Here is a 57,671-nt window from a genome sequence, read left to right on the forward strand (position 1 = left end):
TATTTCTGTTATAACCGTAAATATTAACAGCAAAACCACCAATAGTGATGTACTTTACATTATGTTTTTGAAAAGATTTCCAAATATTTAAAATTTGTGTAATCATTTCTTAATTGGATAAATTTTGGGTGCATTTTTTAAAGTATAAGAAAGCTCAATAATAGCCATCAATCGCTCTAATCGTTCTACATAAGAGAGCAATTTTACTTCTGCTATTCGCTTAGCTTCTAACTTTTCGGGTTTATCGTGATTCAATTTTGTCTCCATTTTTTTGATAGATATTCTTTCAAATTTACAAAATATTCAAGTTCAAAAATCAAAAATCGTTAATCTTGAATCTTTTTCTTTCTCTCAAAATAAACTCCAGCTCCAATCAACAAAAGCATTCCGATAGAACTCATTAAAGCGATGGTACTTCCTGTTTTAACAACTTCTGGCTCAAATTTGAATTCGATAGTATGTTTTCCTGCTGGAATTTGTAAGCCTCTTAAAACGTAGTTTACATTATGTATTCTTGCTTCTTTTCCATCAATTGTAGCCTTCCATCCATCTTTGTAATACATTTCGGAGAAAACCGCAAAACCATTTTTAGAATTATTTGAAATGTATTTCAAATGGTTTGGTTTATATGAAACTAAATTTATTGATGAAATAGAATCTTTTTCATATTCTAATTCTGAAATAGCTCTTCCAGGAGATTTCAGATATTTTTTATCATGAATTACATTGGAAAACACAGCCACTCTTTTTGTATCCAAAGTATCCAACGCTTTCATTTCATCGTTTGCAGATTTTACCAACTTAATTTCTTCTACAAACCAAGCATTTCCATTCGCTGCTGGATTGGCTAAAGCTAATTTCTGTCCGTTTTCATCGGATTGGATGACGTATTTTACGTTTAACATGTTCAACACACGAACGTTATTTTTAGCGATTTGGTAGTCGAATAATTGTTGCATTCTTCTTGGTTTCGCGGCATGATAACCACCAATTGATTTATGGAAATACGATGTTCTAGCGTTACTCATTCCGCCTTCTACTTCAAAAACTCTGAAATGCGTGGTATCGGCTAAAATTCTTTGATCGGCTTCTGTTGGTTCAAATGGCATATCAACTTCTCTTGCACTTCTGAATTGGTCTGGATTGTTGCTCACATAACGTTTATCTACCATAAACAAGTCGAAAACCATTAAAACTCCAACTATAATAATCGCTGTAGTTTCTTTCATCAAATTTTTTACAAACAAAAATAAAACAGCAAAAGTAAGTCCTACAAACAACATCGAACGTAAAACATCAGAAGTATACAAAGCAGCTCTATCTATTTTTAACGTTCTAATGAAATCATCGCCATACGCTTGTGCATACATCGCATCGTTTGCAGAAGAAAAAGTAAACATTCCTTTAATCAGGAACAATACAACTAAAAGTCCAAAAGTAATGGCTCCTGATTTCCAAAGGGCGTTCCATTTAGCTTTTTCATCTTGTTTAAAAAATTGGTATAACCCAACAATTGCTAAAGCAGGCACACACAATTCTAAAATTACTTGAATAGAAGAAACCGCTCTAAATTTATCGTATAATGGAACATAATTGATGAAGAAATCGGTTAAAATACTGAAATTCTTACCCCATGAAAGTAATAACGAAAATATAGCTCCAGCTAAAAATAAATATTTGATGTTTCGTTTTTCAACAAAAAATGCCATTACGAATAAGAAAAACACTACTACTCCAATGTATGCTGGTGCTGCAACAATAGGCTGAGCTCCCCAATATGCCGGTGCGTGTTCTACAAAACCTTGCACTTGGTCCGCTGGATAGCCTTGCGCTACAAAATTTTGATACGTTTCTGATTCAATTCCTAAATTTTCATTGTTAGAACCTCCAAAAAGTCCAGGTGCAATCAAGTTTAAACTTTCTGCAACTCCGTAGCTGTATTCGGTGATATATTCATACGACATAGCGTTGCTATCCGTCTTTGGAGAACCATCTGGATTGAAGGTTAATTCGCTATTATTACGTGTTGAAAACTTAGCATATTCTGAAGTCGCCATTAAATTGGTTGCATTCGCTCCGATGGCTAAAATTCCAGCAATAGCAAATACTCCAATTACTTTTCCTAATTCTTTGAATTCTTTATTTTTAACAGCAATTACAATATAATAAATTGCAATAATCGCTAGCAATAACAATAAATAATACGTCATTTGGAAGTGATTCGCATTAATTTCTAATGCAGTCGCAACCATAGTTAGCAAACCTCCTATTATATATTTTCTTTGGAAAACCAATAAAACTCCAGCAACTACCATTGGCATATACGCAATTGCGTGTGCCTTAGCATTGTGTCCTACTCCTAAAATGATAATCAAATACGTAGATAATCCAAATGCTAACGCTCCAAAAAACGCTTTTAATGGATCTACTTTTAAAACCATCAACAACACATAAAATCCTAAGAAATAAAGGAATAAATAATCCGCAGGACGTGGTAAAAAACGCAAAGCATCGTCTAACATCCCAATTACGTCGTTTGGATATTTTGCACCTAATTGATAGGTTGGCATTCCTCCAAAAGCACTATTGGTCCAAAAAGGTTCTTCTCCTGTTTCTTTTCTGAAATCGATTTGTTCTTTAGCCATTCCTGTATATTGAACAATATCGGATTGAAAAATTTTATTTCCTTGTAAAACTGGATAAAAATAAATCAGGGAAACCAAAATAAACCCTACTAAAACCAATAAATGAGGATATAATGCTTTGATGTTTTTCATAAGTAGTAAATAATGAATATAAGGCGCTAAAGTAATTAAAAAAAGGATATCGTTAAAATATCCTTGAGAGTAATCTTGCTAAACAAGTAATTATTTCACTTCTTCGTAATCGATGTATTCACCCACTTCCTTTTTAGGTTTTGGGGTTGGAGCGCTTGCTTGAGAAGTTCTATTTTGTTGTTCTTGTTGTTGTCTATATTGTTCCTGCATTTTTTCTTGCATCTTATTCACCGCTTTTTGCATTAAAATTGGAGCAAAAATTCGCATTAAAAACTTAAACAGATAATAAAACAGAATAATATAAAATATAACCTTTATAGTTCCTGTAAGTGAAGCCATTTCCATGCTAATAAAATTTAAAATTCAAAAATACAGATATTGGTTGGTAAAACTTCAAATTTGTTTCTTAAAATTATGATAAAATAACTATTTTTGGACATAAATCATTTTTTATGAAATCTATTCAAACACTTTTTGTTCTAATTTTAGGAATTATGTCTCAAGTTTCATTTGGACAATTTACAGATGAAATCAACTCTAATCGTCCTGGAAAATCGATGATGGCATTTGCTGTTGGAAAAAAAATTATTCAAACCGAAGCTGGCGTAACTTATGTTTCAGAAGATCATAGTCTTTTAGATTATAAAGCAAAAGGCTTTATGGGAGAATTAGCTATCCGCTATGGCGTTTGGAAAGAAGAACTAGAAGTTATAGCTGAAATTCAATATCAAAATGACAAACTTACTTCAGGCGCATTCGAAGAAAAAAGAAGTGGTTTTAAACAATTGACTTTAGGAGCCAAGTATTTGATTTATGATCCGTTTAAAAATTACGAAGAAAAGCCTAATTTATATAGTTGGAAAGCCAATAAAAAGTTCAAATGGAGACAATTCATTCCAGCTTTTGCTATGTATGCAGGTGCTAACTTTGCTGTAGGAGAAACTCCATTTAATTATGCTCCTGCCACTATTGAAGAACCAAGCTTTAGTCCAAAAGTAACTGCAATTGCTCAAAATCATTTTGGTGGAAGATGGGTTTTAGTGACCAACTTAACCTATGACAAAATAGGAACTGATTTTGCCTCCATTAACTACATTCTTACTTTAACAAGAGGATTTAATGCGCAATGGTCGGGTTTTATTGAAAATCAAGGTTACATGGGTGATTATTACAGTGATGGTGTTTTTAGAATTGGTGCAGCCTTTTTGTTTGACAAACACATGCAAGTTGATGCTTCTCTTGGAAAAAACCTAAAAAACACTCCTGGAATCTTAAATGCTGGAATTGGTTTTTCATGGCGTTTTGCTGATCAATATCAAGAAGTTCAAATTGCAAAACCTGGTACAGAAAGTAAGACCGATAAAAAAATGAAGAAAAAAGGCGAAAAAGAAGCGAAGAAAAGAAAAGATGCAGTAGAATAAAATGATAACAATTAAAGAAGCCCTTACCAAAAAAGAAATGAAAGATTACGTGATGTTTTCTTTCGAATTATACAAAAACAACCCATACTGGATTCCGCCAATAATCGCTGAAGAATTAGAAACTTTTGACAAAACAAAAAATCCAGCTCTTCAAACAGCTGAAGCTCATTTTTATTTAGCTTACAAAGACAACAAAATTGTTGGTAAAATTGCCGCAATCATAAATTGGGAAGAAGTCAATATTTTAGGAAAAAGAAAAGCTCGTTTTGGTTGGTTTGATGCTATTGACGATATTGAAGTTACGAAAGCACTTTTAAATAAAGTAGAAGAATTAGGACGTAAACACAACATGGATCACATGGAAGGTCCTATGGGTTTTTCAAATTTGGATAAAGTTGGTATTTTAAGCGAAGGTTTTGACCAAATGGGTAATATGATTACTTGGTACAGTTTGCCTTATTACATTACTCATTTTGAACAACTTGGTTTTATAAAAGAGAAAGAATACATTGAAAGTGATTTTTCTTTTAATGGCATAAATCCAGAACCTTTTCAAAAAGCAAGTGAATTGATAAAAAAACGTTACGAGTTACGTAGTCTAAATTTCACAAAAACAAAAGACATTATGCCTTATGTGGACAAAATGTTTGATTTGTTTAATGAAACCTATGCCAAATTACAATCGTTTGTTCCAATAAATGATATTCAAAAAGAATATTTCAAAAAGAAATACATCGGTTTTATCAATCCAGAATTTATCAAATTTATTGTTGATAAAAATGATAACATGATTGCTTTTGCCATTGTGATGCCAGGTTTTGCACAAGCACTAAAAAAAGCGAATGGTAAGCTATTTCCTTTCGGATTTTATCATTTACTACAAGCTCGAAAACATTCAAAAGAGATTGTTTTTTATTTAATTGGTATAACACCGGAATACCAAAGTAAAGGAGTCACAGCAATTGTTTTTGACGAATATTACAAAGTTTGTTTAGCAAAAGGAATTGAAACCTGCATAAGAACTCCCGAATTAGAAGAAAATCATGCGATTCATAATTTATGGAAGCATTTTAATTCGAAAATTAATAAAAGAAGAAGAACTTATAAAAAAGAGTTATAACAAAAAAAGGGATTCAAATTGAATCCCTTTTTTTGTTATTCTTAATAAATGTTATTCTACATTTTGAACACTTGCTTCTGCAATTTTAGCATATGTTCCGTTTACTAATTTTTCACGAATAGCTTCAAAAGCTGTTAGTGTTTCATTGATATCATCAATTGTATGCGAAGCTGTAGGAATCATTCTCAATAAAATAATCCCTTTTGGAATTACTGGATAAACCACGATAGAAAGGAAAATTCCGTAGTTTTCACGTAAATCATTTACCATTATCATCGCTTCAGGAATAGAACCTTCTAAATAAACTGGTGTAATACATGTGTTTGTATCGCCAATATTAAATCCTTTTTCTTTTAATCCGCTTTGTAATGCATTTACGTTTTCCCATAATTTATCTTTAATTTCAGATGAATTACGCAATAATTCTAAACGTTTTAACGAACCAATAGTTTGAATCATCGGTAACGCTTTTGCAAACATTTGCGAACGTAAGTTGTATTTTAAATAATCGATAATATCTTTATCTGCTGCTACAAAAGCTCCAATGTTTGCCATTGATTTTGCGAAAGTTGAAAAGTAAACATCAATTCCGTCTTGACAACCTTGCTCTTCTCCTGCTCCTGCTCCTGTTTTACCAAGTGTTCCAAAACCATGTGCATCGTCAACTAACAAACGGAAATTGTATTTTTCTTTTAAAGCAACAACTTCTTTCAACTTTCCTTGTTGACCACGCATTCCGAAAACACCTTCCGTAATGAATAAAATTCCTCCACCTGTTTCAGTTGCCATTTTAGTAGCACGTTGCAGGTTTTTTTCCATACTTTCTAAATCGTTGTGCTTGTATGTAAAACGTTTTCCCATGTGTAAACGAACGCCATCAATAATACAAGCGTGAGAATCTACATCGTATACAATAATATCGTTTTTAGTAACCAAAGCATCAATAATAGACACCATTCCTTGGTAACCAAAATTTAATAAATAAGCAGATTCTTTCATTACGAAAGCAGCTAATTCTTGCTCTAACTGTTCGTGATATTTTGTGTGACCACTCATCATACGAGCACCCATTGGGTAAGCCGCACCAAATTGCATTGCTGCTTCAGTATCTGCCTTACGAACTTCTGGATGATTAGCTAATCCTAAGTAGTCATTTAAACTCCAGTTTAAAATATCTTTTCCTTGAAATTGCATTCTTGGACCTAATTCGCCTTCTAATTTAGGGAATACAAAATATCCTTCTGCTTGAGAAGCCCATTTTCCTAACGGACCTTTATTGTTCTGAATTCTTTCGAATAAATCTTTTACCATAATATATAGGTGTTTAAAACTCGACAAAAGTAAAAAGAAAAATACTTTTATTATAATTTATTTTGATTAGAAAAAAAATTATAAAAATAATAGTTCATAATCGAATTATTGGTCTTACATTTGCACCGAACGACACAGAAATGTGGTTACACGTTCACCGTAAAAGTCGATCGCTCCAGATCGGCTTTTATACTTTATAGACGTTTCGTACTTTTACATTTCTAAATTACCTTTCATGAAACTCGTATTTGCATCCAATAACAAAAATAAAATTCAGGAAATTCAGGCTTTAGTTCCAAATACCATTCAAATTGTGAGTTTGGAAGACATTGGTTGTACCGAAGATATTCCAGAGACAGCTGATACCATTGAAGGAAATGCGATTTTAAAAGCTAATTACGTTACCGAGAAATATGGTTACGATTGTTTTGCTGACGATACAGGTTTAGAAGTTGATGCTTTGAATGGTGCTCCAGGAGTTTATTCTGCGCGTTATGCAGGCGAACAAAAAGATGCGAATGATAATATGGATAAGCTTTTGTCTGAATTAAAAGACAAATCGAATCGAAAAGCCAATTTTAAAACGGTGATTGCTTTAAATCTGAACGGAAAACAAAATTTATTTACCGGAATCATCAACGGAAAAATCATTGAAGAAAAAATTGGAACCAATGGTTTTGGCTACGACCCAATTTTTGTAGCTGACGGTTTTGAAAAAACTTTTGCCGAATTAAGCATGGAAGAAAAATCAACCATCAGTCACAGAGGGATAGCAGTGAAAGAACTTATTCTTTTTTTACAAAAACTGTCCCAATAGGCAAACTCCAATTGCATTTAAAAGCAATCAATCGGAACGAAATAATAAAAACCGCTACGATTAGCGAAATAATATCGCTTTGTATTTGTAATTTTTGCAAAATAAAAAACAGAATTCCACCCGCAATACAAAGCGTTGCATAAATTTCCTTTCGAAATAAAACTGGAATTTCGTTGCACAGAATATCACGAATAACACCTCCAAAAGTAGCTGTCAAAGTTCCCAAAATCACACAAACAACAGGACTTAATCCAAACTCTAATCCTTTTTCTAAACCTATTAAGGTAAAAACTCCTAGTCCAATCGTATCAAACAAAAACATCGATATACGCAAACGTTCTAAGTAACGATTAAATATTATTGAAAGTAGAAAACCAGTTGTAATAATATAGATGTAATTGATATCCAACATCCACCCTACTGGTGTTCTTCCAATTAATACATCACGAACTGTTCCTCCGCCTAAAGCTGTAACAAAAGCAATACAATACACACCAAATAAATCCAATTTCTTATAAATAGCAGTTAAAGCTCCTGAAATGGCAAATACTAATGTTCCAATAATGTCTAACAGTTCAAACATGGTTCTTATTTTGATACAAAAATACCTTACTTTCTAATTTTTCCATTCTAATTTTAGCAATAAAACATTTTTTATAAAATATGTGAAAAAACCAAAAAACGTAACAAATTGAAAATCAATATATAACAAATTAGTTTATGTGATTTATAAAGCGTACCTTTGCACCCAATTTAAAATATTTTATGAATAAATTTGAACAATTAGGATTGAATGAGTCGCTACTGCTGGCGATTAAAGATCTAGGATTTGAGAATCCGTCAGAAGTACAAGAAAAAGCGATTCCAGTACTATTGGAACAAAACACAGATTTAGTTGCCCTAGCGCAAACAGGTACAGGGAAAACCGCAGCTTTTGGTTTCCCGCTAATTCAAAAAATTGATGCTGAGAATAGAAATACACAAGCATTAATTTTATCGCCAACACGTGAGTTATGCTTACAAATCACCAACGAGATTAAATTATACTCAAAGTACATAAAGGGGTTACATACAGTGGCTGTTTATGGTGGTGCAAGCATTACAGAACAAGCTAGAGAAGTTAAACGTGGTGCACAAATTATTGTGGCTACACCAGGTAGAATGCAAGACATGATTAACAGAGGTCTTGTAAACATTAAAAACATCGATTTTTGTATCTTAGATGAGGCAGATGAGATGTTAAACATGGGATTCTACGAAGACATTTGTTCCATTTTATCGGACACACCAGACGAGAAAAACACATGGTTATTCTCTGCAACTATGCCTGCTGAAGTAGCACGTATTGCAAAACAATTCATGTCATCTCCAGTAGAAATTACTGTGGGAAGCAAAAACTCAGGTTCGGCTACAGTATCTCACGAATATTACTGTGTGAATGCTCGTGACCGTTACGAAGCTTTAAAACGTTTAGCAGATGCTAACCCAGATATTTTCTCGGTTGTATTTTGTAGAACTAAAAGAGACACACAAGCGGTTGCTGAAAAACTTATCGAAGATGGTTACAACGCAGCTGCATTACACGGAGATTTATCGCAAGCACAACGTGATGGCGTAATGAAATCGTTTAGAGGTCGTCAAATTCAAATGCTTGTAGCAACAGACGTTGCGGCTCGTGGAATTGACGTTGATAATATTACTCACGTAGTAAATTACCAATTACCAGACGAAATTGAAACTTACAATCACCGTTCAGGAAGAACTGGTAGAGCTGGAAAATTAGGAACTTCTATCGTAATTATTACGAAAAGTGAAATCAGAAAAATACACTCAATTGAGCGTATTATCCAACAAAAATTCGAAGAAAAAACAATTCCATCTGGAATTGAAATCTGTGAAATTCAGTTGTTACACTTAGCAAACAAAATTAAAGATACAGAAGTTGATCACGAAATTGACAATTACTTACCTGCTATTAATGAAGTTTTAGATGGTTTATCTAAAGAAGAGTTAATTAAGAAAATGGTATCTGTTGAATTTAATAGATTCATCAACTATTACAAATCGAAACGTGATTTATCAGGTGAAAGAGGAAATGATAGAGAAAGAAGTTCTGAACCAAGAGAAATTAGAGCAGGTGATCCAGTTCGTTATTTCATCAACATTGGAGCAAGAGATGATTTCGATTGGATGCAATTGAAAGACTTTATCAAAGAAACTTTAGATTTAGGTAGAGATGACGTATTTAAAGTAGACGTTAAAGAAGGTTTCTCTTTCTTTAATACAGATGGCGAACATACTGACAAAGTAATGTCTGTTCTTAACGGATATGATATGAACGGCAGAAGAATCAACGTTGAAATTTCTAAAAATGATGGTGGCGGAAGACGTGACCATAATGGAAGAAGTTCTGGTGGAGGTTTTGGTGGTGGAAGACGCGAAGGTGGCTTTAACCGCGAAAGAAGTGGTTCTGCTCCAAGAAGAGAAGGTAGTAGAGATGGTGGTTTCCGTAGCGACAGAGGTTCTGCTCCAAAAAGGGAAGGCGGCTTTAGAGGCGAAAGAAGTAGTTCTGCTCCTAAAAGAGAAGGCGGATTTTCAGACAGAGCACCAAGACGTGCTGAAAGCACTGGAGATTCTTCAAGACCAAGAAGACCAAGAAGAAGCTAACATTTTTCGTTAATTTTCTTATAAATTTATAGAAAACTACAAAATATCATCTTTAGATTCGTATTTTTGAATCAATAAATAAAGAATGAGATATTTTGTAGTTTTTCTTTTTGCCCTAATTTCTAATTTTTGTTTTTCACAAAGCGATTCGCTTGTGACTAACTTAAAAGGTACTGTTATTCATAACGAAACAAAGCTCCCTATGGGTAATGTACACGTTATAAATGCTTCACGAGTAAAAGGAACTGTAACCAGTCCGAGTGGTACATTTGAAATTGGAGCCAAAGTAAATGACACTATATTATTTACGTATATAGGTTACGAAACCGTAAAAGTAAAAGTAACTAACGACTGGATAAGGCAAAATCCAACTAAAATTTATTTGACTGAAAAAGCGTATGTTTTAGACGAAGTAGTTGTTGCCAAATACAACTTAACTGGATTTGTTGAAGTAGATACACGATTAATTCCGGTTGCAGATGATTCTTATCGCTATAGCATTTCAGGGCTAAAAGCAGGTTATGAAAGCGGTGAATATAAACCAGGTGCAATTGCAAAAGTTTTAGGCTCCATTTCTAATCCCGCTGATTTACTATATAATATTTTTGGTAAACGACCTAAGGAAATGAAGAAGCTAAAAGAAATGAAAAAAGACGATACTGTTCGTAATCTTTTAGCAACTAAATTTGATAGAGAAACACTCGCCGCTTTATTAGAAATCAATAAAGATGACATTCCATTAATTCTTCAAAACTGTAATTATTCAGAATATTTTATTCAAACTGCAAACGACTTACAAATCATGGATGCCATTAGTGCTTGTTATGAAGATTATAAAATATTAAAAAAGAATAAATAGTTATCAGAATGGCTAAGTTTTTAAAAATTGTTTTTTTGTTTATTGTGTTTCAAGCTGAAGCTCAAAGTCAATCCAATAAAGTTCTAATTCCTTACCGTGATAAAAATCTTTGGGGTTTATCTGATACTTTGGGAAACATTAAGGTTAAACCCTTATACAAAGAAATTAAACACTTTATAATAGACTATAACAATAATTTTGCTTCAAGATATGTTGTAAAATCTAATAAAACCTTTTATGTAATTGACCAAAATAAAAAACTTTTATTACCTGAACTTAATCCTTACGATTCGATTTATTTAAATAAAGATTATCCGAATCATTTTTGGGTTTTTAAAAAAGGAAAAGTTGGTTTATTTCATAAAAACAAAGAAATTATTGGTTGTTTGTATGACAAAATTACCGTTTCGGAAAATGATAGTTATGAAGTTCAAAAAGGAAAACTTTCAGGATTAATAAATTCGTTAGGTAAACTTATTATTCCAATAGAATATGTAAGAATTCGACCATCATGGGATGATGAAGATGAGAAAAATACAAAATTTGTTTGGGTAGCTAAAGGCATGCTGGCAGAAAAAAAGTTTTACGATACCAGAATTATCAATAAATCTGACGCCTACGGCGCGGATAAAATTTATGGTGACGTTTCAGTTAGTGAAGCATCATCTTATGATTATAAGGATGTTAAAAAGAAATTAGAATCTAAATATGATGTTGTAGGTGAATTTGATAAATACAGTAAATATGTTTATGTAACCTTGAATCAAAAAAAGGGAGTCGTAAATCTTACCAATCAAGAAGAAATGGTTGCACCAAAACATGACGAAATCAAATATTTTAGCATTGATAAAGATAAATATGTGTTCTTGGTTAAATCAAATCAAAAATATGGTTTAGTAAAAGAAGGTAATCAAGTGCTTTTAGAAAATGAATTTGATAAAATAGAATACGATAATAAAACTAGATTATATATTTTAGAGAAAGAAAATAAAAAAGGTTGCATCGTTTTCAATACAATTTACCCATACATACAACCAAAATATTTGTCAATCAAAAGTTTAGATGGTATTCAAATTACTAATAGATGGCAATTTGGACTTTTTGAAGTAACTACCGAAAAAGGGAAAGGAATTGTGGGCGAAAATGGTGTCGAATTTTTTAAAGATTAACAAATGAAAAAGTACTTTATTCTTTTTTTAATTTTATCTCTAACACCTTCTAATGCACAAATTAAATTTTTAAACGATTATTTCTTTGATTGTAATTCTAGTTCCTATCAAATGAATTATGCTATTTCTTTAGCATCGCCAAATGGAAATTACGCAAATGCTCAAGAACTTTTAAAAACTCAGTTTTTTAAAAATAATATTGATAAAGCAACACAAATTCAAGCTTTATTAACTCATAATACATTAGGAAAAGAAAAAGCCATTTCCATAATTAATAATGCTGAAATTTCTGAAGAAGAAAAAGATTTTGCTAAACTTTGGCTTAGTTTTTACACTAACAACACCACTGAATATGATGCATTATTAGTGGCATTTCAAAAAAAATATACTGCAAATTATAATCCGATAAAGCTAAAACTTAGAGTTGTTTTGAATTATAGAGATGCTAATATGTGGAACGAAATTAAAGAGCAAAAACCACAATCTATAAAAACGTTAGACAGTTTAATTAGTTTGCCCAATGTTACCCATGAAGACAAACTTTATTTTTCTTTGATGAAGCTCGACTTTTTGAAAAAGAATGACTTTCGTTCAGAAGAAAAAAAATATTCTGAAAATGAATTATTAGATAAAGTTGTTGAATTATATCAAAAAAACAAGTCTTTATTTGAGTTAGAAATCTTAAAAAACACTTTAAATAAAAGTGAATCTAAAAAATACAAAAATCTCATTAAAGAAATAAATGATGAGCAAGCAAAAACGTCAACATATACTTCAACCGAAAAGGTTCTAGCTCTTTTATTGGAGTACAATAACTCGGATAAGAAAATTAAAGTTTCTGAGGTAGAGTCTTCAATTAACAAAATTCTTTCTTTCGAAAAAAATGTAACCGAAATTTCAAAAATAAAAGCTTTATTAAATGTGTTTTCCTTGCCAAGTGAACCTGATTTTGGATTCATGATGAAAGGATTATTAAAACCAATTCCTTTTTCAAAAGAGTTTAAACAAAGCTTCTCTTCTACTTCATTAAGTAAACAAGAATTGGTAGAAAAAATAAAATCAGTTTTAAAAGAACATCAATTTGCAGAAATTGACAAGAATTCATCCAAATTAAATGAAGAACTTGAAACCATAAAAGACTTATCAATTGAAGACATTCACGCGTTTTATGGCTTGATGGTTTTTTCATCATATTATGCCAAATCATTGCAAAGTTTGAAATATGCTTTTGGAAGTTTTCAAGATAAACCAGAAAGAAAAGATTACGAAACTGTAGAATCGTTCATTCAATTTCTTGAAAAAAATCCTTTATATCATGATGATTCTCGCTATTTCTTTAACTATTTAGATTTAAAAAACGATGAAGGGTTTCAAAAATTCATTACCCAAATTAATATTTTAAAAGACAAATTTCCGGGTTCGGCAACAATACTTCGCAATGGTTTAGATTGCATCCAAATCAACAACGAAAAAGTTAGTGAAAACAATTTACAATATTTTTACACTTCTTATTTTAAACTTGCAGTTGATTATTTAGCAATTTCAAAAATCATTAAATCAAAAAATGACTATGATTCTGAACTTTTTAGTGGCAATTTACGTTATAAATTAGAACACGGTTCAACCTATTTTGAAAACTTTTTTAGTGTATTTTCACAAGAAAGCAAAAAAGAATCTGAACAATATTTAGATGTTGTTTTACAAAAAAATCAGGCTAACAAAGACTTAAATGAAATTAAACTCATAATTACAAAACAAAAAGGTGGAAAAGAATATTTAGATGCTTATCTAAAAAAATTAACCGAAACTAATAAAAACTATTATGAAAAAATTGAGATTTCTAACATCAATGATTTAGATTCTACTTATGTAAGTAATCAATCTAAAATGGTAATTCCAATACTAAAATCTAAAAAGAATTTTAGCGCTTTAGAGAAAATTTTACCCCTTTTATATTTTACTTCCCAAATAGATGAAGCACAAGATGTGATAGTTTATATCTTAAATAATTATAGTAAATCAAAACAATACACTAGTTCATTTTCAAATACATGCATTCAACAGCTATATAACGAACTTTTAGATGATGAAAAAGCAATCGAACAGCTAACCAAAATTCAAAATGAAGTTCCTGATTTTGAAATGAATTACCTAATTTTAACTATGTTAAAACTTGAAAATGAAGAGTCTAAAAAAGATGGATTAAAATTGGTAAAAAGCTATGAAAATGAAAAATTTGAAAGTTCATTTGGAAATTTAGAAAAATATTTTGTTTTGCATCAATTTTTTGAAAAAAACTATTTTAAAGAAGAAAACATAAGTTTAATCTTCAAAGAAATCATCAAAAAATACCCCGTATTAAAAGACGATTTTAAGCAATAGTTTCCCAATATTTTTTCTCAATAAACTCAATATCTTTTATAGATTTTCGAGTCCAATCTAAACGCTTGTCTAAAACTTCTTCTTCTGTTAATTGCCAATGGATATCCGATTGACGCAAACGATTCGTCACATCCTGAATAATAATAGCTGCAGAAACTGAAATATTCAAACTTTCGGTATAACCTACCATCGGAATTTTTAAAAAACCATCCGCTTGTTGCATTACTTCTTCCGATAAACCATCGCGCTCAGTCCCGAAAAATAAAGCAGACGGTTTTGTAATATCAAATTCATGCAATAAACATGAATCATTATGTGGTGTAGTTGCTATGATTTGATAGCCTTTTCCTTTTAAATTAGTAATACAATCCTGAATGGAAGAAAAACGATTGATATCGACCCATTTTTCAGCTCCCATAGCAATTTCTTTATCGATACTTTTACCAAATTTCTGTTCAACCACATTTAATTGCTGAATACCAAATACTTCGCAGCTTCGCATTACAGCACTTGTATTGTGCAATTGAAACACATCTTCCATCGCCACTGTAAAATGCTTTGTTCGGTTTTTTAATACTCTTAAAAAGCCTTCTTTTCTATTTTCAGTAATAAAACCTTCTAAATATGTTAACAAGTCTTGATTAAATTTCTCCATATTGCAAAAATAATACTACTTTTTTTATTATTTTAGACAAAAAAAGAAAATTGCATGACACAAGAAGAACTTTTACCCCTATTGCTTAAAAAAGACGATAGGTCTTTTACGTTACTCTACGATAATTATTCGAAGAGTTTATACGGAATTATTTTCAATTTAATTAAAGACAAAGAAGAAGCTGAGGATGTGCTTCAGGAAGTTTTTGTTAAAATTTGGAAAAATATTGACACTTACAATACGTCTAAAGGCCGATTGTACACTTGGATGTTGAATATTGCCCGTAATACTTCTATTGATAAATTACGTTCAAAAGGATTTAACAACAATCAAAAAAACTTATCTACCGATAATTTCGTACATATATTGGACGATAACTCGAAGGCCATCAATAAAATAGATGCGATTGGAATTAAAGAGTTTATCAAGAAATTGAAACCAAAGTGCATCCAACTAATTGATTTGTTGTTTTTTAAAGGGTATACCCAACAAGAAGCGTCTGATGAATTAGAGATTCCTTTAGGAACCGTGAAAACACAGAATAGAAATTGTATGAATGAATTAAGACTAATGATCAATGAATAGTAGAGAATATATAGAATCAGGTATTTTAGAACTGTATGTATTTGGAAAACTTTCCGATGAAGAAATTGCGGAAGTCAACCAAATGGCAGCACAATATCCTGAAGTGAGAGAGGAAATTAAGGCTATTGAAGCTGCAGTCATTAATTTGTCACACAGTGTTGCGCCTCACTTATCGGCAACCAATTTTGAAAAAATCAGAACCGAATTACTAGGAAGAAGCAAAGTTGTAACTATGAAACCACGTTCAAATTGGTCACAATATACGGGTTGGGTTGCTGCAGCTGTATTAGTAGTTGGTTTCGGACTTCAATTTTATAAATTAAATCAAACGAACGAAACCTTGAATAACGTTTCTACACAAAAAGACTTATTACAAGAATCAATTGTAGATTTAGAATTGAAGAAGAAAGAATCTGAAGAAGTTTTAGCCATTTTAAGAGATACAAGTAATATTGCCGTTGCTTTAGCTGGACAACAAGTAGCTCCAAATGCTTATGCAAAAGCCTATTACAACAAAAATACAAAAGAAGTATACATCGATGCTTCTGGCTTACCAACTCCTCCTGAAGGAATGGTATACCAAGTATGGGCTTTAAAATTAGAACCTGTTTTAACCCCTACAAGTATTGGATTGCTTGATTCGTATGCTACAAGTACAACGAAAGTAATTAAAGTAGAAAACGCAAACGAAGCACAAGCCTTCGGAATTACATTAGAACCTGCGGGAGGAAGTGCTGGGCCTACAATGGAACAACTCTATACCTTAGGAAAAGTATAATATTCAAATGCGTCTTTATGGCGCATTTGTTTTTTAAAATTGCAAAAGAAAAATGAAAAAAATTGTAGTACTAACAGGTGCTGGAATTAGTGCCGAAAGCGGCATCAAAACTTTCCGTGATGCTGATGGTTTGTGGGAAGGTCATGACATTATGGAAGTTGCTTCTCCTATCGGTTGGAGAAAAAATGCTGAATTAGTTTTGGACTTTTACAACAAAAGAAGAGCCCAACTTTTAACCGTAAAACCCAATAAAGCACACGAAATCTTAGCCGAATTAGAAGAACATTTCGACATACACATCATAACCCAAAACGTAGACGATTTGCACGAAAGAGCTGGAAGTAATAAAGTTATTCACTTGCATGGCGAATTATTAAAAGCGAGAAGCATTTCAAACGAAGATTTCGTAATTGATTGGAAACACGATTTAAACTTAGGCGATTTCGATTTGGAAGGCAATCAATTGCGACCACATATTGTTTGGTTTGGAGAAGATGTTCCTATGATTGAACATGCAATCGAGATTGTAGAAACCGCTGATATTTTGATTATTATCGGAACTTCGTTACAAGTATATCCTGCTGCTGGATTAATGAATTATGTAGATCAAAACGTTCTTGTCTACTACATCGACCCAAAACCCGCCACCATTTACGATTTGCCAAACGAATTAAAAATTTTACCTTTAACAGCCGTAGAAGGAATGAAAATTGTAAAAGATGAACTTTTAAATTTAAAGTAAAAAACTCTCAACTAATTACTCATAACTAATCACTAATTACTAAATTTGCACTTCTTTAAACAACACACAACAAAATGCAATTAACAGAATTAAACGCTATTTCGCCAATTGATGGTCGTTATAGAAGCAAAACTATTTCATTATCTCCTTATTTTTCTGAAGAAGCCTTAATTAAATACCGAGTTTTGGTAGAGGTTGAATATTTTATTGCTTTGCGCGAAGCTGATTTACCTCAATTAGCCAAAATTGACAAATCAATTTACGATTCTTTGAGAGCCATTTACAAGAACTTTTCAACCGAAGATGCACTTTGGATTAAAGAAACTGAGAAAACAACGAATCACGATGTAAAAGCGGTGGAATATTTCATCAAATCGAAATTTGATGGTTTGGGATTACAAGAATATAAAGAGTTTATCCATTTCGGATTGACTTCTCAAGATATCAACAATACGGCAATTCCACTTTCGACAAAAGAAGCATTTGAAAACGTATATTTACCTGGTTTAGTAAGCGTAATTGCGAAATTAAAAGAATTAGCAATGGAATGGAAGGATATTCCAATGTTAGCCAGAACACACGGCCAACCAGCCTCTCCTACTCGTTTAGGAAAAGAAATTTTAGTTTTCGTAGAACGTTTAGAAGAGCAAATGCGTTTGTTGTTCAACGTTCCTTTTGCAGCTAAATTTGGTGGTGCAACCGGAAATTACAACGCACACAAAGTGGCGTATCCAACAACGGATTGGAGAAAATTTGGAAGCGATTTCGTAGAAAATAGTTTAGGATTACACCATTCGTTTCCAACAACACAAATTGAGCATTACGACCACTTTGCAGCGTTTTTTGATGCTTTAAAACGAATCAATACGATTTTAATCGATTTAGATAGAGACATTTGGACGTATGTTTCAATGGATTATTTCAAACAAAAAATCAAAGCAGGAGAAATTGGTTCTTCGGCAATGCCACACAAAGTAAATCCAATTGATTTTGAAAATTCGGAAGGAAATTTAGGAATTGCGAATGCGATTTTCGAACATCTTTCAGCCAAATTACCACTTTCAAGATTACAACGCGATTTAACAGATAGTACGGTTTTACGTAATATTGGTGTACCAATGGGACACACGTTAATTGCATTTGAAGCTACTTTGAAAGGCTTAAATAAATTGTTATTGAACGAAGAAAAATTTGCAGAAGATTTAGAGAAAAATTGGGCGGTTGTTGCAGAAGCAATTCAAACAATTTTACGCAGAGAAGGTTATCCAAATCCGTATGAAGCTCTAAAAGACTTAACTAGAACAAATACTGTAATTAACAAAGAAGCCATTCATAACTTCATCGGGACTTTAAAAGTTTCTGAAGAAGTGAGAACGGAATTAATGCAAATTACACCAAGTAATTATTTGGGGATTTAATTCCTTTTAAAATATGCCAAAACCTATCAGTATAAAATTAATCTCCATTAGTTTACTGATAGGTTTTTTCTTTTATTCTTGTTCATCTTCCAAAATCATCACTACAAATTCAAAAGCAGGTGTCGTCATTACCTTTGACGATTACTTTGTAAACGAATGGAAAGAAGCAGATGCTCAACTCGCAAAATACAATTGGAAAGCCACATTTTGCGTAAGTAATTTTGAAAAAATCTCTATTTCAGATATCTCAAATTTAAAAGAACTTCAAAACAAAGGGCACGAAATTGCTGGTCACGGATTTCGTCATCTCAATGCAAAAGAATTCGCTAAAAAAAACAACAAACAGCAATACTTAATAGTCGAAATTTTTCCATTAATCGAAGCATTTAAAAAAGAAGGCATCGAAATTAAATCGTTTGCTTATCCTTTTGGAGCCAAAACACAAACGTTAGACTACGAATTACAAAAACATTTCGATATCATAAGAGGCACAGCAAAAGGTGGCAAAAAAGTAGCCGATAACGCTAATTTCTACAACGGAACTCGACTTGCAAACGGAATTGGAATTGACAGCAATTACGAACATTTCAATCTGAATTACATTACTAAAGTTTTAAATTACGCTAAAAAGCACAATAAAATAGTCGTTTTTTACGGACACAAACCAGTTAGCAAGGCTACAAAAGAATATGAAGTAGAACTGAAAACATTAGAAATGATTTGTCAATTTGTGGTTTCAAACCAAATGAAATTTTATACACTTCAAGAACTAAATTCGTTAAAAAAACAATAAAATTAAGAGCATAAAGAATTGAAATTTTGAAAACTGAACGCTTTTCACTATTTTAGTAAAAATTCAAATGTATGCCAATATTTCTTACTGCCTCCACAGTTCATTTACCCAATTTAATTAGCGATTTAGGACTAATTTTAGTCACTGCAGCCATTGCGGTACTCATTTTTAGACTTTTAAAACAACCGTTGGTTTTAGGTTATTTGGTAGCTGGATTTTTAGCAGGAAGCGAGTTTGATTTTTTCCCAACAGTAAAAGACATGAATAGTGTCACCGTTTGGGCAGAAATTGGGGTAATATTCCTTTTATTCAGTTTAGGACTTGAATTTAGTTTTAAAAAACTAATGAAAGTAGGTGGAACAGCTTCCATAACAGCGTTAACCCAAATTATCACTATGGTAGCTTTGGGGTATTTCGTAGGACAATTAATGGATTGGGGCAAAATGAATAGCTTATTTTTGGGTGTTATTTTATCCATTTCTTCCACTACAATTATCTTAAAAACCTTTGACGAATTAGGCGTAAAAACGCAAAAATTTGCAGGAAATGTAATTGGTGCGTTAATTGTACAAGACATTTTAGCCATTTTAATGATGGTTTTATTGTCTACCGTTGCGGTAAGTCAGCAATTTTCTGGAAGTGAATTGTTTCAATCCGTTTTAAAATTAATTTTCTTTTTAACCATTTGGTTTGTAGCTGGAATTTTCTTCATTCCAACATTACTAAAAAAAGCAAAACACCTTTTAACCGATGAAATGTTACTTATTGTTTCATTGGCTTTGTGTTTATTGATGGTTTTATTTGCCGCTAATGTAGGCTTCTCACCTGCTCTTGGTGCGTTTATCATGGGTTCCATTATTGCAGAAACCACACAAGCCGAACACATTGAACATTTGGTAAAACCAGTAAAAGATTTATTTGGTGCGGTTTTCTTCGTATCGGTCGGAATGTTAATTGATCCTGAAATGTTGATGAAATATGCATTTCCTGTTGGAATTCTAACTTTAGTAGTGATTCTTGGGCAATCGCTTTCTTCAACCATTGGCGCTTTACTTTCGGGTCAACCGCTGAAACAATCCATTCAAACTGGAATGAGTTTATCTCAAATTGGAGAGTTTTCGTTCATTATCGCTACATTAGGAATGACGTTAAATGTAACGAGCGATTTCTTATATCCAATTGTAGTAGCTGTTTCTGCCATTACAACCTTTACAACGCCTTTCATGGTAAAATATTCAACGCCTTTATCCATCTTTTTAGAAAAAAAATTACCAAGAAAATGGGTTAAAAAAATCGAACGTTATAGCGCCAATACCGAAGCAATTAAATCAGTTAGCACATGGCAAATTGTATTAAAAGCGTATTTAACTCAGGTAATCATTCACTCTATAATTATTGTGGCGATTATTTTACTTTCATCGAAATATATTCTTCCTTTAGTAGAAGATTCCCGTTTTGGAAATGCCATTGCTGCTCTAATAACGGTTGTCATTTTATCACCTTTTTTATGGGCTTTATCGTTGCGAAGAGTGGCAGTGGAACAAGTGCAAGAATTAATGCAAGTGAGAAAATATCAAGGACCAATTATTGTTTTAGTATTTTTTAGAATTGCACTAACCTTATTTTATTTCGGATTTGTATTGAATGAGTTTTTCTCTCCGGTTATCGCCATAATTGCTTTAGTTATTGGAATTGCATCATACATTTTATTCCCGAAACGATTGCATGCTTTTTACAACAAAATCGAAGGTCATTTTTTGAAAAATTTCAACGACAGAGAAATCACAAAACAAGCCAACAAACGTCAAAATGTATTATCGCCTTGGGATGGTCACATGGCCGATTTAATTATTGCAAAAGAATCTAATTTAGCAGGCAAAACCTTAGAAGAATTGAAAATTAGAGAGCAATTCGGAATCAATATTGCGTCTATCAAACGTGGCGATGTCACGATTAATATTCCAATAAGAACCGAACGTTTATTCCCTGGTGACGAAATCAACGTAATTGGCACCGATGAACAAGTAAAACTATTTAAAAACTATTTAGACAAGCACGAAATCGACGAACCAGAAGCTTTCATTAAAGAAGACATTATTCTACAACAATTAGAACTTAAAAACCGTGTTTGCATTGGAAAAAGCATCCGAGAATCGCAAATTAGAGAAAAAACACACGGCATCATCGTAGGTATCGAACGCAACGGAAAACGTATCTTAAACCCAGAGTCGCATTGGATTTTAGAATCCAATGATATTTTATGGATTGCCGGTGATAGAAAAAAGATTAATGAGTTTTTGAAAGGGTAATTCTTTAGTATTCAGTTAGCAATCACAGTGTTTAGTTATCCGTGACGTTTATCATTCCGAAGGAATCTCTTGGATTATTTTGGCATGAAAGTTGATTTTTCTTTCAAAACAAACTTTATGAAAGCATTTTATATCCTTCTTTTTTCAATTGCAATATTATCTTGCCAAAAAGAAAAAACGTCTTTACCAATTGAAGAAAATTCAATTGCAATTTCTTCCCAATTAAAAACGAATAAGTTACAAACGATTGAGTTTATTCTAAAAAATGACACTTTAATTTCAGGGAAAGAAGGAACAAAAATTTGGATTACAAAAGATTTATTTGAAAATTATACTAATGGAAAAATCACTTTTGAATTAAAAGAGTTTTATTCAAAAGAAGATATGATTTTAAATGGTTTATCAACTGTAACTAATAAAGACGAATTATTAGAATCTTCGGGAATGTTTTATATTAATTTTAAAGAAGGTGATAAACAATTGAGAATCAAAAAAGGTAAATCTTATGATGTTACAATTCCAAACAAACCATTAGCGGATAGTAATATTTATTATAACGATAATGATTCTATTTTTAGTTGGGAGTTAGCAAAAACTGAGATAAAAGTTTTATTTCCAGATATATTAAGAAATCGTGCATTTAGAATTAGTGTTGGAAAAGATAATGCTGGTGGTTTTTTTAAAGAAACAACTTTAGATAGTCTAAAAATTGCTCAAAAAATTGATTCTTTAAAATTGATAAAAATTTTAGAGGAAGAAGAAAACGAATTAAAAGAGAACATCAATAACAATCAAATGGTGGTTGTTGACGAATTGAATCATGATTTAAAATACGATAAATATCGAGATATCAATAATAATGAAAGACTTACAAAAGAAGAAAAGCAAAAAAGAATAAAAAACAGAGATGCATTCTATAATTCAATGGCAGAAATCTCTAGTTTTTCGTCAGACAAATTAGGTTGGATTAATATTGATAGAATCCTAGATTATGAGAAGTTGAAAAAAGTAACTATAAATAACAATGACAAACTTTTCGATAGTGATTATGTTATTTTTTATAACTATTTAGGTCAAAAATCATTAATTAACCATTATTTATATAATTTTAATTCTGATTACGTTTATCCTGAATTAAGGATAAAAGGAAAAATTAAAGTAATCGTTTATACTAATAATGAAGATAAAATCTTTTATGACAAATTTTATATCGATAGAAATTCAAATACTGAATTCAACCTTAAGTTAAAAGAAACCACTTTGGATAAATTAAAGCAAGAACTAATCTCCAACTAACATGAAAACCCATTTCACCCTATTCATACTTCTACTTTCCACATTCAGTTTCAGTCAAAATCAAAACAAAATTGATTTGGAAAAACTGAAAACAAAATTGTATCAATTGGTAAACGAAGAGCGTTCCAATAACGACAGAAAAGTACTTGGTTTGGACCCTTATTTGAAAAAAGCAGCAGATGACCATGCCAAATACATAGCAAAAGTTCAAACCTTGTCGCACGAACAGACTGATGCTAAAAAGCAAAGTCCAAAAGAACGAGTTTATTTCTATGGCGGAAATTCGTTTGTTTTAGTGGGTGAAAATCTATTATTTACAGGAATTAAAAACCAAATTTATTCCGACGAAGATTTAGATATTTTAGCCTTAAAAATGTTTAATCTGTGGAAGAAATCACCGAATCATTACAAGAATATTTCAGAAACAAAATATAATTTCACAGAAATTGGTTTTAGCATTGATTGGGAAAACAAGAAAATTTATGCGGTGCAAATGTTTGGCGCAAAATAAAAAAAACCTGATAGCTTATAAACTATCAGGTTTATATTTTACTGATTACTGTGACTGATCACTGAATACTTAAAAATTATCTCGAATAATTCGGAGCTTCTTTTGTAATCGTTACATTGTGTGGATGACTTTCGCCAATTCCACTTGCTGTAATTCTAATGAAACGTCCGTTTTCTTGTAACGTTGGAATATCTTTTGCTCCACAATATCCCATTCCGGCTCTTAAACCGCCGATGAATTGTTGCATGCTTTCGTTCAATTCTCCTTTATAAGGCACACGCCCCACGATTCCTTCTGGAACTAATTTCTTAACATCGTCTTCTACATCTTGGAAATAACGGTCTTTAGAACCTTCTTGCATCGCTTCAACAGAACCCATTCCACGGTATGATTTGAATTTTCTTCCTTCAAAAATAATCGTTTCTCCTGGTGATTCTTTAGTTCCTGCTAAAAGTGAACCTAACATCACACAATCAGCACCCGCAGCAATCGCTTTTGGAATATCTCCTGTATAACGAATTCCACCATCTGCAATAACTGGAACTCCTGTTCCTTTTAAAGCCGCAGCAACTTCTAAAACTGCTGAAAATTGTGGAAAGCCAACACCTGCAACAACTCTAGTTGTACAAATAGAACCTGGACCAATTCCAACTTTCACTGCATCAGCTCCGTTTTGAGCTAAATATAATGCTGCTTCTGGAGTAGCAATGTTTCCTACAACTACATCTAAATCTGGGAATTTTGCTTTTACAGCTTTTAACACACCTACCACACCTTTCGTATGTCCGTGAGCGGTATCAATAATTACAGCATCAACACCTGCAGTTACTAAAGCCGTTGCTCTATCTACTGCATCAGCTGTTACACCTAAAGCCGCAGCCACACGTAAACGACCAAATCTATCTTTATTAGCAATGGGTTTTTGCGTTAATTTGGTAATATCTCTAAAGGTAATTAAACCCACTAATTTATTGTTGTTGTCAACTACAGGTAATTTTTCAATTTTATTTTCTTGAAGAATTCCTTCGGCTTCTTGTAAAGTTGTTCCTTGAGCAGCCGTTACTAACTTTTCAGAAGTCATTACTTCTAAAATAGAACGGGTATTAATTTTTTCGAAACGTAAATCTCTATTGGTAACAATTCCTTTTAAAATTCCGTTATCATCTACTACTGGAATTCCGCCAATACTGAATTCTTTCATTGCCATCTTCGCATCACCCACAGTTGCTGTTAAAGGCAATGTTACTGGATCGATAATCATACCGCTTTCTGCACGTTTAACTTTCTTTACTTTCGCTGCTTGTTGCTCAATAGTCATGTTTTTGTGTAACACGCCAATTCCACCTTCTTGTGCCATAGCAATTGCCATAGAACTTTCGGTAACCGTATCCATTGCTGCGGAAACGATAGGAACATTCAAAGTAATATTTCTCGAAAACTTCGATTGAATACTAACTTCGCGTGGTAAAATTTCTGAATAATTTGGAATAAGCAAAACATCGTCGTAAGTAAGACCTTCGCCAACGATTTTAGTTGTGTGTGCTTTCATGGTGCAATTTGTAGTTGTTGTTAAATTGCGTGCAAATATAGTAAAACTTAGACAAATAATCTATTTCTTTTAAGAATAAATTATGTAACTTGCATAAATAATATTTCAATTACAATGAGCGATTCTAAAAAAACAAGTACAGGTTTAACCGATTTAGAAGTTTTAGAATCCGCAAAAATTCACGGCACTAACTCTCTTAAACACGCTAAAAAAAACCACTTCTTAAATTCGTTATTAGACATTGTAAAGGAACCTATGTTTCTTTTATTGTTTACCGCAACGAGTATATATTTCATAACTGGAGATTATGGTGATGGCATTTTTATGGCCATTGCGATTGTCTTTGTAATTGCAATTTCTGTTTTTCAAGAATCCAGAAGTCGGAATGCGATTGAAGCTTTAAAAAAATTATCACAACCCAAATGTAAAGTCATTCGAAACAGTACAATCATCGAAATTCCAACCGAAGAAATTGTAATTGGTGATTGTGTTCAGCTGGAAGAAGGTGCTTTTATTCCTGCTGACGGCATTATACTTTCCTCCAACGATTTTTCGGTTAACGAATCTATTTTAACAGGCGAATCTTTATCGGTTTTTAAATCAAATGAATCTGAAAATAAACAAGTGTTTCAAGGTACAATTGTGGCATCTGGACTTGCTATTTGTGAAATAACAGCAATTGGAAAAAACACCCAACTAGGAAAAATTGGCTCCAGTTTGAATGCTATTGAAGACGAAAAAACGCCTTTGCAAATTCAAATCAACAATTTCGTTACCAAAATGTCAATTATCGGTTTAGTGATTTTCGGAATCGTTTGGGGCATTAATTATTACAATTCTAGAGAATTATTAGATAGTTTATTGAAAGCATTAACCTTAGCAATGAGCGTTATTCCTGAGGAAATTCCAGTAGCATTCACCACTTTTATGGCTTTAGGTGCTTGGCGTTTGATGAAAATGGGAATCATTACCAAACAAACCAAAACCGTTGAAACCTTAGGAAGCGCGACCGTAATTTGCACAGATAAAACTGGAACCATTACGGAAAATAAAATGAGTTTGGCCGAGTTGTATCTTTTTGATTCTGATACAATTATTGATACGAAAGAAAAACTAACAACAGAAGCCGAAGAAGTCTTGAATTACGCCATGTGGTCAAGCGAACCAATTCCATTTGATGCGATGGAAATTGCGATTCATGAAGCGTATTCCAATTTTGAAAGCGACGACGAAAGACCAAATTTTAAATTGGTTCACGAATACCCTTTAAGCGGAAAACCTCCTATGATGACGCATATTTTCGAAAACAAATCGGGTAAAAAAATCATCGCTGCAAAAGGAGCGCCTGAAGCATTAATCGAAGTAAGCCATTTGAGTGAAGTTGAAAAAAATCAGGTTTTGAATGCTATGAAGACAATGACTTGCAAAGGTTTTCGCGTTTTAGGCGTTGGAGTTTCTGACTTTTCAGGAACGGATTATCCTGAAAGCCAACAAGCATTAAAATTCAACTTTAAAGGTTTGGTTGCTTTTTATGATCCACCAAAACACAATATTCAAGCAGTTTTTGAAACGTTTTACAAAGCGGGAATTCAAGTAAAAATCGTAACAGGAGATAATGCTGAAACTACTTCAACCATCGCAAAACAAGTCGGATTTAAAAATGCAGATAAAGTGTTGAATGGCGACGAATTAATGGCAATGGATGAAGCGACTTTAAAAGAAAAAGTTATGCAAACCTCCATTTTTACTCGAATGTTTCCAGAAGCCAAACTTAAAATAATTCAAGCTTTAAAGGCAAATAATCAAATTGTAGCCATGACAGGTGATGGTGTAAATGACGGACCTGCTTTGAAATCGGCACATATTGGCATTGCGATGGGTAAAAAAGGAACCGAAATTGCCAAACAAGCCGCCAATTTAATTCTTATAGATGATAATTTCGAAAAAATGACGGATGCCATCGCAATGGGAAGAAAAATTTACATCAACCTCAAAAAAGCGATTCAATACATCATTTCAATTCATATTCCGATTATTTTAATTGTATTTATTCCATTGGCTTTGGGCTGGATGTATCCGAATATTTTTACGCCAGTTCATATTATTTTCTTGGAAATTATTATGGGTCCAACTTGTTCCATAATTTACGAAAACGAACCTATGGAAGACAATCTAATGATACAAAAACCTAGACCACTAACCACAACTTTCTTCAATTTGAAAGAAGTATTGATTAGCATCATTCAAGGCTTAGTAATTACGTTAGGATTGTTATTTATGTATCAATATGCTGTGGGAGAAAATATGTCCGAAAACGGCACTAGAACTTTGATTTTCTTAACATTAATCACTTCTAATATCGTATTAACATTAGCGAATCGTTCGTTTTATTATTCGATTTTTAAAACAATTCAGTACAAAAATAACTTAGTGGGATTAATCATTGGAATCACAATTCTAATGACTGGATTATTGCTATTTATTCCTGCTTTTTCAAAGTTCTTCTTGTTTGAAATGGTAAGTGTTTCCCAAATAGGAATTTGTGTTTTAGTGGGAAGTATTTCGGTGCTTTGGGTAGAAATTTATAAATTTTTTAAGCGAAGAAAATCGAATTAATGAAATTCGCCAAATAATTTAGTCGCTTCATTATAAGCACTTTCAAAACTCATTGGACTCGTATTCGTATTTTCTCTTTTGGTAGTGAAATACGATAATAATTTTTCTGTTGGCATGTTTCCAGTTAAATCATCTTTTGCCATTGGACAACCACCAAAACCCTGAATAGCACCATCATAACGACGACAACCTGCATTGTAAGCCGCATCAATTTTTTCAAACCATTTGTCTGGTGTGGTGTGTAAATGTGCTCCAAATTCAATGTTTGGATATTTCGGAATCAAATTTGAAAACAAATAATCAATAACTTCTGGAGTTGAACTTCCAACAGTATCAGAAAGCGATAGAATTTTCACACCCATATTCGCCAATTTTTCAGTCCATTCGCCTACTATTTCCACGTTCCAAGCATCTCCATACGGATTTCCAAAGCCCATTGAAATGTAGGTAACCACTTCTTTATTCGATTTATCTGCGATTTCTAGAATCTCTTGTAATGTCACCAAACTTTCAGCAATAGTTTTGTGTGTATTTCGCATTTGAAAATTTTCCGAAATTGAAAAAGGGAAACCTAAATATTGAATTTCTTTGTGAACAGAAGCATTTTGAGCGCCTTGTGTATTGGCAATAATGGCTAATAATTTGCTATTCGTTGCCGATAAATCCAATTGAGCTAAAACCTCAACCGTATCTTGCATTTGTGGAATCGCTTTTGGCGACACAAAACTTCCAAAATCAATAGTATCAAAGCCTACACGCAATAACGATTGTATGTATTTTACCTTTTTCTCTGTAGGAATAAAAGGTTTAATGCCTTGCATGGCATCGCGTGGACATTCGATAATTTTGATTTCGTTCATAGCTTCAAAGATAGAAATTTTAGCTGTTTTCCAAAATCTTTTTGTTGATTGCTTTCACTAAAGCAGGTCCTTCATAAATAAATCCTGTATAAAGTTGCACTAAACTTGCACCAGCATTCAACTTTTCAATCGCATCTTCAGCGGTATGAATTCCTCCTACTCCAATAATTGGGAACGACTTATTACTTTTTTCCGAAAGAAAACGAATTACTTCTGTAGAACGTTTGGTTAATGGTTTTCCAGATAAACCACCCATTTCTGATTTGTTTTCCGATTGTAAACCTTCGCGAGAAATCGTAGTATTCGTAGCAATTACGCCAGCAATTTTAGTTTCGTTTACAATATCTATGATATCTAATAGTTGTTCATCTGTTAAATCGGGAGCGATTTTTAGTAAAATTGGCTTTTGTTTTGGTTTTGCATTGTTCTTATCTTGAAGTGTTTGCAATAATTCTGTCAAAGGCTTTTTATCTTGCAATTCACGAAGATTTGGTGTGTTTGGCGAACTCACATTGACCACAAAATAATCTACATACGGAAACAAAGCTTCAAAACAGATTTCGTAATCCTTCACCGCTTCTTCGTTTGGCGTAACTTTATTTTTTCCGATGTTTCCACCGATTAAAACGCCTTTATTTTTTTTCAAACGTTCTACTGCATCTTTAACACCGCCATTATTGAAACCCATTCGGTTGATAATCGCATTGTCTTCTTTCAACCGAAATAATCGTTTTTTAGGATTTCCTTCTTGTCCAACAGGAGTTAGTGTTCCAATTTCTATAAATCCGAAACCGAAATTCGATAACTCTTGGTATAACTTCGCATCTTTATCAAACCCAGCAGCTAATCCGACAGGATTTTTGAATTTAATTCCGAAAACTTCTCTTTCTAAACGAGCATCTTTTACTTCGTAAAGCGATTGAAATAAGCTTGAAAAACCTGGAATTTTATTCAGAAAACGAATGAATGAAAAGGTAAAATAATGCACTTTTTCTGGATCGAAACAGAAAAGTAACGGACGAATAAATAGTTTGTACATAATATGTTGTGTTGTTCTGCAAAAGTAAGAAAATGCTATTCCAAAAAAAAGTATTGACGCATTTTGTAACAATAAAAGATTTGGTGCGTATAATTAGCAAGAACAAATTCAATTGCAAGAACAAGTTTAAAATTCTAATTTCTAAATTCTAATTTCAAAATGGCACAAACTCCTTCTAACATGTTACCATTGGGTACAATTGCTCCTGATTTCAATTTGAAAGATACTAATTCGAATGAATATAAAACTTTTGAAGATTGCAAAGGCGAAAAAGGAACCGTTGTTATGTTCATTTGCAATCATTGTCCGTTTGTGCATCATGTGATGGAAGAAGTGCTAAAAGTGGTGAACGATTATCGTGTGCAAGGCATTGGTTTTGTAGCAATTTCAAGCAACGATGTAATAAAATATCCTCAAGATGCACCAGAATTAATGACGGAATTTGCCTTTGAAAACGGATTTGAATTCCCTTATTTATTCGATGAAACACAAGAAGTTGCGAAAGCCTATGATGCGGCTTGTACGCCTGATTTTTATCTTTTCGACAATCAAAATAAATTGGTTTATAGAGGCCAATTAGATGATAGCCGACCAGCAAATGGTATTCCATTAAGTGGTTCCGATTTAAGAAGCGCTATTGATGGTGTGGTTATAAATCGACTGATTAATCCAGAGCAGAAACCGAGTATTGGGTGTAATATTAAGTGGAAATAATTTACTAATCCAAAAGCTTTGCTTACCTTTGTCAAACTATAATTTTTAGTCTTGAAAAATACATTTTTACATACATTTTCAATAAATAATACATTATACAATAAGGTATTATTCTTTTCTCACAGCAAGGCCTTCATCAATTAGGCCTCCGTCTTTCTATACATATTCTTCAGGCGGAGGATTTTCTTTTACAAAACTACATTCAATAACATTTCAGAAATAACTTCTGGAATCATTTTTTTTTATCTAAAAACTAAAAAACATGTCACAAAAAAAACTTTTTGGGAAGCTAAACGCGCGCCATATTATTTGGTTAATCACACTTTCTTTTTTTACAGGAACCCTTTTCTTGGTCTTTTATTATAAAGTACACTCCGTCTTTTTAAGTGCACCATTTATCACATTGTTTCTCGTATTAATTGATAGTACACAAACAAAACACTCTGTTCGAAAAAATTACCCATTAGTAGGTAGATTACGTTATTTATTTGAATCGGTTCGACCTGAATTTCGTCAATACTTTTTTGAAGGTGAATTAGATGGAAAACCATTTAATAGAAGACAGCGCTCTATTGTGTATCAAAGAGCTAAAAACGAAAAGCAAACCATTTCCTTTGGAATGCAAGACGACCCAAATCGTATTGGATATGAATGGGCCGCACATTCGGTTTATCCAAAAAAAGCGGACGAGAAAAAATTTAGAACGCTAATTGGTGGCTCAAATTGTTTACAACCTTACAATGCTAGCATTTACAACATTAGTGCAATGAGCTATGGCGCCTTGAGTAAAACTGCCATTACTTCTTTAAATGAAGGAGCTAAACTTGGAAATTTTGCTCATAATACTGGTGAAGGCGGTATTAGTGATTACCATTTAATGGGAGGCGATTTGATTTGGCAAATTGGAACAGGATATTTTGGATGTAGAGATGAAAAGGGAAATTTTTCGAGTGAATTATTTGCTCAAAAAGCCAATTATGAACAAGTAAAGATGATTGAACTAAAATTATCTCAAGGAGCAAAACCAGGTCATGGCGGATTACTTCCCGCAGAAAAAAACACGCCTGAAATAGCAAAAATTAGAAACATAAAACCTTTTACAACCGTTCATTCTCCATCTGGACATACTGCTTTTTCAAATGCTACTGAATTCCTGTATTTTATTGGACGATTACGTGAACTATCAAACTTTAAACCTATTGGCTTTAAAATTTGTATTGGTCGAAAAGATGAATTTATTGATATTGTAAAAGCTATGTTACATACTAAAATTTATCCTGATTTTATTACCATTGATGGTGCTGAAGGCGGAACAGGTGCGGCACCTCTTGAATTTATTGATTATATGGGAATGGCACTATCGGATGCGATTGTGTTTGTAAACCAAACCTTAAAAGAATATGGACTACGTGACGAAATTAAAATTTTAGCTGCCGGAAAAATCATCTCAGCATTTGATATTGCAAAAACATTGGCTTTAGGAGCCGATGCTTGTTATAGTGCAAGAGGTATGATGTTTGCTCTTGGATGCATTCAAGCCTTGCAATGCGATAGTGGAAAATGTCCGGTAGGAATCGCAACGCAAGATAAATCGTTATACAAAGGATTAGATGTTACTGATAAAAGGGTTCGAGTTGCAAATTTTCATAAGAATACCTTAAAAGCTTTTGGTGAATTTATTGGAGCATGTGGATTTGAAAATCCGAAAGAAATAACTCCCGATTTCTTACATAAAAGAGTTGAACACAATTCAAATCAAAATTTTACGGAGATATATTATCCCGAGAAGGAAAAAAATAATATGCAATACATAAATTTAAACTAAACAATATGAAACCAATACCAACATTCACATTAAGTGATTATAAACTGTTGAAAAAAATCACAAAAGCGAATATTTCAGCTACAAGTGCTAGAGAAATAAAATTACTAAATGAGGAATTAGATCGTGGAATTATAATTGAAGATTCAGTAATTGAAAATAGTTTTATACGTATTAATTCTGAAGTAATAATTGAAGATATGGATACAAAAAAACAAATGAAATTTCAAATTGTTTTACCGTCTCAGGTCAATATAAAAGAAAGTAAATATTCAGTTCTTGTTCCTTTAAGCGTTGCTATTATTGGCTTTAAAGCCAACGATCAAGTAGATTGGGAATTGCCTGCTGGAAACAAAACATTAAAAGTTATTGCTGTAAACAACTGCAACTAATTCATAAACACCTTTTATTGAGGTGTTTTTTTATTTTCGTTCAACAATCACTTCAATCGGATTATTGCTTCTTGGTCCGAAGCTTCTGGCTTGGCGTTCGTTTTCACTCGAACATAAAATGTACATATTAAAAGCTTGTAATTGGACTAATTGCTCTTTAAACTTGCCTTTAGTATCTTCAATTTTAATGTAAAATTCTTCCGCAGGAAACGTATTGGTTACCGAAAGTAAATAAGTATCACCAGCATACGGGAAAAACCATTTTTCTGGTTCGTTTGGTTTGCTAATTAAATGATTTCGAGTAAAGATTAAAGGTTGATTGCCGTATTTCCAACTGTATTTATTATTCTCGTTGATGATTTCTGCTCCTTTTTCGTTGACCAACGTAATTTTTAAATCGGCAATATTATCTGTTTTTCCTTCTTCATGCACTTTTACTACTAAATAAGATGTAAAATCAAAGCCACAATGCGGCACTTGCCCAAAGGAGAACAAAGAGAATAATAAAAAGAAAAAAGATAATTTGGTTTTCATAGACTTGAATTGGTTGTAAAAATACAAAAACAATACCAAAAAAAAATCCGCCAATTGACGGATACTTTTATTATTTTGTTAGATAAGCATAAATCTTTTCTCTTTCTTCATCTGAAATTTTAGCTTTTATCTGCATACTTAACATAATTGGCTTCCATTGTTCTGCATTAAAATCTTTAGCATCATATAAATCGTGACATTTAGCACAATTATTTACAAATAGAGTTCTACCTTCTGCTAATTCAGCCGTTAGTGGTGCTTCAATAATAACAGGAGCATCTTCAACTTTTGATGCTTCAGGTTGAATAACTTTTGGTGAACAAGAATAAATGAGAGTTCCTAAAAGGACTATCGCAATAATTTTAATTTTCATATTTTAGAATTTGTTTTATGGGTAAATATAAAAAAAAATCCCAAAACAAGGTTTCAGGATTTCTTTAACATTATATTTAATACCAAACATAATTAAGTAAATTCATTTTTTTTAGTTCAAATTGTGTTAAATCAAAAAAAGCCACTAAAAAGTGGCTTTTTTATTATAATTTCATTGCAGATTTTTTTACAACTTTAGCAATTCTTTTTCTCAAATCGCCCATTAATTCTTCCAAAGCACTTTCACACATTGGTAGAATTTTTTCAGGCTTCACAACTGGAACTCCTCCAACCATTACCCCCGTTTTCTTTGAACGCTCACTCTCGGAAAAAGCAAAAACTTTCTCACCAGTTTTGTTATACAAAGCAACTCGTGTAGTAGCTCTCATTTTTATAGTCATCGTACTTCCAACTCCGAATCCTTTTTCAAAAGCAAAATTAATATAAACAAACATAACGCCATCTGCTTTATCAGCAAACATTTTAGCCATCGCTACTTCGTTAGCCTGACCAATAAAACCTTCATAAATGTATTTATAATTACCATACATCAAATAATTAGCCGCATCATAATTTTTTACATCATATTTTGGTGTGAATTTTTGATAATCTGCACTTTCTAAAACCTTTGATTCTGGAATTAAGTCAAAAGGAAACTCTTTTGAATAGTCATTGAAGAAATTATCATGATATTTAGTAAGTATTGGTGTTAAGTTAAAATTTGGATCATCACGAAGCTGCAAAATATCTTGCAAAAGAAAATCAAATCCTCCACCTAATTCATTAAATTCGACCATTTTATTTGCATAAAAAGTTACAACGGCAACTTTTTTCTTTTGAGCAATTGCAAAACTTGTAGTAAGTAAAACAACTATACAAAAAGTAGTGATTTTTTTCATTTTTTTAATTATCATAGTTAAGAGACAAAAGTATGCAAAACATTTTACTATTATATATTCTTCAATGAGTTAATGATGAAATTTAACTTTTACTATTTAAACACCATAAAAAAATCCCAAGACAATAACGTCTCAGGATTTCTATACTTTATAATGAACTCTGTTTACTTCACATCCATTAATTCTACATCGAATACTAAAGTTGCATCTGGTGGAATTACTCCTCCAGCACCTCTAGAACCATATCCTAAATAAGAAGGAATCACAAAACGTGCTTTGTCTCCTACTTGTAATAAAGCGATACCTTCGTCCCATCCTTCAATAACTTGTCCAACACCTAATTGAAAATCAATTGGTTGTTTTCTCTTGTATGAAGAATCAAATACTTGTCCGTTTTCTAATGCACCTTGGTAGTGAACTGATACTTTTTTACCTTTTTCAGCTTTTGTACCATTCCCTTTTTGAATGATTTGGTAACGCAAACCACTTTCAGTCTTTTGAAAACCAGCGGCTAATTTTTCCAAAGCCTCCTCTGCCATTTTTTTTTGCTCCGCAATTCTTTTTTCTCTTGAACCTTCAAAAGTTCTAAAAGCTTCTACTGCGTTCCATTTTTGAGCTTCTTCTCCTACTCTAATGATTTCAATACTTTCTAAAGCGTCATCACCAGCAACAGCATCAACAACATCTTGTCCTTCAATTACGTGACCAAAAACAGTGTGCTTCCCATCTAACCAATTCGTTGGAACATGTGTAATAAAAAATTGAGAACCATTAGTTCCAGGTCCAGCATTTGCCATAGACAAAACGCCTGGTTTGTCGTGTTTTAAATTGGGGTGAAACTCATCGTCAAAGTTGTAACCAGGACCACCTGTTCCTTGCCCTTGAGGACAACCACCTTGTATCATAAAATCAGGAATTACACGGTGAAATTTTAATCCGTCATAATAAGGTTTTCCCATTGGACGAGCCGAATTTTCTAATTGACCTTCTGCTAATCCTACGAAGTTACCTACCGTTCCTGGCGTTAAATCGTGCGTTAATTTTACTAAAATAGCACCTTTAGCTGTGTTAAATTTAGCGTATATTCCGTTTTCCATTGTTTTGATTTTTAATTTTAAAGTGCAAAATTACAAAATAAATAGTAGATTTGATATACTTATTTGAATACTATGGAAGCAAAAGATTACATCAACATAAACAAAGAAACTTGGAACAACAAAGTTGATGTGCACATTGACTCTGATTTTTATGATATGGAAGGTTTTCTGAACGGAAAATCAACCTTAAATGCTATAGAATTAGAGTTACTTGGTGACGTAAAAGGAAAAAAGATTTTACATTTACAATGTCATTTTGGTCAAGACACCATGACTTTTTCGAGAATGGGTGCGAAAGCTACTGGTGTCGATTTATCAGACAAAGCCATTGATAAAGCTAGAGAAATCAATAAAAAATTAAATTTAGATGCTACTTTTGTTTGCTGTGATATTTATGACGCACCCAATCATTTAGATGAAAAATTTGATATTGTTTTTACCAGTTATGGTACGATTGGTTGGTTTCCAAATTTAGACAAATGGGCTAAGGTCATCTCGCATTTTTTAAAACCCGGTGGAAAATTTGTCATGGCCGATTTTCATCCAGTAGTTTGGATGTTTGATAACGATTTCAAAGAAGTGTTTTATAATTATTTCAATACCGAAGAAATTATTGAAGATGAATCGGGCACATATGCTGATAGATATGCAGAAATTTCAGCAAAAACAATTACTTGGAATCACCCCACCTCAGAACTTTTAAATGCCTTGATTACAAATAACTTGGAACTAAATTGTTATAACGAATTTGATTATTCTCCATATAATTGTTTCAATCAAACTGAAGAATTTGAATCCAATAAATTCCGAATTAAACATTTGGAAAACAAAATTCCAATGGTCTATTCACTTTCGGCAACTAAAAAATAATCTACTATCTTTGCACTATGCGAATTGATATTATTACAGTTTTACCCGAATTAATGCGAAGTCCGTTTGAAGCTTCCATTATGAAACGTGCCATTGAAAAAGGCTTGGTCGAAGTTCATTTTCACAATTTAAGAGATTATACTACCAATAAACAAAGAAGTGTCGACGATTATCAGTTTGGTGGTGGTGCCGGAATGGTCATGTCGGTTCAGCCAATTGACGCTTGTATTTCCAAACTAAAAAACGAAAGAACCTACGACGAAATCATATACATGACACCTGATGGGGAAACCTTGAACCAAAAAATGGCGAATTCGATTTCGATGTATGAAAATATATTGATTTTGTGCGGTCATTATAAAGGTGTAGACCAAAGAGTTCGAGATATGCACATTACCCGTGAAATCTCAATTGGGGATTATGTATTGAGTGGTGGCGAAATTGGTGCTATTGTGTTTTGCGATGCGATTATCCGATTGATACCGGGTGTTTTGAGTGATGAAACTTCGGCATTAACAGATAGTTTTCAAGATAATTTATTGTCACCTCCTATTTATACACGTCCAGCCGACTATAACGGATTAAAAGTTCCTGAAGTCTTATTGAGCGGGAATTTCGCCAAAATTGAAAAATGGCGTGAAGACATGGCGTATGAACATACTAAGAACAGACGACCTGACCTTTTGGAAGAATAAAATTAGCATAAGGAATAAAATTTATCAATTATAAATTGTTAATTATAAATTTATTTTCTTAATTTTGCACCCACTTTGAACCAACCTCTGACGATAACCGTGTATGTTGCTTTGAATCAAACATTTATAATTACGATTATGTCAAATTTAGTTGATTTCGTTAATAGCGAATTTGTAACAAAAAAAGATTTCCCTGTATTCGGAGCTGGTGATACTATCACTGTGTACTACGAAATTAAAGAGGGTGAAAAAACTAGAACTCAGTTCTTCAAAGGAGTTGTAATCCAAAGAAGAGGTGCTGGAGCAACTGAAACTTTTACAATCCGTAAAATGTCTGGAGCTGTTGGTGTAGAGCGTATCTTCCCTGTGAACATGCCAGCATTACAAAAAGTGGAAGTGAACCAAAGAGGTAAAGTTCGTAGAGCTCGTATCTACTACTTTAGAGATCTTACTGGTAAAAAAGCAAAAATCAAAGAAAGAAGATACAAAAACTAATTTGTACTTTCTCAAGTATAAAAAGCCGCAACATTGTTGTGGCTTTTTTTATTGAATTTTACGCAAGATTTAAGCATATATCCTAAATTATTTCTTTCAAATTTCCTATATTTGGCAGATTTTACAAATTATATTCAAACAAACACATAACATTCATGTCCAATCAATCTAAAATAATGTATACCATTACGGATGAGGCGCCAATGTTGGCTACACATTCGTTTTTACCTATTGTAAAAGCCTTTACAAAAACTGCAAACATTGCTATAGAAACCAGAGATATCTCTTTAGCAGGCAGAATTTTATCAAACTTTCCGGAGTTTTTAAAAGAAGATCAAAAAATTGGTGATGCACTTACCGAATTAGGACAACTAGCAAATACTCCAGAAGCTAACATTATCAAATTACCAAATATTTCTGCTTCAGTTCTTCAATTAAAAGAAGCGATTGCCGAATTACAATCGCAAGGATTTAATATTCCTAATTTTCCTGAAGAACCTCAAAATGATGCTGAAAAAGAAATTAAAGCAAAATATAGTAAAGTATTAGGTTCAGCTGTAAATCCAGTATTACGTGAAGGAAACTCTGACAGAAGAGCGCCAAAAGCAGTTAAAAACTATGCTAAAGCGAATCCTCACAAAATGGGAACTTGGGCTTCAGATAGCAAAACCGAAGTAGCTCACATGAATTCAGGTGATTTCTACGGAACAGAAAATTCAACAACTGTTGAAAAAGACGGAAAATTTAGAATCGTTTTCACTGCTGAAAATGGAATAACTTCTGTTTTAAAAGATTTCGCTAATTTAAAAGCTGGCGAAGTTATTGATAGTTCTGTGATGAGCTTAAATGCTTTAAAACAATTCACTAAAGAAACTATTGCTGATGCTAAAGCGAAAAACATAATGCTTTCTGCTCACTTAAAAGCAACAATGATGAAAATTTCTGATCCAATTATCTTTGGAGCTATAGTAGAAACTTTCTTTGCTGATGTTTATACCAAATATGCTGACTTATTCAATTCATTAGATATCAATCCAAATAACGGATTACAAGATTTATATAATAAAATAGCAGGAATTCCGCAAGAAGCTGAAATCAAACAAGCAATTGCTGATGCTTTAGCTAACGGACCAAGAGTAGCTATGGTGAATTCAGAAAAAGGAATTACGAATTTCCACGTTTCTTCAGACGTAATTGTAGATGCTTCTATGGCTGCTTTAGCTCGTAGTGGCGGTAAAATGTGGAATACAGAAGGAAAAGAAGAAGACACTATTGCTATTATTCCAGACCGTTCTTATGCTGGTTTCTATTCGGCTTGTATTGATGAAATGAAACAAAATGGTGCTTTGGATCCAAAAACAATTGGTTCAGTACCAAACGTTGGATTAATGGCTCAAAAAGCTGAAGAATACGGTTCTCATGATAAAACATTCCAATTAAAAGAAAACGGAATTGTTAACGTAGAAGACGAAAATGGAAACGTTTTATTATCTCAAAAAGTAGAAAGTGGTGATATTTTCAGAATGTGTCAAGTAAAAGATGCTCCTATTCAAGATTGGGTTAAATTAGCGGTTAACAGAGCACGTTTATCTGATACTCCAGCTATTTTCTGGTTAGATAAAGACAGAGCACACGATAGAGAAATCATCAAAAAAGTTGAGAAATACTTAAAAGATTACGATACAACTGGCTTAGACATTCGTATTATGGATGTTAAAGATGCCATGAAAGAAACGTTGAGAATCATCCGTCAAGGAAAAGATGTAATTTCAGTTTCTGGGAACGTATTACGTGATTACTTAACCGATTTATTCCCTATTTTAGAATTAGGAACTTCAGCAAAAATGTTATCAATTGTTCCATTAATGAATGGTGGTGGATTATTTGAAACAGGTGCAGGTGGTTCAGCTCCAAAACACGTTGAGCAATTTATCGAAGAAGGTTATTTACGTTGGGATTCATTAGGTGAATTCTTAGCATTACAAGCTTCTTTGGAGCATTTAGCACAAACACAAAACAATGCAAAAGCTCAAGTTTTAGCAGATACTTTAGATGAAGCTAATGCAAAATTCTTAGCTGAAGACAAATCGCCAGCAAGAAAAGTAGGTGGAATTGACAACAGAGGTTCTCATTTCTATTTAGCTTTCTATTGGGCACAAGCTTTAGCAAACCAAACTAAAGATGCTGAATTGAAAGCTACTTTTGCTCCAATTGCTGAGGCAATGACAGCTGACGAAGTTAAAATTAATTCTGAATTAATTGCGGCTCAAGGTAAAGAACAAAAAATTGGTGGTTATTATCATCCAAGTTTTGAGTTAACTGAAAAAGCAATGCGTCCAAGTGAAACTTTGAATACGATTTTAGCAAAATTGAGTTAAGACTAAAACTTTATACAACAAAAAAGCGACCTGATTGGGTCGCTTTTTTTATTTAGTTTTCTTAGCTTCTTCTTTAATAACTACAATTGAAGCTTTAATTCCGGTTGTTAAATTCCATTCATTTGAAGTAATCAGGTTTCCTGCATCATCAAAAACACTAAATGCAGCAGTATTTGGACCTGAAGAACCTTGATTTAAAGCAACAAAATCTAATTTATTAAATCCTTCGGAAATATCAATATAATATTCTTTTGGAGCTGCTTCAAGTAATATTTCATAAACTAAAGTTTTATCGTTTACTAATAGCCTAACTCTGTCACCATCTGGGTATTCATGATCACGACAAACTACCTTAACATACTTAGTCATTACACGAAATTCTCCTAAAAACTGATTTGAACGATATTCTGGCTTGATTTCTTTGTCTTGACTATTTAATTTTCTTTTAATTTCATCACCTGGATTCTTAAATTCACTTTTCTGAACCATTACACTTTCTTCTCCCTTTTTCTGATTCAAAATCGAATACTTTTTCAAATAATCATCATTTTTATCAAAAATACTCTTATAAGGTAACGATTTAGTAGTAGACGGAGTTTCCACTTTTGCAGGTTCGTCCCAATTTAACTTTAATTTAGAGGCTTTAAATGGAGAATCTTTTTGCGCTGAAACCAGCACAAATTGAAAGATAAAAAGTAGTGTAAAGATTTTGGTCTTCATTGGGATAACATTGAATTTTGTAAAATTAAAACAATAATTGATTTTTGATTACAAATTAACATTTGTTTTAAACTATTGCATATTTTTTTCGTGAAATTTGTAGTACAAAATCTATACCGAAATGATGCTACAACAAAAACTTTATTGGTTTTTATTCTTTTTTTCACTTTTAGGATTCGGACAAGAAAAGGTAACCCTAAGTGGAATCGTTTCTGATGCTAACAACAATGAAACTTTAATTGGTGTTTCGGTACATGTTTCTAATTTAAATATCGGAACATATACAAATGAATACGGCTTCTATTCTATTACTTTACCTAAAGGAAATTACACGCTTCAAATTAGCTATATTGGCTTTGAAACCTTTTCTGAAAAACTGGAAATCAATCAAAATGTAAAGAAAAATTTCAGTTTAAGAGAGAGCAAACAAGAACTTAAAGAAGTTGTCATTACAGAAAATGCCTATAAAACTAATATCAAAAAACCAGAAATGAGTGTTAATAAACTAGCCATTAGCACCATTAAGCAGATGCCTGTTTTAATGGGGGAAGTTGATATTATTAAATCGCTTTTGTTTTTGCCAGGTGTTACAAATGCAGGAGAAGGTCAATCTGGGTTTAATGTTCGTGGTGGTGGTGCGGATCAAAACTTAGTGCTTTTAGACGAAGCTACACTTTATAATACTTCTCACGTTTTTGGATTATTTTCAGTTTTTAATGCGGATGCGATTAAAGATTTGAAATTGTATAAAGGTGGAATTCCATCTCGTTTTGGAGGAAGAGCCGCTTCGGTTTTAGATGTTTATCAAAAAGACGGAAATAGTAATAAATTCAGTATGAATGGAGGAATTGGCTTGATTTCGAGTCGTTTATTGGCTGAAGGTCCAATTGTAAAAGACAAAGGTTCTTTTCTTATTGCAGGAAGAGGTTCATATGCTCACTTATTCTTAAAATTAACTGATAATAAAAACTCGGCTTACTTTTATGATTTAAACACCAAGCTGAATTACAAACTCAACGAAAACAATAACTTATATTTATCTGGTTATTTTGGTCGCGATATTTTCAACTTGAATGAATCGTTCCGAAATATTTATGGAAACTCAACACTTAACATGCGTTGGAATCACTTGTTTTCGGATAAACTATTTTCCAATTTATCGGTAATTTATAGCAATTATTTTTATGGATTAGAGTTGGATTTCATTGGATTCAATTGGGAATCAACCATTCAAAACTATAATTTGAAATATGATTTTAAATACTATGCATCCGATAAAGTAAAATTTAATTTTGGAGTCAATGTGACGAAATTCGATATTAACCCCGGAACCATTGAACCTTTAGATGAAAATTCATCTATCAACTTTAGACAGTTGGATAAAAAATACGCTTTTGAAAACGCTTTATATGCCGAAGTTGAACAAAATTTAACTGATAAACTTTCCGTTATGTACGGAATTCGTTTTAGTTCTTTTTATCGAGTTGGAGCTTCTACCATCAACTATTATGACAACAATCAGCCCGTCTTATATGATGAAGAATTGAAAATTTATGAAAAAGCAACTCCAACTTCCACAAAATATTTTGGTTCGAATGACAAAATAGCTGATTATTCTAATTTTGAACCTCGATTTACGGTTTCCTACGAAATCGATAAAGATCAATCGGTAAAAGCGGGATATAATAGAATGGTACAATACATGCAATTGGTTTCTAACACTGCTTCACCTACTCCATTAGACGTTTGGACACCGAGTGATAATTACATAAAGCCTCAACTAGCTGACCAAGTTGCCGTGGGTTATTTTAAAAATTTTAAAGACGGCGATTATACTTTAGAAGTAGAAACGTATTACAAAAAAGTACAAAATAGAATCGATTATATTGATGGTGCCGATTTAATTGCCAATGAAGCTATTGAACAAGTATTATTAAACGGAAGAATGCGTTCATATGGTTTAGAAATGATGCTTAGAAAAAATGAAGGACGCTTAAACGGATGGATTTCTTACACGCTATCACGTTCAGAACAACAAACTCCAGGAAGAACACCTACAGAAATTGGTATCAACAATGGTGATTGGTATCGTTCTGCGTATGACAAAACCCATAATTTAGCAGTCACTGGAAGCTATAAATTAAATAAAAAATGGAGTTTTGGAGCAAATTTCACACTTCAATCAGGGCAACCTGTCACATATCCTACAGGGAAATATGTTTTTCAAGGTGTAACGGTTCCTAGTTATAATTCAAGAAATGAAGACCGATTACCTGCTTATCACCGAATGGATGTTTCAGCTACTTTAACTCCTAAAAAATATGAAAATAAAAAATTCAAAGGCGAATGGGTTTTTGGAATTTACAACATATACAGCCGCTATAACGCTGCTTCAATAACTTTTAGACAAAATGCTGAAACTGGAGCAAATGAAGCGGTTAAGCTTTCTATTTTCGGAATTGTGCCTTCAGTTTCTTATAATTTTAAATTTTAAAACAATGAAAAAGATTCTTTTATACAGCGTTTTATTTTTCACAACAATTTTATCAATAAGTTGTGAAGAAGTTGTAGATATTGATTTGAACAATTCAGGACCTAAATTGGTTATTGATGCTATAATTAAATGGCAAAAAGGAACTACTGGCGAAAATCAAACCATAAAATTAAGTTTGACGAATGATTTTTACACCAATGATATTCTTCCTGCAAATGGAGCTACTGTTACAGTTACAAATAGTTCCAACGTGGTATTCAACTTTGTTGAAGTTCCTACAACAGGAGATTATGTTTGTGATAATTTTCAGCCAGTGATTGGAGAAGTATATCGATTAGAAATTCTTTACGAAGGAGCTGTTTACTCAGCGTCTAGCGCTTTGATTGCCACTCCTGATATAATTAATGTAGAACAAGAAACGGTTGTTGGTATTAGTGGTGAAGACGAAATTCAAATCAAATATTTTTACCAAGACAATGGAGCCGAAGAAAATTATTATTTACTAGGCGTTAAAAATCCAAACAAACAAATTCCTGAATTTGGTGTAGTTAGCGACGAATTTTTCCAAGGAAATGTAATGTTTGGTTTTTACGGCAGTAGCGAAACTGAACCCGGAATTACACTAGATTTGAGCGTTCAAGGTGTTTCTAAAAGCTATCATAATTACATGAATAAATTGATTACCATTGCAGGAAGTGGTTCTGGAAATCCGTTTGCAACTCCACCAGCTACTGTTAGAGGAAACATTACTAATACAACCAATAATTCTGATTATCCTTTGGGGTATTTCCATTTATCTGAAATTGATACGGTAAACTACTTGGTACAATAGTTCTTCAAAAACAATTTCAATTTCAAGAACAAACATCAAAAATTGAAAGTTGAAGTTGCGCTTGTTCTTGCACTTGATTTTTTTTAACAATATATTTACGACTTTAAATCTAAAAAATGTCTTCACATCACATTGTTCGCGACGACCAAGAACCTGCTTTAATTATTGCTAACGGAGCTTCCTGTAGTGAAGAATTATTAGGTCAGTTATTAGAATGGTCGCCATTGGTAATCGTTTTAGACTCGGCAATTGAACGTGTTTTAGAACTGGGAATAAAAGTTGACGTGTTATTGGGTGATTTTGACCGAGGTTTTAATCCGGAATATTATTTAGAAAAACAATATCCGTTAGAAATTGTTCATACACCAAATCAAGACAAAACCGATTTAGAAAAAGCCTTTGATTATCTTATTGAAAAAGGACATAAAGCGGTAAATGTTATTTGGGCAACCGGAAAACGCGCCGATCACACCATCACAAACATAACAAGTATCGTTAAATTTAGAAACCAACTAAAAATTGTGTTGTTAGACGATCATTCTAAGATTTTTTTATTGCCAAACACCTTTGAAAAATGGTATACTAAAGACACACCTATTTCTTTAATTCCAATTGGTGAAGTAACGGGAATACATTCTACTAATCTTTTTTATCCTTTAGAAAATCATTCACTTACAATTGGATACAAAACCGGAAGTAGCAATCATGTTACCGAAGACGGAATTGTTTCCATTTCTCACGAAAAAGGCGATTTGTTGTTAATGGAATGCTGGGATTAATCGATTTTTTGCATTCCAACACTTAAATCCCAAGAGGATATTAGATTAAAAAAAACTAGTACCTTTTTATTTTTACTATCAAATCTTGCTGTTGCTCCAGATAAATCAATTTCATTCTTTTCGTTACTTAAATCTGGAAAAAAACGAATCTTTTTATTTTCTTTTTGCCATTTCCCTTTACCTCTAAAAAATTCATCAACACTATTACATTGATTCAAATTACGATGAATTTCAATAGTGTAAGAATTATCATCATTCAAAGTTAAACTAAATTCAAATAATTCTCCATTCTTGGCAATATTCCTTTTAGTATATTGACCAACATATTCTTGAGAAAAACCAACAATTGTAAACAAGAAAAATGTAAAAAAATAAAATATTTTCATAGTGTAATAGTTTACACTTTCGAAAGCAATTAATATGCCAAATTTTAGTAAAAAAATTGACCTTATTAAATATTGGGATTAATCGATAATTATCTTCTTATTTATTTCTGCATTTTCAGAAGTTACATTTACCAAATACATTCCTTTTGATAAATTAGAAATATTGATTCTTTCAATAATGCTAGGATTTTCAATAGTTGAAGTAAAAACTACTTTTCCATTAATATCTACAATCTTAATCGCGCTTTTTTGATTGGTTAATTTTCCAAAATTGATATTTAAAATCTCCTTAGTAGGATTTGGGAAAAAACTCATCTGTGAATCATTATCAAATGTATTTGTTCCTAAAGTGGTAGATGCAATTGCAAAGTGAAGTACAGCTCCTGTTGCCGCTTTTGCCACATTAAAATTATAAACTGGATCCATATTAACCAATAAATCCGTTGGCGAATGTGGATGAGTTGATTCGTTGGTCTCAAAAAAACCAGTTATTATCTCATTATTTTCTTCAAAAGGCATATAATCTGAAGCATAAGCATACGACAAAACACCATTTAACGGCGAATATAATTCAACACAATTAATCAATTCATTTGTCATCGTGTTTGACGCAGCATTATTTGAACTTGGATTACCTGTATCACGCTCGCAAGTAATTGAATTATTTGTCATTCCAGCAATTCCACCTACTTCATCAATATTGAAAACCAATTTTATATTCATTTTTGGAGTTGTGCCATTTACAATCGTATTTACGTAATGCTGACTTCCCAACAAACCATCTTCTTCTCCACTAAAATTGATAAATTTTATAGAATATTCAGTTGGAACATTTTGTAATAAACGTGCAACTTCAAGAATCGTTGCAATTCCGCTACCATTATCATTTGTTCCTGATCCAGAAACTGAATCGTAATGACCACAAACAATAACATAAATATTTGGATAAACCGTACCTACTTTTGTCAAAATTAAATTCTTACAAGTAAAGCCTGAATTTGTAAAAGTATCTTCTTGCAATTGACCAGCCGCATAACCATAACTTAAGTATTTATTTCGCAGCCAATTATATGTATTTTCTAAGGCAGGAGTTCCTCTTCTTTTAACACCAAAAGCTTCAAATTCAGTTAAAGAATTTGTAATATTCGTTTGGGAAGCCTGATTCACAATATCTTGATATTGCTGAATAAAAGTTTGAGAAAATGATAAATTAGCAACAAGTACTAATAAAAGTAATGCTTTTTTTGTTTTCATGTAGTTATGTTTTATTAGAGATTTGGGGAAACTCTTAGAACAAATATATAATTTATTCTGTAATGAAAAAATCTTAGCTTAACTTTGTAACTTTACATATATTAAACTCTCTAGCTTTAGTTAATGAAATTCCAAGTCGTATCCGAATATAAGCCCACTGGTGACCAACCACAAGCCATTGAAAAACTTTCAAAAGGCATTTTAAATGGTGAAAAGTACCAAACATTATTAGGTGTAACCGGTTCTGGAAAAACATTTACTGTAGCAAATGTGGTGCAAGAAGTACAGCGTCCAACTTTAGTTTTAGCGCATAACAAAACACTGGCAGCACAATTATATTCTGAATTCAAGCAGTTTTTCCCCAATAATTCGGTACAGTATTTTGTTTCGTATTATGACTATTACCAACCTGAAGCTTTTATTCCCGTTACCGGAACTTATATTGAGAAAGATTTATCCATTAACGAAGAATTAGAAAAGCTGCGTTTAAGTACAACTTCTGCCCTACTTTCGGGTCGAAGAGATATTATTGTAATCTCATCAGTTTCTTGTTTGTATGGAATTGGAAATCCAGTTGAGTTTCAAAAAAACGTAATCAATTTAGAAACAGGTCAGCAAATTTCTCGTACCAAATTATTACATCAATTAGTTCAAAGTTTATATTCGAGAACTGAAGCTGATTTTGCTGCAGGAAATTTCAGAATCAAAGGCGATATTGTGGAAATCTTTCCAAGTTATGGCGATGAACCGTTCCGAATTCACTTTTTTGGTGATGAAATCGAAGAAATTGAAGCCTATGATCCAAAAACATCGCAAGTCATTGAAAAGTATGAAAAACTAACCATTTATCCAGCGAATATGTTTGTGACTTCGCCAGACGTGTTACAAAATGCGATTTGGGCTATCCAACAAGATTTGGTAAAACAAGTTGATTATTTCAAAGAAATTGGCAAACATTTAGAAGCAAAACGATTAGAAGAACGTACCAATTTCGATTTAGAAATGATTCGCGAATTAGGTTATTGTTCTGGAATCGAAAACTATTCTCGTTATTTAGACGGAAGAGAACCTGGAACCAGACCTTTCTGTTTATTAGATTATTTTCCAGATGATTTTTTAATGGTTGTCGATGAAAGTCACGTTACTATTTCGCAAGTGCATGCCATGTATGGTGGTGATAGAAGTCGTAAAGAAAACTTAGTAGAATATGGTTTTAGATTGCCCGCTGCGATGGACAATCGCCCACTAAAATTTGAAGAATTTGAAGCCTTGCAAAATCAGGTTATTTATGTTTCGGCAACACCTGCTGATTATGAATTACAGAAAACCGAAGGCGTTTATATAGAACAAGTTATTCGTCCAACAGGATTATTGGATCCTATCATTGAAATTCGTCCAAGTGCGAATCAAATTGACGATTTAATTGAAGAAATTCAATTGCGATGCGAAGCCGACGAACGTGTCTTGGTGACTACTTTAACCAAACGTATGGCGGAAGAATTGGCAAAATATCTAACAAAAGTTTCGATTCGTTGTCGTTATATTCACTCGGATGTTGATACGTTAGAACGTGTGGAAATCATGCAAGATTTACGTAAAGGAATTTTTGATGTGTTAATTGGTGTCAACTTACTACGTGAAGGTTTAGATTTACCAGAAGTATCATTAGTTGCGATTTTGGATGCTGATAAAGAAGGTTTTTTGAGAAGTCATCGTTCGTTAACGCAAACTGTGGGTCGTGCTGCTCGTAACGTAAATGGAAAAGCGATTATGTATGCGGATAAAATTACGAATTCGATGCAAAAAACGATTGACGAAACCAACTACAGAAGACAAAAACAAATCGATTACAATACCAAACACGGATTAGCGCCAAAAGCTTTAAATAAAAGTTTAGGAAGCGCTTTAGGAAACAATTCTGTATCGACACAATATTATGAAAATCAAGCTTTAAAAGCCGCTGAGCCAGAAAGTTTGTATTTATCAAAACCAGAAATAGAAAAGAAAATAAGAGACATGCGTAAAATGATGGAAAAAGCCGCAAAAGAATTAGACTTTATGCAAGCAGCCAAATTACGTGATGATATAAAAGCATTGCAAGAAAAATTGTAATTTAGTTATTAGTTTAAAATCATTAATAAAAATAGTATGAGCAAAATTGAAAACATTCTAAAATTAGAAGACGAAATCAAAATCATTGAAGCTATTGGAGAAATCATTTGGCAGAAAAAAGAAGAAACAGAAGATTTCTCTTCGTTAACCGATGAAGAAAAAGTATTCGTTTTTGTAGATTTATTTGAAGGTGCTATGGGAGAAGGCGGTTTTCAGTTTTTCTTCAGTTCAGAAGCGGGTGATTTTGCAGAAGAAGTTATCACATCATACAAGGAAATTAAAGCCTTTAAAACAGCTGAATTGATTTCAAAAGCATTGAGTTTATTCCCTGCTAAAACATATTCTCCAGATGTAGAAAAAAGAATAGAATTCATCGAAAAAGCAGACGAAAATATCATTTCTGGTTGGGAAGACTTAGACGAATTATTCTTTGAAGACGAAACCGAAGAAGACATTGTGACGTTAATCGTAGATTACATTAAGGCTAATGAAAATCAGTTTGGAGCTTAACTAGAAAAAAATCAAAGATTTAATCAAAATGATGGAAAAAAATCAAAGAGAATAGATTTCATATATGCATAAAAATTGATTCTTAAAATAAAATTTGCAAGATAAATCCTAATATTTTACTTTTAGCTAATTAATTATTATAAATTCAAAAATGAAAAAAATTATTTCTCTCATTGCATGTTTTGTAATTCTAACATCATGTTCAAGTGATTCTTCTGATGAATCTCCATTAACAGGCTCGATGACAGCTACGATAGATGGGCAAAATTGGAGTTCTAATCTAGCTGTTGCAGCAGTTCAATCTGTTAATTTTGATGAAATTAATGGCAGTGTACTTCAAATTTTAGGTACTGCATCAAATTCTTCATCGTTAGCCATCAATATTCCTTTACAGAATTTATCAGTAGGAACTTACACTTTTAATGGATTCGATGCAGATGGAAATTTAAGTTATAACACCATGGACGACTCGTATAGTTCTGATGAAACGGATGGAACATTCACAATAACAATCAGTTCTTATAACATTGCCAATGGAACAATTTCAGGAACTTTTAGTGGAACCTTAATTGGATTTGACACGCCAACAGAAATATCAGTTACTAACGGTACTTTTAATAACATTACAGTTATTAGCCAACAATTATATTCTAACGGAAATATGTCATTAAAATTAAATAGTGGTAGTGTTTTCAATATGGATTCGGATAATAGTGATGGAAAGCATTTAATGATTCAACAAGTTAGTGAAGCTAATAAAATAGTTGTGTACGGATACAATACAAATCTTGGTGCTGATTATGGTATTTATTCTATAATGATTCCTGAAAATGCTACAGTAGGTTCACATACTATTGATGGGAATAGTTATGATGCTGGATTCAATAATAATTCTAATATTGATTATACAACAACAGGAGGTACCATAAACATTACATCTCATTCTGGAAATACAATTGTAGGAACTTTTAATTTCACTGCAACTGGGAATTCCCAAACCATGACTATTTCTCAAGGTAATTTTAGTATTACTTATAACTAAAAAAAGAGAGTGCTTGTTCACTCTCTTTTTTTTAAGCGTTTTTTTAAAATGGTTAAAAAGCATCTTCATGTAAGATTCTTGATTAAAAGTACTTAGACGAATTATTCTTTGAAGACGAAACCGAAGAAAATATCGTAACGTTAATCGTGGATTAAATAAGAAACAACAGTCATAATTTTTAATTAAAAAACTAATGTTTTTTTTATGTACGCTTATTTTTTTATGTTTGTTACTTAATTAGTCCAAAAATCAATCAAAATTATGATAAAAAAAATAACCCTAACCGTTTTTGTGATTGCCATCTTATTGTCTTCCTATTTTTTAATTCCCTCACATCGTGAAAATATAATTGAAAAAAAGACAAATAGATCAGTTCAGGAAATAAAAGTTAATGGAAAAACAGATTCAAAACAAAATTTAACTTCCAATAATAAAAAAAGCCTCTTAATTACTGAGAAATCAGATGAATTTAATGAATCAGATAAAAAAAATTCGACTGGATCAAATTCAAAGATTAAAAGAAAAGTAGTTTATGTAAAACAAGCTGGAAAGAAGAAAACTCTAGAAGAAAGAGCTTTATTTAATGAAGGTAGACTTTTGTATGAATATTACAGACAAGTAAATCCATTAACTGGTAGAATTTCTGCAAATGATAAATTGCAAGAAACTATTCAATCTGAGAGAGCTGAACTTTCTTTTAATAGTGAAACTTCAAGAGCATCTGGACCAAGTTTTATAAATAGAGGACCTGGTAATTTAGGAGGTAGAACTAGAAGTGTTGTTTTTGATCTTAATGATGCTACTGGAAACACTATTCTTGCTGGTGCTATCAGTGGTGGGGTTTTTAAAACTATTAATGGTGGTACTTCATGGACTAAAATTTCTTCTCAAAGTGCCCAACACAACGTATCATCAATTGCTCAAGATCCAAGAGTTGGTTTTCGTAATATTTGGTACTATAGTACTGGAGAAGGTTTGGGCAATAGTGCCAGTTTAAGCGGTGCTTTTTATGCTGGACATGGTATTTGGAGATCAACAGATAGTGGTAACACATGGACACAAATGTCATTTCCTGCGGCCAACCAAGAATTTACTTTTGACCAAAGATTTGATATTATAACTAAAATAGCTGTACATCCTGCAACTGGAGATTTATTTGTTGCCGCTTTAGGTGCCATTTATCGATTTGATATTTCTGCTGGTACTTGGATTACTGAAACAGCTGCAACAGGTGGTTTCAATACATCTCATCTTACTGATGTAGTTATCACAAGTGGAGGAAGAGTTTATGCTGCCTTTTCAGGATCGGGACCTGCTGCTAATGAAGGAATTTGGACTAGCAATAATGCTACTGGAGCTGCTGCAGGAACTTGGACTAGAATTGCAAATGATGGAACTCCAACAGGTTGGAATCAAACAGGAAGAGCTGTTTTAGGATTAGCTCCTTCTGATCAAAATTTATTGTACGTACTTTATCTTTCAGATGCTTCTACTCCATCACCTGGCGACTCTGATCTTTGGCGTTGGAATCAAGGAACTGCTACATGGACCAACTTTTCTTCTAAAATTCCAGATGAACCAGGAGGAAGTGCTGGAAATGACCCTTTTAATTCTCAAGGAGCATACGATTTAGTAGTTTCTGTAAAACCTGATAATGAAAATTTTATCGTAATCGGTGGAACTAACGCTTACAAAATAAACAATATTAATACTGATGCTTTCGTTAGAATTGGAGGATATGATGGACCATCAACATATGCTTTATGGAATAATGGAGGTGGAACAAATCATCACCCAGATGTACATGCACTCGAATTTAATCCATTCAGCCCTAATGTGCTTTTCTCAGGAACAGACGGTGGTATTCATAAAACTATTGACTTGAATGCAGCTACTGTGGGTTGGACGAATCTAAATAATAATTATCAAACCTACCAATACTATCATGTTAACATCGACCCATTAAGTGGTTCTGATGGAGTAATTGGTGGCGCTCAAGATAATGGAACTACAGCTGGCGGTACAATCTTTGGCGAAGCTAATTTAACAAACATGAGTTCTGTTTTTAGCGGTGATGGTGTAGCAGCTGCTATTTCAAGAGATAATGCATGTATTCCATTTTTTATGGGGTCTCAAGGAGGAAGAATTTACCGTGACTGCCCTACTGCGGCTACAATAACACCAACAGGTTCAACTAGTGAATTCGTTACTTATTTTCATTTAGACCAAAGTAATAACAATGCCTTGTATTATGCTGGTGAAAATACGTTATGGAGAACTACAAATTCTTCAGCTGTTACTGCAGGAACTTGGACCAATTTAGGAACAACTGCATTACAAGGAGATGCAGATTTTTTCCAAAAATTTTCAACCACTTGGGGAGCCTACAATCCAGCTACTAGTTATCTTTTATTAGGTGGAGATGAAGGACATATTTATAGATTAAATGACCCACAAAATGCAGCTAGTTTTGCTGCTGCTGTTGACATAACACCTCCTGGCGCTACACTAGGTTTTCCATCTATCGTAACTGGATTGGCAATTCATCCTACAAATAGAGATATTGTATTAGCTACTTATTCAAACTATGGAACCCAAAGTATTTTTTTAACAACTAATGCAACTGCTGCTACTCCTATTTGGACATTAGTAGAAAGAAATATTTCAAGTTTATCTGTTCGATCTGCTGCAATTGCAGAAGTTGGAGGTCAAACCATTTATTACGTAGGTACAAGTAGAGGTTTATTCAGTACAACAGATCCTCTGACAACTGATTGGACCAGAGAGGCTCCAGATGAAATTGGATTTGCATTAGTAAGTTCTTTAGTTTACAGACCAGCTGATTACAAACTACTTATCGGAACACATGGTAATGGTATGTATGAGCTAACCTTAACATTATGTAATGGAAATTCAACTACTTGGAATGGAAGCTCTTGGTCAAGTGGTGCTCCTACTGCGGGTGTTGAAGCAAATTTTACAGGAAATTATAATTCTACTGGTAATTTATCAGCTTGTACTGTAAATATTTCAAACAATGCACAAGTAACATTTAATAGTGGTCATACACTTATTATAGGTGGTGGATTAACTGTGGATGCTGGTTCAAACTTAATTATTGAGAACAATGGTGCTTTGAGACAAATTAACAAAGATTCAAACCTAGGTTCAATAACTGTGAAAAGAAACTCCACTTCAATGGTTCGATTAGATTACACAGCTTGGTCATCACCTGTTGTTGGTCAACAACTGCAATCTTTCTCACCAAATACCTTACCTAATCGTTTTTACGAATACCTTTTTACAGGAACTACTACCCCAACAGCTTATAATTCGGTAAATGCAACTACTAATTTTACTCCTGGAAAAGGATATATGATTAGAGCTGATAATACTCTAATAAGTGCTACAGTTCATAACGGTCAATTTAGTGGTATTCCTTCTAATGGAGATATCAACCAAAGTGTTGGTCTAGGATATAACCTTCTAGGGAATCCTTATGCATCTCCTATTAATGCTAATGTTTTCTTAGGTAAAAATCCAAATATAGGTACATTGTATTTTTGGACAAATACAACACCTGCTAGTTCGGGTTCTTATCCACAAAACAATTTTGCATCTTACACTACTCTTGGAGGTACGGCTGCGTTTGCTAGTAGCAAAATTCCTAATGGAACTATACAAACAGGACAAGGATTTTATATTAATGCAACTTCTGCGGGCACTGCGTATTTTGAAAACAAACAACGTGTTGATGCCTCAACAAGCACGCAATTCTTTAGAAACAATATTGTTGAATTGAATAAAAGCAGATTTTGGATCAACTTTAATGATGACAACACTTCATATAACCAAATTTTAATTGGTTACATGGATGGTGCTACTCAAAATTATGACAATCAAATAGACGGTAGACCTTTAGATACTTCAAAATCGATGCTTTACAGTATCATTGATGATGAACCATTTGTAATTCAAGGAAAATCAAATCCATTTATGGTTGAAGACATTGTACCATTAGGCTTTAAAGCTTTAAATTCTGGTAATTTTAAAATTGAAATCGATTCAACTGATGGTGTATTTAGCAATCAGCATATTTATCTTAAAGATAAACTATCTGATATTACTCACAATCTTTCAAATGGAGCCTATAATTTTACTTCAGAAATTGGAACATTTGATAATCGTTTTGAGATAGTATACCAAAATGAAACGCTTGGTATTGGTGATAATAATACGAACGAAACAGAAATAAAAATCTACACTAATGAAGAAGGAATTACTGTTTTGGCTTCAGAAAACATTAGAGAAGTTATTGTTTACAATGTTTTAGGAAGCGTTTTATATGAAAATAAAAACATTGCCGCTAAAGAATTACAAATCAAAAATATTTTAGCTTCTAAACAAGCTTTAATTATAAAAGTTTTAGATATTAATGGTAATTCCAAAACATCAAAACTCATTTATTAAAATCAATTAATACAAAAAAAAAGCTTCGAAATTTCGGAGCTTTTTTTATGATTATAACTGTGAAAATTTTTATGAGACAATAAGTTTAATGCTTAATTGTTTTAAAATAAATTTAGTAATTTTAAACAATCAATCTTAAAACAAAAAGTATGGCAACAGTAAACGTATATCTTACCTTTAATGGTAATACAGAAGAAGCTTTTAATTTTTACAAATCGGTTTTTGGTGGCGAATTTACCTATATGGGTAGATTTAAAGATATGCCGGCCGATGAAAATTGTCCTCCGCCTAGCGAAGAAGAAGGCAATCGCATTATGCATGTGAGTTTACCTATTAGTAAAGAAACCATTTTGATGGCAAGTGATAGCACTTCGTTTAGTGGCGATGTTACATTTGGGAATAATTTTTCAGTCTCTATTAATGCGGATAGCAAAGAAGAAGCCGATAGATTATTCAACGGACTTTCAGTAGGTGGAACAATTATTATGCCAATGGAAAAAACATTCTGGGGTGCTTATTTTGGAATGTTTACCGATAAATTTGGTGTAAACTGGATGGTAAATTTCGATGAAGTTCCAGCAAATTAATTATGCTGCTCAGTAAAAACCGATAACAAAACATCTCCCTCGACCATTCGGTTTGGGGAGTTTTTCATTAAATTTAATACGCGTTTCATGGCATATGGATTCAATCCCATGTTAATTCCGATTTCGTTAATTTTAATTTGTTCGGCTTCGTGCAAAACGCCATCGCAATGCATCAACAATGCCAAACGGTAAAACTGACAAATTCTATGAAACTCATCTTTAATGACCGAAACAGAAGCTCTGTTTTCAAATAATTTATGAAAAACAGGTTTTTCTATTTCTAATTCCATGGCTACCATTTCTAAAAAATCATATTCTCTATCGTGCAATTCGCCATCGATTAAAGCAAAAGCAATCATTTCTTGTAATAGACTTAATTTTTCTTGTAACGTATCCATAAATTATTTCTTTGCGGTAAAAATAAGAAATCTTAATTTAATTGGATATCTTTGACCTAATATTTTACACAAATGAATAACAACGATATTTTTAAAAAGTTACGCGTAGCGTTGCAATTACGTGATGACCAAATTATTGAAATTTTAAACTTGGTTAATTTTAGAGTTTCAAAAGGCGAATTAGCCAACGTATTTAGAAGCGAAGACCATCCAAATTTTATGGAATGTGGCGACCAATTATTGCGTAATTTCTTAAACGGATTAGTCATTCATTTGCGTGGTACTAAAGAAGAACCTAAAAACCCAAAAGAAGTATTAGGTGAAATAGCAAAAAACAAAACACCACTATTTAAAGAAGACAAAAAGCCCGATTTTAAAAAAGAAGGCGATAAAAAACCTTTTAAACCAAAAAGTGGTCCTGCTAAAAAACCATTTGGACAAGGCAAACCTTCCGACAAAAAACAAAAACCCGAAAGCCCAGTAGAACGTTTTAAGTTCAACTCAGGCAAAACTAAAAAATAAACGAAATCCTCAAGCAATTGGGGATTTTTTTGTTTAAAGAATTTGTAAATAATTTTTTATATTTGATATTATAAAAAATAATACGCAACAGTAGTTGAGTATATCTACCCAAAAACAGTTAGCTATGCTCAACTAAATAGCAAAAAACTGAGCATATAAACAAGTTGTACACAATTTGAAAAAACTAACAATCATATTTGTTTCATTAGTATTTTTTAGCTGTAAAGATAAAGAGCAAAATAACATTTCTGAATTTTCCGAAGAGGATGCGTACGAATTAATAAACACACATTTTCTTAAAAAGTTGCATCAATATGATTCAGATTCTATAATTTATTGGAATAATAGAATTCTTAAAAAACCCGAATACCAACACACATATTTCGGAACTGACTCTATAATAAATATGCCGTTCAGAAAAATTTTAGTTCCATTATTCTCGAAAGAATATTGGAAAACTGATAAAATAAATAATATTAAAGTAATAGATAGTAAAGAATATATTTCATTTTTTAGAAAAAACAACATAATTGATTTGGAGAAAATATGGAAAAGCAAATTTAATAATGAATACGTGCATAATGTCTCCTATCCTATTTACAATCCGAAAACAAAAATCGCTGTAATAGAAGATTATCGCTACAAACCTTTTATTTTTTGCGGAACTGGATTAGATAATTTTTACTATTATAAAAAAACATCAAACGGTTGGGTAAGTCTAAAATAAACTGTGTACAACAACGGTTTGCTTCAATGGCTACTTCCGGATTTTCCTACGGAAAATCCGCTACTGAATGGAATGTTTTGTTATATTTGTAATGGCTTGGTGTTGGTTCAACGCCACTGAGAGCAAGCCGCAGAACGTTGTAGGCTATATTTACCTAACTAACCTTAAAAAATTAGTAATTTTAAACACAACGTATTATGAAAAACAAATTATTAAAGATTTTCAGCACTTTAGTATTATTAGCAACTATTTTCTTTTTTTCTTGTGAAAAAAATGAAGTCAATATTAATGAACATTCACATGTAGATAAAAACAAAATTTCATTTAAAGAATTTTTGAACAAAACGCAAATCAAGGATTTCAATTTTCAAATAAATTCAACCCCAAACCAGTCAATTGCAAACAGACAATCTAGTGATTTTATTGCTTTTCTTGTAGATACTACTTTGGTAAAACAACGTATTCAAACAAGTGGTAACTATTCTTTTACATTACCAGTCATTCCTGTTACATATCAAAATACCGAAAGCTTTTTTTATAATATTGTTTTTTATAAATCTAATAATGTTTGGCAATGGTCTGTTTTAGAGTATCAAAAAGTTAATAATAATGAATTTGATGTACAAGAAATTGTTAATAACTTTAACCATAATAGTCTCGTAAACATGAGATTACAAGGTGTTTGGAGTACTACAACTACATTAAACTGCGTTGGTTGCACAGGTGCTTGTGATTTATGTCATTTATGTGTTTCAACTACAACAACCTATGAATTAGCAATTCTAGATGACCCTACAACTCAATTTGAAATTATTGAAGATTATGGTAATGGAAACCCAAGTCTTGGAGCTGGTGGAAGCATAAATGAAGTTTTAGCTAATATTTTAAGTTCAGAG

At 32.5% G+C, this 57,671-nt stretch carries 52 protein-coding genes (2 of these 52 cut by a window edge); 34 read left to right on the forward strand and 18 right to left on the reverse strand.

Translation table 11 applies throughout. The features are described 5' to 3' along the window. The 4 genes from B2741_RS06905 to B2741_RS06920 form a co-directional block, all read right to left on the reverse strand. A protein-coding gene (locus tag B2741_RS06905) for a hypothetical protein (RefSeq protein WP_291136754.1) crosses the window boundary here: on the reverse strand, positions 1-106 show its start. The gene continues 362 nt to the left of window position 1, outside the view; 106 of the gene's 468 nt are visible here — the first part of the coding sequence; the start codon lies at positions 104-106; the stop codon falls past the left edge of the window. Continuing rightward, positions 103-267, reverse strand: coding sequence for a hypothetical protein (locus B2741_RS06910; RefSeq protein WP_291136757.1), 165 nt, complete (start codon positions 265-267; stop codon positions 103-105). The genes B2741_RS06905 and B2741_RS06910 overlap by 4 nt, the downstream gene beginning before the upstream one ends. Positions 268-326: 59 nt before the next feature. Continuing rightward, positions 327-2,777, reverse strand: a complete 2,451-nt coding sequence (locus tag B2741_RS06915) for a YfhO family protein (RefSeq protein ID WP_291136759.1) — start codon at positions 2,775-2,777, stop codon at positions 327-329. 90 nt (positions 2,778-2,867) lie between these two features. Beyond that, positions 2,868-3,122, reverse strand: a complete 255-nt coding sequence (locus B2741_RS06920) for a DUF4834 domain-containing protein (protein WP_133606205.1) — start codon at positions 3,120-3,122, stop codon at positions 2,868-2,870. Positions 3,123-3,229: 107 nt separating this feature from the next. On the opposite strand from B2741_RS06920, the gene B2741_RS06925 reads away from it, so the two are divergent. Beyond that, positions 3,230-4,198 (forward strand): transporter, encoded by a 969-nt coding sequence (locus B2741_RS06925; RefSeq protein WP_291136764.1) that lies wholly within the window; start codon positions 3,230-3,232, stop codon positions 4,196-4,198. Between the two features lies 1 nt (position 4,199). Continuing rightward, positions 4,200-5,318 (forward strand): GTP cyclohydrolase, encoded by a 1,119-nt coding sequence (locus tag B2741_RS06930; protein ID WP_291136767.1) that lies wholly within the window; start codon positions 4,200-4,202, stop codon positions 5,316-5,318. A gap of 51 nt (positions 5,319-5,369) precedes the next feature. On the opposite strand, the gene B2741_RS06935 is transcribed toward B2741_RS06930, so the two are convergent. After that, the gene (locus B2741_RS06935) at positions 5,370-6,629 is read right to left on the reverse strand and encodes an aminotransferase class I/II-fold pyridoxal phosphate-dependent enzyme (protein WP_262317530.1); all 1,260 of its coding nucleotides are present in this window, start codon (positions 6,627-6,629) and stop codon (positions 5,370-5,372) included. A gap of 235 nt (positions 6,630-6,864) precedes the next feature. Between B2741_RS06935 and B2741_RS06940 the strand changes: the two genes are divergently transcribed. Further along, on the forward strand, positions 6,865-7,446 hold the full coding sequence (locus B2741_RS06940) for a non-canonical purine NTP diphosphatase (RefSeq protein ID WP_291136770.1): 582 nt from the start codon (positions 6,865-6,867) through the stop codon (positions 7,444-7,446). Here B2741_RS06940 and B2741_RS06945 read toward each other — a convergent pair. Next, a complete protein-coding gene (locus B2741_RS06945) occupies positions 7,415-8,029 on the reverse strand; it encodes a trimeric intracellular cation channel family protein (RefSeq protein WP_291136773.1) in 615 nt (204 codons plus the stop codon). The genes B2741_RS06940 and B2741_RS06945 overlap by 32 nt on opposite strands. 182 nt (positions 8,030-8,211) lie before the next feature. Between B2741_RS06945 and B2741_RS06950 the strand changes: the two genes are divergently transcribed. The 4 genes from B2741_RS06950 (at position 8,212) to B2741_RS06965 (ending at position 14,523) form a co-directional block, all read left to right on the forward strand. Then, positions 8,212-10,113 carry a DEAD/DEAH box helicase gene (locus B2741_RS06950; RefSeq protein WP_291136776.1) on the forward strand — a complete coding sequence of 634 codons (1,902 nt, stop codon included), beginning with the start codon at positions 8,212-8,214 and terminating at the stop codon, positions 10,111-10,113. 85 nt (positions 10,114-10,198) lie between these two features. Next, the gene (locus B2741_RS06955; RefSeq protein WP_291136779.1) at positions 10,199-10,972 is read left to right on the forward strand and encodes a carboxypeptidase-like regulatory domain-containing protein; all 774 of its coding nucleotides are present in this window, start codon (positions 10,199-10,201) and stop codon (positions 10,970-10,972) included. Positions 10,973-10,980: 8 nt separating this feature from the next. Further along, positions 10,981-12,141 carry a WG repeat-containing protein gene (locus B2741_RS06960; protein WP_291136782.1) on the forward strand — a complete coding sequence of 387 codons (1,161 nt, stop codon included), beginning with the start codon at positions 10,981-10,983 and terminating at the stop codon, positions 12,139-12,141. Between the two features lie 3 nt (positions 12,142-12,144). After that, positions 12,145-14,523, forward strand: a complete 2,379-nt coding sequence (locus B2741_RS06965) for a hypothetical protein (RefSeq protein ID WP_291136785.1) — start codon at positions 12,145-12,147, stop codon at positions 14,521-14,523. Here B2741_RS06965 and B2741_RS06970 read toward each other — a convergent pair. Next, positions 14,513-15,178, reverse strand: coding sequence for a TrmH family RNA methyltransferase (locus B2741_RS06970; protein ID WP_291136788.1), 666 nt, complete (start codon positions 15,176-15,178; stop codon positions 14,513-14,515). The genes B2741_RS06965 and B2741_RS06970 overlap by 11 nt on opposite strands. 54 nt (positions 15,179-15,232) lie before the next feature. Here B2741_RS06970 and B2741_RS06975 point away from each other — a divergent pair, with 54 nt between their 5' ends. The 8 genes from B2741_RS06975 (at position 15,233) to B2741_RS07010 (ending at position 23,610) form a co-directional block, all read left to right on the forward strand. Continuing rightward, positions 15,233-15,763, forward strand: a complete 531-nt coding sequence (locus tag B2741_RS06975) for an RNA polymerase sigma factor (protein ID WP_133606187.1) — start codon at positions 15,233-15,235, stop codon at positions 15,761-15,763. Next, positions 15,756-16,541, forward strand: a complete 786-nt coding sequence (locus B2741_RS06980) for an anti-sigma factor (protein ID WP_291136792.1) — start codon at positions 15,756-15,758, stop codon at positions 16,539-16,541. The genes B2741_RS06975 and B2741_RS06980 overlap by 8 nt, the downstream gene beginning before the upstream one ends. 52 nt (positions 16,542-16,593) lie before the next feature. Next, entirely contained in the window at positions 16,594-17,283 is a 690-nt protein-coding gene (locus tag B2741_RS06985; RefSeq protein ID WP_291136795.1) for an SIR2 family NAD-dependent protein deacylase, read from the forward strand. A gap of 74 nt (positions 17,284-17,357) precedes the next feature. Next, the gene (purB, locus tag B2741_RS06990) at positions 17,358-18,701 is read left to right on the forward strand and encodes an adenylosuccinate lyase (protein ID WP_291136798.1); all 1,344 of its coding nucleotides are present in this window, start codon (positions 17,358-17,360) and stop codon (positions 18,699-18,701) included. A gap of 13 nt (positions 18,702-18,714) precedes the next feature. Continuing rightward, complete coding sequence (locus B2741_RS06995; protein WP_291136800.1) at positions 18,715-19,494, forward strand: polysaccharide deacetylase family protein; 780 nt, start codon at positions 18,715-18,717, stop codon at positions 19,492-19,494. A 71-nt stretch (positions 19,495-19,565) separates the two neighbouring features. Continuing rightward, a complete protein-coding gene (locus B2741_RS07000) occupies positions 19,566-21,803 on the forward strand; it encodes a cation:proton antiporter (protein WP_291136803.1) in 2,238 nt (745 codons plus the stop codon). A gap of 117 nt (positions 21,804-21,920) precedes the next feature. Further along, a complete protein-coding gene (locus B2741_RS07005; protein ID WP_291136806.1) occupies positions 21,921-23,099 on the forward strand; it encodes a hypothetical protein in 1,179 nt (392 codons plus the stop codon). Between the two features lies 1 nt (position 23,100). Then, complete coding sequence (locus tag B2741_RS07010) at positions 23,101-23,610, forward strand: CAP domain-containing protein (RefSeq protein WP_291136809.1); 510 nt, start codon at positions 23,101-23,103, stop codon at positions 23,608-23,610. Between the two features lie 76 nt (positions 23,611-23,686). Here B2741_RS07010 and guaB read toward each other — a convergent pair whose 3' ends face one another. Then, complete coding sequence (gene guaB / locus B2741_RS07015; RefSeq protein ID WP_291136812.1) at positions 23,687-25,159, reverse strand: IMP dehydrogenase; 1,473 nt, start codon at positions 25,157-25,159, stop codon at positions 23,687-23,689. 114 nt (positions 25,160-25,273) lie between these two features. Between guaB and B2741_RS07020 the strand changes: the two genes are divergently transcribed. After that, the gene (locus B2741_RS07020) at positions 25,274-27,775 is read left to right on the forward strand and encodes a cation-translocating P-type ATPase (RefSeq protein WP_291136815.1); all 2,502 of its coding nucleotides are present in this window, start codon (positions 25,274-25,276) and stop codon (positions 27,773-27,775) included. Here B2741_RS07020 and B2741_RS07025 read toward each other — a convergent pair. Both B2741_RS07025 and B2741_RS07030 read right to left on the reverse strand, forming a co-directional pair. Next, positions 27,772-28,635 carry a hydroxymethylglutaryl-CoA lyase gene (locus tag B2741_RS07025; RefSeq protein ID WP_291136818.1) on the reverse strand — a complete coding sequence of 288 codons (864 nt, stop codon included), beginning with the start codon at positions 28,633-28,635 and terminating at the stop codon, positions 27,772-27,774. The two genes, B2741_RS07020 and B2741_RS07025, sit on opposite strands and share 4 nt — an antisense overlap. Positions 28,636-28,654: 19 nt before the next feature. Continuing rightward, a complete protein-coding gene (locus B2741_RS07030) occupies positions 28,655-29,674 on the reverse strand; it encodes a quinone-dependent dihydroorotate dehydrogenase (protein ID WP_291136821.1) in 1,020 nt (339 codons plus the stop codon). Between the two features lie 159 nt (positions 29,675-29,833). Between B2741_RS07030 and B2741_RS07035 the strand changes: the two genes are divergently transcribed. The 3 genes from B2741_RS07035 to B2741_RS07045 all read left to right on the forward strand — a co-directional run bounded on the left by B2741_RS07035 (position 29,834) and on the right by B2741_RS07045 (position 32,602). Further along, entirely contained in the window at positions 29,834-30,388 is a 555-nt protein-coding gene (locus tag B2741_RS07035; protein WP_291136824.1) for a thioredoxin family protein, read from the forward strand. Positions 30,389-30,650: 262 nt separating this feature from the next. Continuing rightward, a complete protein-coding gene (locus B2741_RS07040; protein ID WP_291136827.1) occupies positions 30,651-32,213 on the forward strand; it encodes an FMN-binding glutamate synthase family protein in 1,563 nt (520 codons plus the stop codon). A gap of 5 nt (positions 32,214-32,218) precedes the next feature. Next, on the forward strand, positions 32,219-32,602 hold the full coding sequence (locus B2741_RS07045; RefSeq protein WP_291136830.1) for a GreA/GreB family elongation factor: 384 nt from the start codon (positions 32,219-32,221) through the stop codon (positions 32,600-32,602). Between the two features lie 30 nt (positions 32,603-32,632). Here the strand turns inward: B2741_RS07045 and B2741_RS07050 are convergent, their stop codons facing one another. From B2741_RS07050 to B2741_RS07065, 4 genes are all read right to left on the reverse strand, one after another. Beyond that, positions 32,633-33,136 carry a hypothetical protein gene (locus B2741_RS07050; RefSeq protein ID WP_291136833.1) on the reverse strand — a complete coding sequence of 168 codons (504 nt, stop codon included), beginning with the start codon at positions 33,134-33,136 and terminating at the stop codon, positions 32,633-32,635. A 70-nt stretch (positions 33,137-33,206) separates the two neighbouring features. Further along, positions 33,207-33,509, reverse strand: coding sequence for a c-type cytochrome (locus tag B2741_RS07055; protein WP_291136835.1), 303 nt, complete (start codon positions 33,507-33,509; stop codon positions 33,207-33,209). A 163-nt stretch (positions 33,510-33,672) separates the two neighbouring features. Then, entirely contained in the window at positions 33,673-34,407 is a 735-nt protein-coding gene (locus B2741_RS07060) for a hypothetical protein (RefSeq protein WP_291136838.1), read from the reverse strand. A 164-nt stretch (positions 34,408-34,571) separates the two neighbouring features. Beyond that, complete coding sequence (locus B2741_RS07065; RefSeq protein WP_291136841.1) at positions 34,572-35,504, reverse strand: peptidylprolyl isomerase; 933 nt, start codon at positions 35,502-35,504, stop codon at positions 34,572-34,574. 72 nt (positions 35,505-35,576) lie between these two features. On the opposite strand from B2741_RS07065, the gene B2741_RS07070 reads away from it, so the two are divergent. From B2741_RS07070 to B2741_RS07085, 4 genes are all read left to right on the forward strand, one after another. Then, positions 35,577-36,374, forward strand: a complete 798-nt coding sequence (locus tag B2741_RS07070; protein WP_291136844.1) for a class I SAM-dependent methyltransferase — start codon at positions 35,577-35,579, stop codon at positions 36,372-36,374. 17 nt (positions 36,375-36,391) lie between these two features. Continuing rightward, positions 36,392-37,069 (forward strand): tRNA (guanosine(37)-N1)-methyltransferase TrmD, encoded by a 678-nt coding sequence (gene trmD, locus B2741_RS07075; RefSeq protein ID WP_262318417.1) that lies wholly within the window; start codon positions 36,392-36,394, stop codon positions 37,067-37,069. Between the two features lie 138 nt (positions 37,070-37,207). Further along, positions 37,208-37,564 (forward strand): 50S ribosomal protein L19, encoded by a 357-nt coding sequence (rplS, locus tag B2741_RS07080; RefSeq protein ID WP_133606146.1) that lies wholly within the window; start codon positions 37,208-37,210, stop codon positions 37,562-37,564. Positions 37,565-37,719: 155 nt separating this feature from the next. Beyond that, positions 37,720-39,942, forward strand: coding sequence for an NADP-dependent isocitrate dehydrogenase (locus B2741_RS07085; protein WP_291136848.1), 2,223 nt, complete (start codon positions 37,720-37,722; stop codon positions 39,940-39,942). A gap of 48 nt (positions 39,943-39,990) precedes the next feature. Here the strand turns inward: B2741_RS07085 and B2741_RS07090 are convergent, their stop codons facing one another. Then, complete coding sequence (locus B2741_RS07090; RefSeq protein WP_291136851.1) at positions 39,991-40,662, reverse strand: hypothetical protein; 672 nt, start codon at positions 40,660-40,662, stop codon at positions 39,991-39,993. Between the two features lie 121 nt (positions 40,663-40,783). On the opposite strand from B2741_RS07090, the gene B2741_RS07095 reads away from it, so the two are divergent. The 3 genes from B2741_RS07095 (at position 40,784) to B2741_RS07105 (ending at position 44,767) form a co-directional block, all read left to right on the forward strand. After that, on the forward strand, positions 40,784-43,156 hold the full coding sequence (locus tag B2741_RS07095) for a TonB-dependent receptor (protein ID WP_414655304.1): 2,373 nt from the start codon (positions 40,784-40,786) through the stop codon (positions 43,154-43,156). Between the two features lie 4 nt (positions 43,157-43,160). Next, positions 43,161-43,988, forward strand: a complete 828-nt coding sequence (locus B2741_RS07100) for a DUF4249 domain-containing protein (protein WP_291136854.1) — start codon at positions 43,161-43,163, stop codon at positions 43,986-43,988. Positions 43,989-44,104: 116 nt separating this feature from the next. Beyond that, a complete protein-coding gene (locus B2741_RS07105) occupies positions 44,105-44,767 on the forward strand; it encodes a thiamine diphosphokinase (RefSeq protein WP_291136857.1) in 663 nt (220 codons plus the stop codon). Here the strand turns inward: B2741_RS07105 and B2741_RS07110 are convergent. Further along, positions 44,764-45,153 carry a hypothetical protein gene (locus tag B2741_RS07110; protein WP_291136860.1) on the reverse strand — a complete coding sequence of 130 codons (390 nt, stop codon included), beginning with the start codon at positions 45,151-45,153 and terminating at the stop codon, positions 44,764-44,766. The two genes, B2741_RS07105 and B2741_RS07110, sit on opposite strands and share 4 nt — an antisense overlap. 78 nt (positions 45,154-45,231) lie before the next feature. Further along, a complete protein-coding gene (locus B2741_RS07115; RefSeq protein ID WP_291136863.1) occupies positions 45,232-46,407 on the reverse strand; it encodes a M28 family peptidase in 1,176 nt (391 codons plus the stop codon). Between the two features lie 123 nt (positions 46,408-46,530). Here B2741_RS07115 and uvrB point away from each other — a divergent pair, with 123 nt between their 5' ends. The 5 genes from uvrB (at position 46,531) to B2741_RS07140 (ending at position 55,128) form a co-directional block, all read left to right on the forward strand. Beyond that, positions 46,531-48,519: an excinuclease ABC subunit UvrB gene (gene uvrB / locus B2741_RS07120; protein WP_291136866.1), complete on the forward strand. Its 1,989-nt coding sequence runs from the start codon at positions 46,531-46,533 to the stop codon at positions 48,517-48,519. A gap of 36 nt (positions 48,520-48,555) precedes the next feature. Next, positions 48,556-49,029 (forward strand): DMP19 family protein, encoded by a 474-nt coding sequence (locus B2741_RS07125; protein ID WP_291136869.1) that lies wholly within the window; start codon positions 48,556-48,558, stop codon positions 49,027-49,029. A 151-nt stretch (positions 49,030-49,180) separates the two neighbouring features. Next, the gene (locus tag B2741_RS07130) at positions 49,181-50,071 is read left to right on the forward strand and encodes a DUF6252 family protein (RefSeq protein ID WP_291136872.1); all 891 of its coding nucleotides are present in this window, start codon (positions 49,181-49,183) and stop codon (positions 50,069-50,071) included. A 261-nt stretch (positions 50,072-50,332) separates the two neighbouring features. Then, a complete protein-coding gene (locus tag B2741_RS07135; protein WP_291136875.1) occupies positions 50,333-54,541 on the forward strand; it encodes a T9SS sorting signal type C domain-containing protein in 4,209 nt (1,402 codons plus the stop codon). A gap of 149 nt (positions 54,542-54,690) precedes the next feature. Next, on the forward strand, positions 54,691-55,128 hold the full coding sequence (locus tag B2741_RS07140) for a VOC family protein (protein ID WP_291136878.1): 438 nt from the start codon (positions 54,691-54,693) through the stop codon (positions 55,126-55,128). Here B2741_RS07140 and B2741_RS07145 read toward each other — a convergent pair. Continuing rightward, the gene (locus B2741_RS07145) at positions 55,125-55,526 is read right to left on the reverse strand and encodes an excinuclease ABC subunit B (protein WP_290820013.1); all 402 of its coding nucleotides are present in this window, start codon (positions 55,524-55,526) and stop codon (positions 55,125-55,127) included. The genes B2741_RS07140 and B2741_RS07145 overlap by 4 nt on opposite strands. 72 nt (positions 55,527-55,598) lie before the next feature. Between B2741_RS07145 and B2741_RS07150 the strand changes: the two genes are divergently transcribed. From B2741_RS07150 to B2741_RS07160, 3 genes are all read left to right on the forward strand, one after another. Further along, positions 55,599-56,048, forward strand: a complete 450-nt coding sequence (locus B2741_RS07150; RefSeq protein ID WP_291136881.1) for a DUF1456 family protein — start codon at positions 55,599-55,601, stop codon at positions 56,046-56,048. Between the two features lie 175 nt (positions 56,049-56,223). Then, positions 56,224-56,775: a hypothetical protein gene (locus B2741_RS07155; protein ID WP_291136884.1), complete on the forward strand. Its 552-nt coding sequence runs from the start codon at positions 56,224-56,226 to the stop codon at positions 56,773-56,775. A gap of 197 nt (positions 56,776-56,972) precedes the next feature. Then, on the forward strand, positions 56,973-57,671 hold the 5' portion of the coding sequence (locus B2741_RS07160) for a hypothetical protein (RefSeq protein ID WP_291136887.1). The gene runs 141 nt beyond the window's last position; only the first 699 of its 840 coding nucleotides appear in the window; it begins with the start codon at positions 56,973-56,975; its stop codon lies beyond the right edge, outside the window.

It is taken from the genome of Flavobacterium sp. UBA7663 (genome assembly GCF_002483315.1).
Classification (GTDB): domain Bacteria; phylum Bacteroidota; class Bacteroidia; order Flavobacteriales; family Flavobacteriaceae; genus Flavobacterium.

Bases quoted from the DNA above. Each gene is read 5' to 3' on its own strand.
- B2741_RS07145 (WP_290820013.1), bottom strand. From the start codon at position 55,526: ATGGATACGTTACAAGAAAAATTAAGTCTATTACAAGAAATGATTGCT.
- B2741_RS07070 (WP_291136844.1), top strand. From the start codon at position 35,577: ATGGAAGCAAAAGATTACATCAACATAAACAAAGAAACTTGGAACAAC.
- B2741_RS06935 (WP_262317530.1), bottom strand. From the start codon at position 6,629: ATGGTAAAAGATTTATTCGAAAGAATTCAGAACAATAAAGGTCCGTTA.
- B2741_RS07105 (WP_291136857.1), top strand. From the start codon at position 44,105: ATGTCTTCACATCACATTGTTCGCGACGACCAAGAACCTGCTTTAATT.
- B2741_RS07040 (WP_291136827.1), top strand. From the start codon at position 30,651: ATGTCACAAAAAAAACTTTTTGGGAAGCTAAACGCGCGCCATATTATT.
- B2741_RS06930 (WP_291136767.1), top strand. From the start codon at position 4,200: ATGATAACAATTAAAGAAGCCCTTACCAAAAAAGAAATGAAAGATTAC.
- B2741_RS07090 (WP_291136851.1), bottom strand. From the start codon at position 40,662: ATGAAGACCAAAATCTTTACACTACTTTTTATCTTTCAATTTGTGCTG.
- B2741_RS06920 (WP_133606205.1), bottom strand. From the start codon at position 3,122: ATGGAAATGGCTTCACTTACAGGAACTATAAAGGTTATATTTTATATT.
- B2741_RS06915 (WP_291136759.1), bottom strand. From the start codon at position 2,777: ATGAAAAACATCAAAGCATTATATCCTCATTTATTGGTTTTAGTAGGG.
- B2741_RS06985 (WP_291136795.1), top strand. From the start codon at position 16,594: ATGAAAAAAATTGTAGTACTAACAGGTGCTGGAATTAGTGCCGAAAGC.
- B2741_RS06960 (WP_291136782.1), top strand. From the start codon at position 10,981: ATGGCTAAGTTTTTAAAAATTGTTTTTTTGTTTATTGTGTTTCAAGCT.
- B2741_RS07150 (WP_291136881.1), top strand. From the start codon at position 55,599: ATGAATAACAACGATATTTTTAAAAAGTTACGCGTAGCGTTGCAATTA.
- rplS (WP_133606146.1), top strand. From the start codon at position 37,208: ATGTCAAATTTAGTTGATTTCGTTAATAGCGAATTTGTAACAAAAAAA.
- B2741_RS07065 (WP_291136841.1), bottom strand. From the start codon at position 35,504: ATGGAAAACGGAATATACGCTAAATTTAACACAGCTAAAGGTGCTATT.
- trmD (WP_262318417.1), top strand. From the start codon at position 36,392: ATGCGAATTGATATTATTACAGTTTTACCCGAATTAATGCGAAGTCCG.
- B2741_RS07130 (WP_291136872.1), top strand. From the start codon at position 49,181: ATGAAAAAAATTATTTCTCTCATTGCATGTTTTGTAATTCTAACATCA.
- B2741_RS07110 (WP_291136860.1), bottom strand. From the start codon at position 45,153: ATGAAAATATTTTATTTTTTTACATTTTTCTTGTTTACAATTGTTGGT.
- B2741_RS06940 (WP_291136770.1), top strand. From the start codon at position 6,865: ATGAAACTCGTATTTGCATCCAATAACAAAAATAAAATTCAGGAAATT.
- B2741_RS06925 (WP_291136764.1), top strand. From the start codon at position 3,230: ATGAAATCTATTCAAACACTTTTTGTTCTAATTTTAGGAATTATGTCT.
- B2741_RS06910 (WP_291136757.1), bottom strand. From the start codon at position 267: ATGGAGACAAAATTGAATCACGATAAACCCGAAAAGTTAGAAGCTAAG.
- B2741_RS07005 (WP_291136806.1), top strand. From the start codon at position 21,921: ATGAAAGCATTTTATATCCTTCTTTTTTCAATTGCAATATTATCTTGC.
- B2741_RS06975 (WP_133606187.1), top strand. From the start codon at position 15,233: ATGACACAAGAAGAACTTTTACCCCTATTGCTTAAAAAAGACGATAGG.
- B2741_RS07085 (WP_291136848.1), top strand. From the start codon at position 37,720: ATGTCCAATCAATCTAAAATAATGTATACCATTACGGATGAGGCGCCA.
- B2741_RS07030 (WP_291136821.1), bottom strand. From the start codon at position 29,674: ATGTACAAACTATTTATTCGTCCGTTACTTTTCTGTTTCGATCCAGAA.
- B2741_RS07140 (WP_291136878.1), top strand. From the start codon at position 54,691: ATGGCAACAGTAAACGTATATCTTACCTTTAATGGTAATACAGAAGAA.
- B2741_RS07000 (WP_291136803.1), top strand. From the start codon at position 19,566: ATGCCAATATTTCTTACTGCCTCCACAGTTCATTTACCCAATTTAATT.
- B2741_RS06955 (WP_291136779.1), top strand. From the start codon at position 10,199: ATGAGATATTTTGTAGTTTTTCTTTTTGCCCTAATTTCTAATTTTTGT.
- B2741_RS07135 (WP_291136875.1), top strand. From the start codon at position 50,333: ATGATAAAAAAAATAACCCTAACCGTTTTTGTGATTGCCATCTTATTG.
- B2741_RS06970 (WP_291136788.1), bottom strand. From the start codon at position 15,178: ATGGAGAAATTTAATCAAGACTTGTTAACATATTTAGAAGGTTTTATT.
- B2741_RS07020 (WP_291136815.1), top strand. From the start codon at position 25,274: ATGAGCGATTCTAAAAAAACAAGTACAGGTTTAACCGATTTAGAAGTT.
- B2741_RS07035 (WP_291136824.1), top strand. From the start codon at position 29,834: ATGGCACAAACTCCTTCTAACATGTTACCATTGGGTACAATTGCTCCT.
- B2741_RS07095 (WP_414655304.1), top strand. From the start codon at position 40,784: ATGATGCTACAACAAAAACTTTATTGGTTTTTATTCTTTTTTTCACTT.
- B2741_RS06995 (WP_291136800.1), top strand. From the start codon at position 18,715: ATGCCAAAACCTATCAGTATAAAATTAATCTCCATTAGTTTACTGATA.
- B2741_RS06950 (WP_291136776.1), top strand. From the start codon at position 8,212: ATGAATAAATTTGAACAATTAGGATTGAATGAGTCGCTACTGCTGGCG.
- B2741_RS07100 (WP_291136854.1), top strand. From the start codon at position 43,161: ATGAAAAAGATTCTTTTATACAGCGTTTTATTTTTCACAACAATTTTA.
- B2741_RS07060 (WP_291136838.1), bottom strand. From the start codon at position 34,407: ATGAAAAAAATCACTACTTTTTGTATAGTTGTTTTACTTACTACAAGT.
- B2741_RS07045 (WP_291136830.1), top strand. From the start codon at position 32,219: ATGAAACCAATACCAACATTCACATTAAGTGATTATAAACTGTTGAAA.
- B2741_RS07025 (WP_291136818.1), bottom strand. From the start codon at position 28,635: ATGAACGAAATCAAAATTATCGAATGTCCACGCGATGCCATGCAAGGC.
- B2741_RS06965 (WP_291136785.1), top strand. From the start codon at position 12,145: ATGAAAAAGTACTTTATTCTTTTTTTAATTTTATCTCTAACACCTTCT.
- B2741_RS07050 (WP_291136833.1), bottom strand. From the start codon at position 33,136: ATGAAAACCAAATTATCTTTTTTCTTTTTATTATTCTCTTTGTTCTCC.
- purB (WP_291136798.1), top strand. From the start codon at position 17,358: ATGCAATTAACAGAATTAAACGCTATTTCGCCAATTGATGGTCGTTAT.
- B2741_RS07115 (WP_291136863.1), bottom strand. From the start codon at position 46,407: ATGAAAACAAAAAAAGCATTACTTTTATTAGTACTTGTTGCTAATTTA.
- B2741_RS07125 (WP_291136869.1), top strand. From the start codon at position 48,556: ATGAGCAAAATTGAAAACATTCTAAAATTAGAAGACGAAATCAAAATC.
- B2741_RS06980 (WP_291136792.1), top strand. From the start codon at position 15,756: ATGAATAGTAGAGAATATATAGAATCAGGTATTTTAGAACTGTATGTA.
- B2741_RS06945 (WP_291136773.1), bottom strand. From the start codon at position 8,029: ATGTTTGAACTGTTAGACATTATTGGAACATTAGTATTTGCCATTTCA.
- B2741_RS07010 (WP_291136809.1), top strand. From the start codon at position 23,101: ATGAAAACCCATTTCACCCTATTCATACTTCTACTTTCCACATTCAGT.
- B2741_RS07055 (WP_291136835.1), bottom strand. From the start codon at position 33,509: ATGAAAATTAAAATTATTGCGATAGTCCTTTTAGGAACTCTCATTTAT.
- guaB (WP_291136812.1), bottom strand. From the start codon at position 25,159: ATGAAAGCACACACAACTAAAATCGTTGGCGAAGGTCTTACTTACGAC.
- uvrB (WP_291136866.1), top strand. From the start codon at position 46,531: ATGAAATTCCAAGTCGTATCCGAATATAAGCCCACTGGTGACCAACCA.